General features: G+C 34.8%; 59 protein-coding genes and 1 other RNA gene (1 of these 60 running past the window's edge). 31 read left to right on the top strand and 29 right to left on the bottom strand.

Annotated features, from left to right (window positions below):
- The 3 genes from FNW21_RS12215 to FNW21_RS12205 all read right to left on the bottom strand — a co-directional run.
- Positions 1-215, bottom strand: partial view of a porin family protein gene (locus FNW21_RS12215; protein WP_144257035.1) — the 5' end (the start) only. The gene continues 430 nt to the left of window position 1, outside the view; only the first 215 of its 645 coding nucleotides appear in the window; it begins with the start codon at positions 213-215; its stop codon lies off the left edge, out of view.
- Between the two features lie 206 nt (positions 216-421).
- Complete coding sequence (locus FNW21_RS12210; protein ID WP_144257034.1) at positions 422-895, bottom strand: hypothetical protein; 474 nt, start codon at positions 893-895, stop codon at positions 422-424.
- 21 nt (positions 896-916) lie between these two features.
- Positions 917-1,102 carry a CsbD family protein gene (locus FNW21_RS12205; protein ID WP_144257033.1) on the bottom strand — a complete coding sequence of 62 codons (186 nt, stop codon included), beginning with the start codon at positions 1,100-1,102 and terminating at the stop codon, positions 917-919.
- A 285-nt stretch (positions 1,103-1,387) separates the two neighbouring features.
- Here FNW21_RS12205 and FNW21_RS12200 point away from each other — a divergent pair, with 285 nt between their 5' ends.
- The gene (locus FNW21_RS12200; protein ID WP_144257032.1) at positions 1,388-2,704 is read left to right on the top strand and encodes an MFS transporter; all 1,317 of its coding nucleotides are present in this window, start codon (positions 1,388-1,390) and stop codon (positions 2,702-2,704) included.
- Between the two features lie 462 nt (positions 2,705-3,166).
- Here FNW21_RS12200 and FNW21_RS12195 read toward each other — a convergent pair whose 3' ends face one another.
- The 6 genes from FNW21_RS12195 to FNW21_RS12170 all read right to left on the bottom strand — a co-directional run bounded on the left by FNW21_RS12195 (position 3,167) and on the right by FNW21_RS12170 (position 9,712).
- Positions 3,167-3,682, bottom strand: coding sequence for a DUF421 domain-containing protein (locus tag FNW21_RS12195; protein ID WP_144257031.1), 516 nt, complete (start codon positions 3,680-3,682; stop codon positions 3,167-3,169).
- Between the two features lie 89 nt (positions 3,683-3,771).
- Complete coding sequence (rimK, locus tag FNW21_RS12190) at positions 3,772-5,142, bottom strand: 30S ribosomal protein S6--L-glutamate ligase (RefSeq protein ID WP_144257030.1); 1,371 nt, start codon at positions 5,140-5,142, stop codon at positions 3,772-3,774.
- A 140-nt stretch (positions 5,143-5,282) separates the two neighbouring features.
- Positions 5,283-7,829, bottom strand: a complete 2,547-nt coding sequence (locus FNW21_RS12185) for an ATP-dependent Clp protease ATP-binding subunit (protein WP_144257029.1) — start codon at positions 7,827-7,829, stop codon at positions 5,283-5,285.
- Between the two features lie 261 nt (positions 7,830-8,090).
- Entirely contained in the window at positions 8,091-9,116 is a 1,026-nt protein-coding gene (locus FNW21_RS12180) for a HipA domain-containing protein (protein ID WP_144257028.1), read from the bottom strand.
- On the bottom strand, positions 9,103-9,408 hold the full coding sequence (locus FNW21_RS12175; RefSeq protein ID WP_235889633.1) for a HipA N-terminal domain-containing protein: 306 nt from the start codon (positions 9,406-9,408) through the stop codon (positions 9,103-9,105). Before FNW21_RS12175 ends, FNW21_RS12180 begins: the two co-directional genes overlap by 14 nt.
- Before the next feature lie 43 nt (positions 9,409-9,451).
- Positions 9,452-9,712: a helix-turn-helix transcriptional regulator gene (locus FNW21_RS12170; protein ID WP_144257026.1), complete on the bottom strand. Its 261-nt coding sequence runs from the start codon at positions 9,710-9,712 to the stop codon at positions 9,452-9,454.
- A 349-nt stretch (positions 9,713-10,061) separates the two neighbouring features.
- Between FNW21_RS12170 and gyrA the strand changes: the two genes are divergently transcribed.
- Positions 10,062-12,683 carry a DNA gyrase subunit A gene (gene gyrA, locus FNW21_RS12165; protein ID WP_144257025.1) on the top strand — a complete coding sequence of 874 codons (2,622 nt, stop codon included), beginning with the start codon at positions 10,062-10,064 and terminating at the stop codon, positions 12,681-12,683.
- Between the two features lie 40 nt (positions 12,684-12,723).
- Positions 12,724-13,992: a tetratricopeptide repeat protein gene (locus FNW21_RS12160; protein ID WP_144257024.1), complete on the top strand. Its 1,269-nt coding sequence runs from the start codon at positions 12,724-12,726 to the stop codon at positions 13,990-13,992.
- Positions 13,993-14,042: 50 nt separating this feature from the next.
- Here FNW21_RS12160 and FNW21_RS12155 read toward each other — a convergent pair whose 3' ends face one another.
- The gene (locus tag FNW21_RS12155; protein ID WP_144257023.1) at positions 14,043-14,237 is read right to left on the bottom strand and encodes a hypothetical protein; all 195 of its coding nucleotides are present in this window, start codon (positions 14,235-14,237) and stop codon (positions 14,043-14,045) included.
- A gap of 284 nt (positions 14,238-14,521) precedes the next feature.
- Complete coding sequence (mnmD, locus tag FNW21_RS12150; protein ID WP_144257022.1) at positions 14,522-15,184, bottom strand: tRNA (5-methylaminomethyl-2-thiouridine)(34)-methyltransferase MnmD; 663 nt, start codon at positions 15,182-15,184, stop codon at positions 14,522-14,524.
- Positions 15,185-15,485: 301 nt separating this feature from the next.
- Here mnmD and FNW21_RS12145 point away from each other — a divergent pair, with 301 nt between their 5' ends.
- A complete protein-coding gene (locus FNW21_RS12145) occupies positions 15,486-16,553 on the top strand; it encodes a branched-chain amino acid aminotransferase (protein WP_144257021.1) in 1,068 nt (355 codons plus the stop codon).
- A 102-nt stretch (positions 16,554-16,655) separates the two neighbouring features.
- Here the strand turns inward: FNW21_RS12145 and FNW21_RS12140 are convergent, their stop codons facing one another.
- The gene (locus FNW21_RS12140; protein ID WP_144257020.1) at positions 16,656-17,039 is read right to left on the bottom strand and encodes a pyrophosphohydrolase domain-containing protein; all 384 of its coding nucleotides are present in this window, start codon (positions 17,037-17,039) and stop codon (positions 16,656-16,658) included.
- 394 nt (positions 17,040-17,433) lie between these two features.
- Here FNW21_RS12140 and FNW21_RS12130 point away from each other — a divergent pair, with 394 nt between their 5' ends.
- The 4 genes from FNW21_RS12130 (at position 17,434) to FNW21_RS12115 (ending at position 20,099) form a co-directional block, all read left to right on the top strand.
- Positions 17,434-18,546, top strand: a complete 1,113-nt coding sequence (locus tag FNW21_RS12130) for an SRPBCC family protein (RefSeq protein ID WP_144257018.1) — start codon at positions 17,434-17,436, stop codon at positions 18,544-18,546.
- A gap of 64 nt (positions 18,547-18,610) precedes the next feature.
- The gene (locus tag FNW21_RS12125) at positions 18,611-19,153 is read left to right on the top strand and encodes an RNA polymerase sigma factor (RefSeq protein ID WP_144257017.1); all 543 of its coding nucleotides are present in this window, start codon (positions 18,611-18,613) and stop codon (positions 19,151-19,153) included.
- Positions 19,154-19,183: 30 nt separating this feature from the next.
- Complete coding sequence (locus tag FNW21_RS12120) at positions 19,184-19,597, top strand: hypothetical protein (RefSeq protein WP_144257016.1); 414 nt, start codon at positions 19,184-19,186, stop codon at positions 19,595-19,597.
- A 43-nt stretch (positions 19,598-19,640) separates the two neighbouring features.
- Positions 19,641-20,099, top strand: a complete 459-nt coding sequence (locus FNW21_RS12115; protein WP_144257015.1) for a sensor of ECF-type sigma factor — start codon at positions 19,641-19,643, stop codon at positions 20,097-20,099.
- Positions 20,100-20,136: 37 nt separating this feature from the next.
- On the opposite strand, the gene FNW21_RS12110 is transcribed toward FNW21_RS12115, so the two are convergent.
- Positions 20,137-21,198 carry a WD40/YVTN/BNR-like repeat-containing protein gene (locus tag FNW21_RS12110; RefSeq protein ID WP_144257014.1) on the bottom strand — a complete coding sequence of 354 codons (1,062 nt, stop codon included), beginning with the start codon at positions 21,196-21,198 and terminating at the stop codon, positions 20,137-20,139.
- A 118-nt stretch (positions 21,199-21,316) separates the two neighbouring features.
- Between FNW21_RS12110 and FNW21_RS12105 the strand changes: the two genes are divergently transcribed.
- Complete coding sequence (locus FNW21_RS12105) at positions 21,317-22,579, top strand: hypothetical protein (RefSeq protein ID WP_144257013.1); 1,263 nt, start codon at positions 21,317-21,319, stop codon at positions 22,577-22,579.
- A 123-nt stretch (positions 22,580-22,702) separates the two neighbouring features.
- A complete protein-coding gene (locus FNW21_RS12100) occupies positions 22,703-24,673 on the top strand; it encodes a KUP/HAK/KT family potassium transporter (RefSeq protein WP_144257012.1) in 1,971 nt (656 codons plus the stop codon).
- Between the two features lie 93 nt (positions 24,674-24,766).
- On the opposite strand, the gene FNW21_RS12095 is transcribed toward FNW21_RS12100, so the two are convergent.
- The 7 genes from FNW21_RS12095 to FNW21_RS12070 all read right to left on the bottom strand — a co-directional run bounded on the left by FNW21_RS12095 (position 24,767) and on the right by FNW21_RS12070 (position 32,388).
- On the bottom strand, positions 24,767-25,477 hold the full coding sequence (locus tag FNW21_RS12095) for a YebC/PmpR family DNA-binding transcriptional regulator (protein WP_144257011.1): 711 nt from the start codon (positions 25,475-25,477) through the stop codon (positions 24,767-24,769).
- 86 nt (positions 25,478-25,563) lie between these two features.
- Positions 25,564-27,594 (bottom strand): S41 family peptidase, encoded by a 2,031-nt coding sequence (locus tag FNW21_RS12090; protein ID WP_144257010.1) that lies wholly within the window; start codon positions 27,592-27,594, stop codon positions 25,564-25,566.
- Positions 27,595-27,637: 43 nt separating this feature from the next.
- Positions 27,638-28,720, bottom strand: a complete 1,083-nt coding sequence (gene gcvT / locus FNW21_RS12085) for a glycine cleavage system aminomethyltransferase GcvT (RefSeq protein WP_144257009.1) — start codon at positions 28,718-28,720, stop codon at positions 27,638-27,640.
- A 337-nt stretch (positions 28,721-29,057) separates the two neighbouring features.
- On the bottom strand, positions 29,058-29,234 hold the full coding sequence (locus FNW21_RS16365) for a hypothetical protein (protein ID WP_185963927.1): 177 nt from the start codon (positions 29,232-29,234) through the stop codon (positions 29,058-29,060).
- Positions 29,235-29,237: 3 nt separating this feature from the next.
- Positions 29,238-30,638, bottom strand: coding sequence for a radical SAM protein (locus FNW21_RS12080; protein ID WP_144257008.1), 1,401 nt, complete (start codon positions 30,636-30,638; stop codon positions 29,238-29,240).
- Positions 30,639-31,637, bottom strand: a complete 999-nt coding sequence (locus FNW21_RS12075) for a virulence RhuM family protein (protein ID WP_144257007.1) — start codon at positions 31,635-31,637, stop codon at positions 30,639-30,641.
- 1 nt (position 31,638) lies between these two features.
- Entirely contained in the window at positions 31,639-32,388 is a 750-nt protein-coding gene (locus FNW21_RS12070; protein ID WP_144257006.1) for a prolipoprotein diacylglyceryl transferase, read from the bottom strand.
- Between the two features lie 269 nt (positions 32,389-32,657).
- Between FNW21_RS12070 and FNW21_RS12065 the strand changes: the two genes are divergently transcribed.
- The 11 genes from FNW21_RS12065 to FNW21_RS12015 all read left to right on the top strand — a co-directional run bounded on the left by FNW21_RS12065 (position 32,658) and on the right by FNW21_RS12015 (position 43,150).
- On the top strand, positions 32,658-34,274 hold the full coding sequence (locus tag FNW21_RS12065) for an ABC-F family ATP-binding cassette domain-containing protein (protein WP_144257005.1): 1,617 nt from the start codon (positions 32,658-32,660) through the stop codon (positions 34,272-34,274).
- 136 nt (positions 34,275-34,410) lie between these two features.
- Positions 34,411-34,962: a bifunctional pyr operon transcriptional regulator/uracil phosphoribosyltransferase PyrR gene (gene pyrR / locus FNW21_RS12060; RefSeq protein WP_144257004.1), complete on the top strand. Its 552-nt coding sequence runs from the start codon at positions 34,411-34,413 to the stop codon at positions 34,960-34,962.
- Positions 34,963-34,964: 2 nt separating this feature from the next.
- Positions 34,965-35,891 (top strand): aspartate carbamoyltransferase catalytic subunit, encoded by a 927-nt coding sequence (locus FNW21_RS12055; protein WP_144257003.1) that lies wholly within the window; start codon positions 34,965-34,967, stop codon positions 35,889-35,891.
- Positions 35,892-35,897: 6 nt separating this feature from the next.
- A complete protein-coding gene (locus FNW21_RS12050) occupies positions 35,898-36,230 on the top strand; it encodes a ribonuclease Z (protein WP_144257002.1) in 333 nt (110 codons plus the stop codon).
- A 105-nt stretch (positions 36,231-36,335) separates the two neighbouring features.
- Entirely contained in the window at positions 36,336-37,241 is a 906-nt protein-coding gene (locus FNW21_RS12045) for a ribonuclease Z (RefSeq protein WP_144257001.1), read from the top strand.
- 143 nt (positions 37,242-37,384) lie between these two features.
- Positions 37,385-38,029, top strand: a complete 645-nt coding sequence (gene pdxH, locus FNW21_RS12040) for a pyridoxamine 5'-phosphate oxidase (RefSeq protein WP_144257000.1) — start codon at positions 37,385-37,387, stop codon at positions 38,027-38,029.
- A 152-nt stretch (positions 38,030-38,181) separates the two neighbouring features.
- The gene (locus FNW21_RS12035; RefSeq protein ID WP_144256999.1) at positions 38,182-38,685 is read left to right on the top strand and encodes a CAP domain-containing protein; all 504 of its coding nucleotides are present in this window, start codon (positions 38,182-38,184) and stop codon (positions 38,683-38,685) included.
- A gap of 74 nt (positions 38,686-38,759) precedes the next feature.
- A complete protein-coding gene (locus FNW21_RS12030; protein WP_144256998.1) occupies positions 38,760-39,443 on the top strand; it encodes a DUF547 domain-containing protein in 684 nt (227 codons plus the stop codon).
- Positions 39,444-39,648: 205 nt separating this feature from the next.
- Complete coding sequence (locus FNW21_RS12025; RefSeq protein ID WP_144256997.1) at positions 39,649-40,134, top strand: SixA phosphatase family protein; 486 nt, start codon at positions 39,649-39,651, stop codon at positions 40,132-40,134.
- A 2-nt stretch (positions 40,135-40,136) separates the two neighbouring features.
- Positions 40,137-42,215 carry a polyphosphate kinase 1 gene (gene ppk1 / locus FNW21_RS12020; RefSeq protein WP_144256996.1) on the top strand — a complete coding sequence of 693 codons (2,079 nt, stop codon included), beginning with the start codon at positions 40,137-40,139 and terminating at the stop codon, positions 42,213-42,215.
- A gap of 44 nt (positions 42,216-42,259) precedes the next feature.
- Positions 42,260-43,150, top strand: coding sequence for a Ppx/GppA phosphatase family protein (locus FNW21_RS12015; RefSeq protein WP_144256995.1), 891 nt, complete (start codon positions 42,260-42,262; stop codon positions 43,148-43,150).
- A gap of 76 nt (positions 43,151-43,226) precedes the next feature.
- Here FNW21_RS12015 and FNW21_RS12010 read toward each other — a convergent pair whose 3' ends face one another.
- From FNW21_RS12010 to FNW21_RS11995, 4 genes are all read right to left on the bottom strand, one after another.
- Positions 43,227-43,784 (bottom strand): acetate uptake transporter, encoded by a 558-nt coding sequence (locus FNW21_RS12010; protein ID WP_144256994.1) that lies wholly within the window; start codon positions 43,782-43,784, stop codon positions 43,227-43,229.
- A gap of 101 nt (positions 43,785-43,885) precedes the next feature.
- Positions 43,886-44,488 carry a DNA polymerase III subunit gamma/tau gene (locus tag FNW21_RS16545; protein WP_235889631.1) on the bottom strand — a complete coding sequence of 201 codons (603 nt, stop codon included), beginning with the start codon at positions 44,486-44,488 and terminating at the stop codon, positions 43,886-43,888.
- Between the two features lie 56 nt (positions 44,489-44,544).
- A complete protein-coding gene (dnaX, locus tag FNW21_RS12000) occupies positions 44,545-45,630 on the bottom strand; it encodes a DNA polymerase III subunit gamma/tau (protein ID WP_144256993.1) in 1,086 nt (361 codons plus the stop codon).
- A 43-nt stretch (positions 45,631-45,673) separates the two neighbouring features.
- The gene (locus FNW21_RS11995; protein WP_144256992.1) at positions 45,674-46,336 is read right to left on the bottom strand and encodes a hypothetical protein; all 663 of its coding nucleotides are present in this window, start codon (positions 46,334-46,336) and stop codon (positions 45,674-45,676) included.
- Between the two features lie 227 nt (positions 46,337-46,563).
- Between FNW21_RS11995 and FNW21_RS11990 the strand changes: the two genes are divergently transcribed.
- Together FNW21_RS11990 and rnpB are read left to right on the top strand one after the other, a co-directional pair.
- Positions 46,564-47,301 (top strand): Dph6-related ATP pyrophosphatase, encoded by a 738-nt coding sequence (locus FNW21_RS11990; protein ID WP_144256991.1) that lies wholly within the window; start codon positions 46,564-46,566, stop codon positions 47,299-47,301.
- 62 nt (positions 47,302-47,363) lie between these two features.
- Positions 47,364-47,684, top strand: an RNA gene (rnpB, locus tag FNW21_RS11985) — RNase P RNA component class A.
- Between the two features lie 70 nt (positions 47,685-47,754).
- Here the strand turns inward: rnpB and FNW21_RS11980 are convergent.
- From FNW21_RS11980 to FNW21_RS11970, 3 genes are read right to left on the bottom strand one after another with little or no spacing between them, the layout of a single operon-like run.
- Positions 47,755-48,351, bottom strand: a complete 597-nt coding sequence (locus tag FNW21_RS11980) for an RsmD family RNA methyltransferase (RefSeq protein WP_144256990.1) — start codon at positions 48,349-48,351, stop codon at positions 47,755-47,757.
- Positions 48,348-49,160, bottom strand: coding sequence for a DUF3822 family protein (locus FNW21_RS11975; protein ID WP_144256989.1), 813 nt, complete (start codon positions 49,158-49,160; stop codon positions 48,348-48,350). The genes FNW21_RS11980 and FNW21_RS11975 overlap by 4 nt, the downstream gene beginning before the upstream one ends.
- 39 nt (positions 49,161-49,199) lie before the next feature.
- Entirely contained in the window at positions 49,200-49,397 is a 198-nt protein-coding gene (locus FNW21_RS11970; protein ID WP_144256988.1) for a hypothetical protein, read from the bottom strand.
- A gap of 133 nt (positions 49,398-49,530) precedes the next feature.
- On the opposite strand from FNW21_RS11970, the gene FNW21_RS11965 reads away from it, so the two are divergent.
- The 3 genes from FNW21_RS11965 to FNW21_RS11955 all read left to right on the top strand — a co-directional run bounded on the left by FNW21_RS11965 (position 49,531) and on the right by FNW21_RS11955 (position 53,503).
- A complete protein-coding gene (locus tag FNW21_RS11965) occupies positions 49,531-50,952 on the top strand; it encodes an ATP-dependent DNA helicase (RefSeq protein ID WP_144256987.1) in 1,422 nt (473 codons plus the stop codon).
- Between the two features lie 10 nt (positions 50,953-50,962).
- Positions 50,963-51,352, top strand: coding sequence for a VOC family protein (locus FNW21_RS11960; RefSeq protein WP_144256986.1), 390 nt, complete (start codon positions 50,963-50,965; stop codon positions 51,350-51,352).
- An 84-nt stretch (positions 51,353-51,436) separates the two neighbouring features.
- Entirely contained in the window at positions 51,437-53,503 is a 2,067-nt protein-coding gene (locus tag FNW21_RS11955; RefSeq protein WP_144256985.1) for a M1 family metallopeptidase, read from the top strand.
- Positions 53,504-53,830: 327 nt separating this feature from the next.
- On the opposite strand, the gene FNW21_RS11950 is transcribed toward FNW21_RS11955, so the two are convergent.
- A complete protein-coding gene (locus FNW21_RS11950; RefSeq protein ID WP_144256984.1) occupies positions 53,831-54,349 on the bottom strand; it encodes a DUF7935 family protein in 519 nt (172 codons plus the stop codon).
- Positions 54,350-54,488: 139 nt separating this feature from the next.
- Here FNW21_RS11950 and FNW21_RS11945 point away from each other — a divergent pair, with 139 nt between their 5' ends.
- Positions 54,489-55,256 (top strand): sulfite exporter TauE/SafE family protein, encoded by a 768-nt coding sequence (locus FNW21_RS11945; RefSeq protein WP_144256983.1) that lies wholly within the window; start codon positions 54,489-54,491, stop codon positions 55,254-55,256.
- Between the two features lie 81 nt (positions 55,257-55,337).
- On the opposite strand, the gene FNW21_RS11940 is transcribed toward FNW21_RS11945, so the two are convergent.
- On the bottom strand, positions 55,338-55,613 hold the full coding sequence (locus tag FNW21_RS11940; protein ID WP_144256982.1) for a hypothetical protein: 276 nt from the start codon (positions 55,611-55,613) through the stop codon (positions 55,338-55,340).
- A gap of 77 nt (positions 55,614-55,690) precedes the next feature.
- On the opposite strand from FNW21_RS11940, the gene FNW21_RS11935 reads away from it, so the two are divergent.
- The 4 genes from FNW21_RS11935 (at position 55,691) to FNW21_RS11920 (ending at position 57,258) form a co-directional block, all read left to right on the top strand.
- Positions 55,691-56,083 (top strand): hypothetical protein, encoded by a 393-nt coding sequence (locus tag FNW21_RS11935; protein ID WP_144256981.1) that lies wholly within the window; start codon positions 55,691-55,693, stop codon positions 56,081-56,083.
- Positions 56,084-56,246: 163 nt separating this feature from the next.
- The gene (locus FNW21_RS11930; protein ID WP_144256980.1) at positions 56,247-56,492 is read left to right on the top strand and encodes a hypothetical protein; all 246 of its coding nucleotides are present in this window, start codon (positions 56,247-56,249) and stop codon (positions 56,490-56,492) included.
- A 194-nt stretch (positions 56,493-56,686) separates the two neighbouring features.
- The gene (locus tag FNW21_RS11925; RefSeq protein WP_144256979.1) at positions 56,687-56,926 is read left to right on the top strand and encodes a hypothetical protein; all 240 of its coding nucleotides are present in this window, start codon (positions 56,687-56,689) and stop codon (positions 56,924-56,926) included.
- Positions 56,926-57,258, top strand: coding sequence for a PIN domain-containing protein (locus FNW21_RS11920; RefSeq protein WP_221932061.1), 333 nt, complete (start codon positions 56,926-56,928; stop codon positions 57,256-57,258). Before FNW21_RS11925 ends, FNW21_RS11920 begins: the two co-directional genes overlap by 1 nt.
- Positions 57,259-57,671 lie beyond the last annotated feature (413 nt).

The raw sequence follows: 57,671 nt of genomic DNA, 5'->3' as shown, positions 1-57,671 counted from the left end.
ACGGCAAAGTTTTGGGTGATTGGCATTTTTGCATAAATTCCTAAATTGAACCCCATTAATACATTATTATCATCAACAGTATCGGTGTATAAATTAGAGAAATTGAAGCCTCCTTTTACACCAAATTTTGGAGAATCACTTTGTGCCTTGGCGCTAAAAGAGATTACTACTATACAGGCTATGGCTAGGAAATGGCTGGTTTTTGACTTTTTCATTTTTTTAGTTTTAGAATGATTTTCGTTTGTATGTTGTGGTACAAAGGTGTGGTATAAAAAGAGCTATTGTGTTACATTACTTTTATAAAAAGTTATAGGATTCACGCTTTTTGGTTGCTTTTATTTTACGAATACTGTTTTATAAGCAATGTTTTATGTCATAAAAAAAGCGAGCTTTGCAGCTCGCTTTTCCTTTCTTTTTTATATTACGATTTATTATTTACCGTAAAATCTTTTAAGGCTTGTCCTAATTCATCGGTGTCGTGATTGTATTCTCTTTTAAAAGATTCCCAATCACTATCGGTGTCATTTTTATACTGGTTTACTCGTTCTTGGATTTTTTTGTTTTTTTGTTCCAAATCCGCCAATGTTTTAGCATTCATTTCATCGATAGCTTTTCCTGTTTTCTTGATTTTGGCTTTCAAATCAGCAATTCGGATTTCGTTTTCTTTTTCGATAGCCGCATTTTGATCTTTAAAAGCTTGCCATTCTTCTGCTGTTGCAACTCTTTTAGCTTTTAGCAAATCCTCTTGTGCATCGGCTACTTTTTCTTGTGCTTCTTCAACGTTGGCTTCTTTTTCAGTTATTGCTTCTTGATTTTGAGGGCTTTTTTGACAGCTTACAAAAACAGTTCCAGCAATTAGCGCAACCATTGCGAGTGTAAAAATTGATTTTTTCATAGCGATTGAATTAAAGCGGTGTTATAATTTTTCGATGATTTTGAGCAATTCTTCTTTGGATTTTCCAAGTTTAATTTGGAGTTTACCCATCATTTCGTCTTTTTTGCCTTCTACAAATAATAAATCATTATCCGTTAATGCAGCAAATTTTTGTTTCAATTTCCCTTTTTGTTCTTCCCAGTTTCCTTTAAGTTCTTGCGTGTTCATGGTTTTTATTTTTTATGTTGAAAGTATTTTTGCAACACTACAAAGGTGAGAATAGCAATGTGGGAAAGAGTTATACAATTTTGAGTAAGACTTATAGGATTTACATATTTGTCGCTTTCTAGACGATTCGTTCCTATAAATGAGCTGTCTTGATACCAGTATTAGGAACTAGTTTTTTGTTCAGGAAATGAATTGGGTTTTATGAAATCATTAAGTTTTGATAAATCCTAAAATTTTGTGCGTTTAGAGTTTAAAAATAAATAAATTCGTAAAAAATATAAAAACATGGCAGATTTACCTAAAGGCAGCAAGAAATTATTGAACGCGTGGGCATTTTATGATTGGGCAAACTCGGTTTATCCGCTGGTTATTTCGTCCGCCATATTTCCTATTTTTTACGAAGCGTTATTTACGGATCGGGATCATTACATACACGTTTTTGGTACGAGCCTCAAGAACTCGGCTCTGATTAGTTTTGTGACCGCTGCGGCTTTCTTGGTGGTGGCTTTGTTATCGCCTTTATTATCTGGAATTGCGGATTATGTGGGCAACAAAAAATCGTTTATGAAGTTTTTTTGCTACCTCGGTGCTTTGTGTTGCATTGGGTTGTATTGGTTTAGTTTGGATTCTATTTATAGCAGTTTGTTGTTTTATTTTTTTGGATTAATAGGCTTTTGGGGCAGTTTGGTTTTCTATAATTCCTATTTGCCGGACATCGCTTTTCCAGAGCAACAAGACGCCATAAGTGCCAAAGGCTATTCCTATGGTTACGTAGGTAGCGTTATTTTATTGATTGTCAATTTGGCCATGGTGATGAAACCAACGCTTTTTGGCATCACAGGAACGCCGGGCGAAGCAGCCATGAAAGCCATGCGGTATTCCTTTATAACCGTGGGGATTTGGTGGATTGTTTTTAGTCAATATACTTATTATTTTTTGCCAAAAGGCAATAAAAATTCCGAACGAAAAGTATCTCATGCCGTTATTTTTAATGGATTCAATGAGCTTAAAAAAGTGTGGGTGTTGCTCAACCAAGATATTGTTTTGAAAAAATACCTCTACAGTTTTTTTGTGTCAAGTATGGCTGTGCAAACAGTAATGCTTATTGCTACTTATTTTGGGTCACAAGAAATTCACTGGGCATCACAATCCGAAAGTACTACGGGTTTAATTATTTGCATATTAGTGATTCAATTGGTTGCCATTTTGGGTGCTTGGTTAACGGCCAAAGCTTCGGCGAGGTATGGAAACATCCCAACTCTAATTGTCATTAATAGTTTTTGGGTGTTGCTGTGCGCGGGTGCTTATTTTATCATTACACCCATTCAGTTTTATGCTATGGCAGGATTAGTGGGACTTGTTATGGGCGGTATTCAAGCATTATCGCGTTCTACGTATTCCAAATTATTGCCAGAATCCGAGGATACGGCATCTTTTTTTAGTTTTTATGACGTTACCGAAAAAATAGGAATCGTAATAGGAATGTTAGTTTACGGAGCGATTGATCAAATCACGGGAAGCCCTAGATTTGCTATTGTATTTTTAGGTGTTTTCTTTGTAATTGCAGTTTTTTTATTGAAAAGAGTACCTAAAAAGAACTAGTTTTTAGGATTTCTAAATGGTAAAAGAAGTCATTTTTGAATAAAAAAAATGGAGTTTCAAATTTATTAATCTTAAAAATAGTTTTAAACCCGGTGATTTAGAACATTTCTCTTTCAGCTTCTAAAAAAAAAATAACCACAAATGGCACAAATTAATTTTAGGAAATTTGTGCCATTTGCGTTTAAAATTAAGCTTTTCAGCCATGTAAGTGACAACCAATATATAATGTCTTGTTTTAAACTCAAATAAGATGACGTAACAAGTTGATTTTTATTTGTTATTAAATATTGCTCCTTTTGACTTTACAACATTTAAACTTTCGACTTATTTAGATTCAATCTGCTAAACCAAATCTCTGGACTTTCTGTCCATTGTTTAGTTGAATTTGTTTTTTGAATCAATACTTTTGAATTAAAAAAAACGCTTTTTAGCTCTTTAAAACCAATTTAAAAGTTAAAAATATTAATTACCTCCAGTTAAATTTTTATGATTGTGTTTGCGTTTGTAATGCGTTTGTTTCAAATTATTTCCCCCCGAAATAATGCTAATATTCCCATCAATCTCCAGCATGGCTAGTTTTACATCTTTAAAATATTCAATTCCATGTTCCCGCATGGCCTCTCTCAATTCATCCGAAGTGATGTTTAATTTGCTTAAGGATTTAAAATCCAAAGTACCATCGTGAATTAGAATTTCGGGCTTTTCTTGCATGAAATCACTAAATTTTGGGTATTTGTACATTAATTTTTTCAGAATAAAATTAATGGTAAAAAGAACAACTGCCGCAGCCAAACCGCCCCAAAGAGTCGTATCGTTTCCTACCATTGCATTTTGAACGGCGTTACTTATGAGCAATATCAAGATTACATCGGCAGTGTTGAGTTGGGATAATTCTTTTTTCCCAAAAATCCGCAACGCTATCACCATAAATAAATAAACGGAGGCACTGCGTACTATAATGTCTGTATATTGAGTCATATTTTTTTAGTTTAAATGGCGACGCAAGCCTTTATTTTTTTGTAAAATAGATTACTTAATACATTTTTTTGGATAAAAAGGAATACGAATTACTTAATCTTAAAATTCTTCTCAATGGCTTTTATCATTTCGCCAGCAATGTCTTTATTTGTGGCACCTTCTATACCTTCAAGACCTGGCGAAGAGTTTACTTCGAGTAACAATGGCCCTTTTGAAGAGCGAATAATGTCGACACCAGCTACTTTTAAGTCCATTGCTTTGGCTGCTTTTATAGCTATTCGTTTCTCTTCGGCGGTAACTTTTATTACTGATGCGGTACCACCAAGATGTATGTTGGCTCTAAATTCGCCAGGCATTGCTTCCCGCTGAATTGCAGCTACTACTTTGCCATCAATAACGAAACACCGAATGTCTTTTCCGTTGGCTTCTTTTATAAACTCTTGAACTAATATATTGGCATTCAAGCTTTTGAAAGCATTTATAACGCTTTCTGCGGCTTTTTTTGTTTCAGCTAATACTACTCCTTTTCCTTGAGTTCCCTCTAAAAGTTTTACAATTAACGGAGAACCACCCACCATTTTTATTAAATCATCGGTATCTAATGGGGAGTTGGCAAAACCTGTTGTAGGGATTTCTACACCATGATTGAGTAATAATTGTAAAGAATACAGTTTGTCTCGCGATTGTGTAATAGCGGTCGAGGAGTTCAAACAAAATACTTTTAGAGCCTCAAATTGTCTCGTTAGGGCACACCCATAAAAAGTAATACTGGGGCGAATTCTAGGAATTATAGCATCAAATTGGTTTAAAATTTTTCCGCCGCGATAATGAATTTCGGGTTTGCTGGCGTCTAGTTTCATATAGCATTCTTTGATATTCAAAAAGTGCATTTCATGTCCTCTCATTTCCCCTGCTTCCATGATTCGCTTGTTGCTATACAATTCAGGATTACTGGCCAATAGGCCTATGCGCAAACCAGAACTTGCTTTTTCGGCATTTTTATACAATTCCATCAAGCTATCCTGCGTGGGTTGTCCTAGCAAGTATTTTTGTTCCGGATCTACAAGTACTCTTCCGCTCATGGCTTCACGTCCCAACAGCATCCTAAAACCCATAGAATCTCGGTTGGTCAATGTCATTTCTATTGGCCAGGAATCGTCGCCAAGTTGTACTTTGGATTGAATAACATAGCGTTGTTCTCTAAATCCGCTGGAACTTTTTACAATTCTTTTGTCTACCAATGGGGCTTCGCAATGAATAACGGTTTTGATATTATTTTGAATGGGATTGATATCAAATTTTACCCAATTGGATTCATTTTTTATAAAGGGAGCTATATTTATAGCGTGCAAAGCCGATGTTTTGGCTCCTGAATCTACACGTGCTTTGATTGTTGGAATATTGAGTTCTGGAAAAGAACACCATTCTTCACTACCGAGAATGACTTTATTTTGAAGCATAAACAGAATTTATTTAATCGATTTTAAAAACACCAAATGTAAATATTTGTTTTTAATAATTGGTAAAATCTACATCAAAGAATAAACCCGTTATGTTATAAAAACGTAACGGGTTTATTTTGAGTTTTAATGCGATTAACTTATTGATTGGTAGGCTCTTCGGCTTTGTGTACATTTACGGTTAATTCTTGAGCACCGTCTTCGATGTCCATAAAAATCTCATCACCAGATCCTATTTTCGAAGTTATAATTTCTTCGGCTAATGCATCCTCAACGTATTTTTGAATGGCTCTTTTTAATGGTCTTGCGCCAAATTGTTTATCAAATCCTTTGTCAGCAATAAAAGCTTTTGCTTTATCCGAAAGTTTCAATTGATAGCCTAATTCTTTCACACGATCGTAGAGTTTTTTCAATTCAATTTCGATGATCAAATTGATGTCTTCTTTCTCTAATGTATTGAATACAATCACGTCATCAATTCTATTTAAAAATTCAGGTGCGAAGGTTTTTTTCAAAGCATTTTCGATAATACTTTTCGAATTGTCTTCGGCTTGAGCCACTTTAGCAGCTGTTCCAAAACCAACACCTTGACCAAAATCTTTTAATTGACGAGCACCCACATTAGAAGTCATAATGATAATTGTGTTTTTAAAATCAATTTTCCGACCCAAACTATCAGTCAAAAAACCATCATCTAATACTTGAAGCATCATGTTGAAAACGTCAGGATGTGCTTTTTCTATTTCGTCTAATAAAACAACACAATAGGGTTTTCTACGTACTTTTTCGGTTAATTGTCCTCCTTCTTCGTAACCCACGTATCCCGGAGGCGCACCCACTAATCTCGAAATAGCAAATTTTTCCATGTATTCACTCATGTCAATACGTACTAGTGCATCTTCGGAATCGAATAATTCTTTAGCAAGTACTTTGGCCAATTGGGTTTTTCCAACACCAGTTTGTCCTAGAAAAATAAACGAACCAATAGGGCGATTAGGGTCTTTCAATCCCGCACGATTTCTTTGAATAGATCGGGCAATTTTTAAAACCGCTTCATTTTGTCCAATTACTTTATTCTGAATCAATTCTGGTAATTTTGCCAATTTATTGCTTTCTGTTTGTGCAATACGATTAACGGGAATTCCAGTCATCATAGAAACGACATCGGCAACGTTGTCTTCGGTTACTAGAATTCTATTGTTTTTAGAATCTTCTTCCCATTGTTCTTGAGCAATAGCAAGGTCTTTTTCTATTTTTTTCTCGTCATCACGAAGTTTAGCAGCTTCCTCGTATTTTTGTTTTTTAACGACCAAGTTTTTCAATTCGCGCACTTCTTCTAATTGGCGTTCCAAGTCTAGAATTTGTTTTGGAACATCAATATTGGTAATGTGTACGCGAGAACCCGCTTCGTCCAGCGCATCAATGGCTTTGTCCGGCAAGAATCGTTCAGACATGTAACGATTTGTTAACTTCACACAAGCTTCTATCGCTTCTGGAGTATAGGTTACGTTGTGGTGATCCTCGTATTTATCTTTTATGTTGTTCAAAATAGTAATCGTTTCCTCCACCGATGTAGGTTCTACAATTACTTTTTGGAAACGTCTTTCTAATGCGCCATCTTTCTCAATATATTGTCGGTATTCATCGAGCGTTGTGGCACCTATACATTGAATTTCGCCTCTTGACAAAGCAGGTTTAAACATATTTGAGGCATCCAGAGAACCAGTTGCGCCTCCTGCTCCCACGATGGTGTGAATTTCATCAATAAAAAGAATGATGTCGTCATTTTTTTCTAATTCGTTCATGACGGCTTTCATGCGTTCTTCAAACTGTCCACGGTATTTAGTTCCTGCAACAAGACTAGCTAAATCAAGCGTAACTACTCTTTTATTAAACAAAATTCGGGACACTTTCTTTTGAATAATGCGTAAAGCCAAACCTTCGGCAATGGCGGATTTTCCTACTCCAGGTTCACCAATTAAAAGCGGATTGTTCTTTTTGCGACGGCTTAAAATTTGCGAAACTCTTTCGATTTCTTTTTCACGTCCTACTACAGGATCTAGTTTTCCTTCTTCGGCCATTTCGGTTAAATCTCTTCCAAAATTATCTAATACTGGGGTCTTTGATTTTTTATTCGATTTGTTGGCGGGGTTATTAAAACTTCCTTCTTTAATACTGTCATCTTGTCCTGAATCATCATTATATGATTCGTTTTTTGGCAAGTTTTCTAAAAATTCTTGTTCGTTTGGCGTCATATTGATGTACTGTTCTTTGGCTATATCGTAATCAATTTTTAATTTATTCAATAGCTTGGTTGTGGGATCGTTTTCGTTTCTTAAAATGCATAATAACAAATGGGCGGTGCTAATTGACGAACTTTGAAAAACTTTGGCTTCTAGAAAAGTAGTTTTTAGGGCACGTTCCGCTTGACGCGTCAAATGCAGGTTTTTCTTTTCGATGTTGGTATCTAAACTAGGACTTGCGGGACTCAATATTTCGACCTTGCGGCGCAAATGGTTCAAGTCAACATCAAGGTTGTTTAATATGTGAATCGCTTTTCCGTTGCCGTCTCTTAAAATTCCTAGCATTAGATGTTCTGTACCAATGAAATCGTGCCCCAAACGTAGGGCTTCTTCTTTACTGTACGTTATAACATCTTTTACACGAGGGGAAAAATTATCATCCATAATATAGGTGTTGGTATTGTAAATTTAAACAATTAGTAGTTCAAAAACAAAAATCATTCCGCTACTAACCGCTGTCAGCTAATTGACAAAAAAAATAATAGAATTAAAGTTAAAAAAGATATAATTTATTAACTAAAATCAGGTGTGTTTTGTTAATAACAAGTTTTGGTTTGATATGCTTGTTAAAATGTTCTTGTTATTGAAGACAACAGTACTTTTATTGTAAGTATTGTTGCCTTCCTAAAAACAAATGCGTTTTGGTTACTCCAATCCCAGCCGCTTGTAGCGCTCATTTAGTAATTGCAAATAGCTACTTTTATAGGCATCACTTACAAAACTTTTTTCTAAAACGGCTATCATTTCGGGTTTGCAGTAATAAAAAAGCGCCAAAGTGTTATCTAAAATTTTTTTGCTCAAACCACCGTTTTCATAACCAGCAAGAAAGTCATTATAATTCAATTTTCTTTTTTTGGCATTGAGTGTTAAGGCTAATTCTTCGGTGTCTGCTTGGTTTACCAATGCCGTTGGAACCAAATCATAAGCAGGTGACAAAACCAAACCAACATTTTCTTTTTCCAGTAACGAAAAATTTTTCAAGTGCATATCCGAGTTTCCTGTAAAAAAACTAAACAAAACTTGCTCATAAAAATTACTCACATCCAATAAAGGATTAGTCGAGTATTTCAAGACCAATTTTGCTACTTGCTCATGACTTCCTTTGTATTTATCTTCGGTAAGACGCTCGCTCAATTGGCACATATCGAGCATGTGTAGTTTTCCTTTTTTGGTTCTATCAACACGTTTAGTGAGGTAACACAGTGTTTCGTCTTGTAGTTTTACCAAACTATGTGGCACGACATTCAATCCGCAAACTGCCGCCATGTGCATAGTAGCACTTTCTAATTCGGGCAATTGTTCATAATGCTCCGATGGCGGTTTTAAGATATAATCGCCATACAAACCTACTATGGTTAGTTTTTTGGTTACATTTTTTTCTTCTTTTCTAAATAGACTCAACGAAACTTTTGCCTGTACTCCTGTAACCGCCATTTGACTTTGTATGATTTGGGTGGCTAGCTGTTGCAAATCGACCAGATTATATGATAATACGGGCGTTTTTAGTTGTCCAAAAAAACGTTTATTACAAGCTTCATGAAAATTACTTTTTCCTTCTTGAAGCAATTCGTAACAATACAGGCATTTTTTACCATAAAAAGTTTTACCCTCGGCTATTTGGTTAAAAGGCTTTTCTAAATTTGCTAAATATTTTTTTTTATAATTCTTCATTGTTTTTTTCTACGCTAACGGCTCCAATACAATCTTTACAGCAGCTCAAGAGCAATCCCATACGGTCTTTGTAATTTATTTTCCAATTTTTTTCGGCTAAATCCAGCAGCCAGCCCTCTGGAATCAACCCGTCAAAAAAGGCAAACAGTGTTTTGCTGGTATATTTTTTATCCGTCAACGGCAGCGTGGGACTCACGGCTTGAGCATCTTCGTTTTTTAGATAGCACAAATCATAACCAAACGAATACCCGTCGTCAGTCTCGCTTACTTTACCACAATAGTGGTTTTTCATAAATACGTTGCCACTTCTATTCATCTACTTATTTTGTTGTTTTTTAATAAAGATCCCGTTCACTTTCGTAGGGAATATTTGCTATTAATTGATCCCTATCTATTGCTACAACCCCTAGTGTTTCACCAAACAATTTTAGAACGTCATTTATTTTGTCGGTTCGCAAGCTTGTTTTTCCTTGTTCTAAATCTCGAACAAAACGTAAACCAACTCCTGCTTTTAAGGCTAGTTCAGGCTGTGTGAGTTTGTTTTGTTTGCGTTTGGCTTTTACGTGAATACTGATATTGTTTTTTATTTTCTTCATTTTTATACCTTTAAAAGCACAAAATTACTATTTTATTCTTTATTTATATTAAATAAGGTATATTATTTTGTTTTGTTATTAATTTATATTGTTTTGGGTATAAAAAAAATATTTTTTTAATTTTAATACCTAAAGAGGTATAAAAAAAACTAATTGAATTTTTTCTGGTAAAGCTATAGTTTTTTTTAAATTCATCGTAAAGGTTTTTAAAGCAGGCCTGATTTTAAGAACACATTTTTGTTAATAAATCAGGTAAATTTATGTAAATATGTTGTCTAAAAATAGTTAGGAAAGCATATATTAGCAAGATTTTTTACAACAAAATAATTTTTAAATTTAAGTATATATTATGTCTGACGGAGAAAAGTTAATTCCTATTAACATAGAAGATGAAATGAAAACGGCTTACATCGATTATTCGATGTCAGTTATTGTATCCAGAGCACTTCCGGATGTTAGAGATGGCTTGAAACCAGTACATCGAAGAGTATTATTTGGAATGCACGATTTAGGAGTAAATTCAAGATCAGCCCACAAGAAGTCCGCTAGAATTGTTGGGGAAGTTTTGGGTAAGTACCACCCACACGGCGATACCTCTGTCTATGACGCCATGGTTCGTATGGCTCAAGAGTGGAGTATGCGGTATTTATTGATTGATGGTCAAGGGAACTTTGGTTCTGTAGATGGCGATAGTCCTGCAGCCATGCGTTATACGGAGGCTAGAATGCGCAAACTTTCGGAAGAGATTTTGGCAGATATCGATAAAGAAACGGTTGATTTTAAATTGAATTTTGATGATACCCTAGAAGAACCAACCGTTATGCCCACTCGTGTTCCTACCTTATTAATAAACGGAGCAACAGGAATTGCAGTAGGTATGGCGACTAATATGCCTCCTCACAATTTAACCGAGGTAATCAATGGTACGTTGGCTTTCATGGATAACAATGACATTGAAGTTGACGAATTAATGACACACATCAAAGCCCCAGATTTTCCTACTGGTGGTATCATATATGGGTACGAAGGCGTTCGGGAAGCTTTCAAAACGGGACGTGGTCGTATTGTGATGCGTGCCAAAGTGGGTTTTGAAGAAGTAGATGGGCGGGAATGTATCATCGTTACCGAAATTCCGTACCAAGTCAACAAAGCCGATATGATCAAGCGTACGGCTGATTTGGTTAATGAAAAGAAAATTGACGGAATTGCTAATATTCGTGATGAATCGGACAGAAACGGGATGCGTATCGTTTATATCTTGAAACGAGATGCAACTCCAAACGTAGTTTTGAATACCTTATATAAGTTTACACAATTACAATCGTCGTTCTCTGTAAACAATATTGCCATCGTAAAAGGGCGTCCGCAAATGCTGAATCTAAAGGATTTGATTCATTATTTTATCGAGCACCGTCACGATGTGGTAACCCGCAGAACGCAATTTGAACTTAAAAAGGCCGAAGCAAGAGCTCATATTTTAGAAGGTTTAATTATTGCCTCGGATAATATTGATGAAGTTATTGCTTTGATAAAAGCATCAAAAAGTACCGAGGAAGCGAGAGAAAAATTAATCGAAAGATTTAATTTATCAGATATTCAATCTCGTGCCATTGTCGAAATGCGTTTGCGTCAGTTGACAGGTTTGGAACAAGACAAGTTAAGGTCTGAATACGAAGAAATCATGAAGTTAATCGAGCATTTAAAAGCTTTATTAGCCGATGTAAATTTGAGAATTGCTTTGATAAAAGAAGAACTAACCGAAATTCGTGATAAATACGGCGATGCACGTCGTTCTCAAATCGAATATTCGGGTGGCGATGTGAGCATTGAGGATTTAATTGCCGATGAAAATGTGGTAATCACCATTTCGCATGCAGGATATATCAAACGTACCAATCTAACCGAATACAAAACACAAAATAGAGGAGGAGTAGGGCAAAAATCAGCTGGAACAAGAGATCAAGATTTCTTGGAACACATGTTTGTAGCTACAAATCATCAATATATGATGTTCTTTACTCAAAAAGGAAAATGTTTCTGGATGCGTGTGTACGAAATTCCGGAAGGTAGCAAAACCGCCAAAGGTAGAGCAATTCAGAATTTGGTTAACATAGAAAGTGATGATAAAGTAAAAGCTTTTATTTGCACGCAGGATCTAAAAGACAAAGATTACATCAATAGCCATAACCTTATAATGGTGACCAAAAAAGGTCAGGTGAAGAAAACATCTTTGGAGAAATATTCTAAACCAAGAGTAAATGGTGTTGCTGCGATTACTATTAAGGAGGGCGACGAATTATTGGAAGCTAAATTAACCAATGGCGAAAGCCAAATCATCTTGGCTGTAAAATCAGGAAAATTAGTTCGTTTTGAAGAAACAAAAACCCGTCCGATGGGAAGAACCGCTTCTGGAGTTCGTGGAATTACTTTAAAAGATGATACCGATGAGGTTATAGGAATGGTTACCGTAAACGATATGAATAGCGAAATTCTTGTTGTTGCCGAAAATGGTTACGGAAAACGTTCCAGTCTTGACGAATATAGAATCACCAATCGTGGCGGAAAAGGAGTGAAAACATTGAACATTACCGAGAAAACAGGTAAACTAATCTCCATAAATGCCGTTACCGATGCCGATGATTTAATGATTATCAATAAATCAGGATTGACAATTCGTATGGCCGTAGAAGATTTGCGTGTCATGGGTCGTGCCACTCAAGGCGTGAAATTAATCAACATCAAAGGAAACGATTCTATTGCTGCGGTTACCAAAGTAATGAAAGACGATGTAGCCGAAGTAGTGCTTGACGAAGACGGAAATGTAATTGAAACCGAAGCTATCGAAAGAGTGAAACCAGTTCTTGAAGTTCTTGAAGACGACGGTGTAGTTGAAGAGGACGACGACGAGGACGAAGAGCAAGAAGAGGAATCTGACGAAACCGAAGACGACGATTCTGATGATGAAGCCTAATTTTAAAACAAATAAATAATTAATTTTAAATAAATACCACATGAAAAGTAAATATGTTCTATTAGCATCAACTGTACTGATGTCAATAACCACTTTTGCACAAAAAGATCAGATTAAAGCTGCTGAAAAAGCTTTGAAAGCAGGAAATTCTCAAGAAGCAGTTACTATTTTGCAAGGGGCTGAAGCAGTATCGGCCGCAGCACCAGATGCCGAAAAAGCGCAATTTTTCTTTGTAAAAGGAAATGCCTTGTTAGATTTAGCCAATAAAAAAGTGGATGCTGATAAAAATCTTTCAGAAGCGGCCAAGGCTTACCAAAGCTTAATTGCTGTTGAAAAAACTTCTGGAAAATCTAAATATACAGTTCAAGCAACAACAGCGGTTTTCGAAATTAAAGGCAAACTAATTAATGCTGCCATTGCAGATTCTAAAGCGGATAAACATTCAGAAAGTGCCAAAAAATTATACGATGCTTATTTATTAGATAAAAATGACACTATCAATTTATATTATGCGGCATCAACGTATGTAAATGCCAAAGATTATGATACGTCTTTGAAATTGTATTCGGAGTTGAAAACCTTGAACTATTCAGGGAAAGCTACGAATTATTATGCCGTTAATAAATTGACCAGCGAAGAAGATTTGTATACCAATGCGCAAGAGCGAGATAAAATGGTAAAAATTGGTACTCACGAAAAACCAAGAACCGAAGTGGTTCCTTCAAAAAGAGGTGAGATTTATAAAAACATGGCATTAATTTTAGTACAACAAGGAAAAACAGATGAAGCTAAAAAAGCCATTTCTGAAGCAAGAAAAGCAAATCCTGATGACAACTCGCTAACATTAACACAGGCAAATTTGTACCTTGAATCTAAAGATTACGAAGAATACAAAAAATTAATAGCCGAAGTTCTGGAGAAAAATCCTAATGACGCTGATTTGGTTTTTAATTTAGGTGTAATTAGTGCCAATGCCAAAAATCAAGTTGAAGCCGAAAAGTATTATAAAAGAGTGATTGAAATAGATCCAAAATACATTAATGCTTACATTAATATTGCTGCTTTGAAATTAGAAAACGAAAAAGGTATTATTGATGATATGAATAAATTAGGAACTTCTACCAAAGATTCTAAACGCTACGATGAATTGAAAGTGAAGCGTCAAGATTTGTTTAGAAGTACTATTCCTTTTTTGCAAAAAGCAGTAGAGTTAGACCCAAAAAATACAGATGTTGCTAAAACACTTTTGAATGTTTACAGCGCATTAGAAATGTCTGCCGAAGCAAAAGCATTGAAAGCAAAAATGTAAATTTGTATTGCAATACAATAAAAAAAGGAACTTTTGGGTTCCTTTTTTTATTAATTAACAAGTAGTAAATATTGTTTTAATTCTGGTTTTTCATTTGTAAAAGTAAACAACCAATCTTTGAGTTGTTCTATTTCATAAGGCAGTAAAGTCCGAATGGCTTTTTCTAATTCTTTACAAAATAGGATGGGATCAAAACTTACTCTTTCCAAGACTGATTTAGTATAATCAAACATTATTTTAGTCATAATGAATTAAAGATTTGAGGTTATAGATTAATTTGTTAAGTAACACAATCATCGTATGATGTCGTGTTTTAAAAATTAGACAAAATGGAGTAATAGATTGATTTGAACTATAATTGAAATATTGCTTCTTTTGACTTTACGACATTAAAACTTACGACTTGATTACGTCATGTAAAAATACATTTTTTTTAAATAGCACTTTACAAATTAACGTAGAATTGTGTTTTTTAATCCATAAAAACCTATTTATTTTCAACTTTAAAAACAAGTACTTTAGTTGCAAATTATAGTTTTCTAGCCCGAAACATTTCTCTTTTTCCAGGAGCACCTGGTAATTTTTCGACTGTAAAACCAACTTCAATCATGCTGCGTTTGATAACGCCTCTTGCGGCATACGTTACCAAAATTCCGTTTGGTTTCAAGGCAGTATACATTTTTTTAAAAATGGCGGTACTCCATAATTCTGGTTGTACTCGGTAGCCAAAAGCATCAAAATAAATCAAGTCAAATTGTGGTATATCCTCAATTTCATCAAAAAATTGTTTTCTTTTGGTAATCGTAAACGTCTCGTTTAGTGGTGTCGGTTTCTCCCACAAACACGTATGCATTTTTTCGAAAATTGACTTTTGATTTTCGGCTTCTAATTCGGCAACATAATTCATCTCCAGTACTTCATTTGGAGCAACGGGATAGGCTTCTACACCAACATAATTAATGGTTTGATTAAATTTTTGTGCTTCTAAAAAAGTTATAAAAGCATTCAAACCAGTACCAAAACCAATTTCTAAAATCGAAACGGAATGATTGGGTAGCAACGAAAGTCCATTTTTTATAAAAACATGTTTGGCCTCTTGAATAGCACCATGTTTCGAGTGATAGGACTCGTTCCATTCCGGTAAATGTATCGTTGTTGAGCCATCGAGTGTTTGTATTATTTCTCTTTTCAAAATTTATTTAGGAGATTAAGAGTTCAACTTTAATAAGTAATGGGTCAAATTTAGTCAATACTTAACACGTATAGTCACGAAAAATCTATATTTTTTATAAATTTCATATAAAACACCGCTATTTAATTCAATTTTTTAGAATATAAACAAATCACAATTAAAAGCTATATTTAATGGTATTTTCGTATCGATTTCGTTCCTTTTTATTTAATTTTGTAATCAATAAATTCTTTTTGATGCACGTTTTTTTGTAATCACAAAGAGTATTTACACAATCTATTTTTTAAAACACTATATTATCATGAGTGCAACTCTAACCAACAAAATTGAAATAATTAAAGCAACTTCGTCTAAAATAAATGAAGTTGATTTCGAAAATTTAAGCTTTGGTGCTGTTTTTACAGACCATTTATTTGAATGTGATTATAAAAATGGAGAGTGGCAAAACCCAGTCATTAAACCCTACAAACCTTTTTTGTTAGATCCTTCGGCAAAAGTTTTTCATTACGGTCAAGCCATTTTTGAGGGTATGAAAGCCTACAAAGATGATCAAAATGCAATTTGGCTTTTTCGCCCTGATGAAAACTATAAAAGATTCAATAATTCGGCTGTGAGAATGGCGATGCCAGAAGTTCCCGAAGTTATTTTTATGGATGGGTTGAACCAATTATTGGATTTGGATCAAGCTTGGGTTAAACCAGGTGCTGGAAACAGTATGTACATTAGACCTTTTATGATTGCAACTGGAGATGGTGTAATCGCCAATCCATCAGATGATTATAAATTTATGATTATTCTTTCGCCAGCCAAATCGTATTATTCAGGCGAAGTAAAAGTGTTAATAGCCGAACACTTTAGTAGAGCTGCCAATGGCGGAATAGGAGCTGCAAAGGCGGCAGGAAATTATGCGGCACAATTTTACCCAACAACCTTGGCCAACAAGCAAGGATACCAACAAGTTATTTGGACTGATGATGCCACGCATACCAAATTAGAAGAAGCAGGCACAATGAATGTATTTTTTAGAATCAACGATACATTATTGACTGCGCCAGTAAGCGAGCGAATTTTGGATGGTATTACAAGAAAAAGTTTGATCGAAATGGCTAAAAAAGAAGGAATTACCGTTGATGTACGACCTGTATTGGTTTCAGAGCTGGTAGAAGCCGCTCAAAACGGATCCTTAAAAGAAATTTTTGGAGCAGGAACGGCAGCCGTTGTAAATCCAATAATTGGGTTTTCCTACAAAGAAGTGTATCATGAATTGCCAAAGATAGAAAATTCATTTGCCTTACAATTGAAAGAAAAATTGACCAACATCCAGCATAAATTATCCGAAGACACCTTTGGTTGGACTGTGAAAGTGTAGTGGTTATAATTGATTAAAAAAAGGGATTTTTACATGTAAAAATCCCTTTTTTGTGTTTTAAAACGCAGTACGACAAGGGTTTTTATACAATTGCAATAGTACTTACTTTAGTATTTTAGAAAAATCAGGCTTAAAATAATGTGGTCCTTTCATTACTTTTCCATCCTCGCGATAAATAGGTTTTCCATCAGCACCCAGTTTACTCATATTGCTGCGTTGAATTTCATCAAAAACGGCTTCGATTTTGTCTTGCAAACCGTGCTCAATAATAGTCCCGCACAAGATGTACATCATATCGCCTAAAGCGTCGGCAATTTCAATTAAATCATTATTTTGAACCGCCTCTAGGTATTCTTCGTTTTCTTCTTTCATCAAGTTATAGCGAAGAATGTGTTTTGTTTCTCCCAAATCTGCTTTTGGAATTTCGCTGTGACCTATTTTAAAAGCAGTATGAAATTCAGTAACTGCGGAGATTTGTTTTTGCATAATTTTATTTAATTAATTGAAAAGGCAAATTAGTAACAATTTCTATATATTTATCTAAATTTGCTCAAAAATATTTAAAATTATGTTTAGTCAAGGACAATTAATTTTCGCTGCCTGTTTCTTCGTTACTTTTGTAACCGCAATGGTGTACGCTTACCGCAAAGATGCGAGATTGCATAAAATTTTTTACAAAGGGAATTATAAAATATTAATTGCATTTTTAATTTTTATAGGGATTTTATTTGCCATAAAAATATTTTTCAAGCATTAGTAAAGGTTAAAATAGTTTCGTTTTTCTAAATTACAGTACCATTTTTGTAGGTTGTAATTTTGTGTAACTTCTCGCAACCAATAAATAATTTTTTCTAACTTTACAGCAAACAACCTACAGATCATGCAAATTTTAAAATACCTGTTCCTTTTATTATTGTTAAGCTTTGTTGCTGCTACTATTTTTGTTGCTACCCAAAAAGGGGATTTCTCTGTAACACGAAGTAAAGTAATTAACTCACCAAAAGCCACAGTTTTTAATTATGTTAATGATTATAAAAATTGGGAAGATTTTAGTTCATGGGCTGCCGAGGATGGTCAAATGAAGCTGTCTTTTTCTCCAAATTCAATAGGAAACGGTGCAGCTTATTCGTGGGAAGGAAAAGAAAATTCAGGGGATGTTAAAACTATTTTTGTAAAAGCAAATGATAGTATTGCACAACAAATGAATTATAACGGAACGACATCGGAGGTTTTTTGGCGCTTTAAAGATACCATTGGAGGTACAAAAGTGACTTGGAAAACCAAAGGAAATTTAAGTTTTGCCTTAAAAATTGCTACTACTTTTAGTGGTGGTGCCGAAAGCGTTTTTGGTAAGATATACGAAAAAAGTCTTGTCAATTTAGATAAAATTTTGGATTATGAAACCAATACTTACAGTGTAAAAGTGGATGGTGTTGTCAAAAAGTTGGCGACTTTTTATGTAAAACAATCCTTTACAAGTAAACTAGTTGATGTTACCAAAAATAGCCGTGTTATTTTTGAAAAATTAATGGTTTTTTGCCAGCAAAACGATATCGAGTTGAACGGAAAGCCATTTGTAATTTACCATTCTTACGATGTTTTGAACGAAACTGCTAAACTCTCTTTTTGTGTACCCATCAAAAACGAATTGACAGCGACCACCGGAAATGACATTAGTTCTGGAAAATTAGACTCTTTTGAAGCAGTAAAAACAACTTTAATTGGCGACTATTCCCACCTTCAAAAAGCATTGGACAAAACTACTGACTATTTTAAAACCAATAAACTGATAGCTGATTCAAGAATATCACATATTGAAATACATACCATTGGCAAAAGCGAAATTAAAAATCCTTCAAAATGGAATACCACTATCTATTATCCCATAAAACCAAAGGTTGTAATTGTGAAAACAACTAAACCTGCGGCAACAACAATTCCTGTGGCCGAACCTGAAACTCCAAAGGACGAAAATCCAACATCTGAATTTTAATAATTTTCTATTGGATTAAACCTTTTTCATTCATTTCAATCTAATTGTTTAAACCAAAGGAAACTTGCAAGACGAACAGGAATTTATTCAGCAATTATTGAATCCTAAAACGCAAAATCAAGCGTTTGAAAAACTCTTGCAAGAATATCAAAAACCGTTGTACAACCACATTAGAAACATTGTTTTGAATCATGATGATGCCGATGATGTGCTCCAAAATACCTTTATAAAAGTATTTCGTTATCTTAAAAATTTCAAAGGCGATAGCAAATTATTCTCTTGGATGTATCGCATTTCAACTAATGAGGCACTTACTTTTTTAAATCAAAAAGCCCAAAAAAAAGGAGTTTCCTCGCAAGAATTACAAACCAAAACAATCGATAATTTAAAAGCCGACGTTTATTTTGAAGGTGATGAAATACAAATACAACTTCAAAAAGCAATTGCCATACTCCCTGAAAAACAACAATTGGTTTTTAAAATGAAATATTTTGAAGAATTAAAATACGAGGAAATATCAGAAATTTTGGGTACAACAGTTGGCGGTTTGAAAGCGTCCTACCATCACGCCGTAAAAAAAATCGAAACCTTTATTACAAGTCTTTAAACCTTTTGAAAAGAAGAAAGTCTAACCCATATGAAAGCATTTAAACTAGATAACGAACCCAAATTGACCACTGGATTTACAACTCCAGAACACTATTTCGAAAATTTTTCGGCTAAAGTGTTGTTACAATTGCCCAAAGAGGAAACCAAGGTGATTGGTCTTTTTCAACATAAAAAAAGAATTTTCATGGCAGTTGCAGCAGTTTTAATTTTGGCACTGATGATTCCAGTTTACCTGCGATATTCTTCGCAATCGCCAGAATTAGATGATGTTACTATAGAAAATTATTTAACTTCCTCCCAACAAGATATGAGTCAAATTGATTTGATTAGCGAAATTGAACGGGAAAGCAGTACGCTGAAAATGACCTCGGATTTAGAGGACGAAACCGTTGAAGATATATTGGTTACGAACTCTAATTTAGAACATTTAATTTTGGAATAAATTAAAAATCAGCACATATCCATTGAAAATAAAAAATAAAACCATGAATATCAAAAAATTATTACCCATCCTTTTTTTATTAATTTCTTGCACTTTCTATGCGCAAGGGGAACGATTTAGAGAGAAGAAAGAACAAATACGAACTATGAAAGTGGCTTTTTTGACAACCGAACTGGATTTATCGCCAAGCGAAGCCGAAAAATTCTGGCCGCTTTATAACGCTTTTGATGATAAGCAATTTGAATTAAGGCATTTGAAAATGAAAGCCTATATTAATAGAATCGACGATGGCTCTTTAGATAAAATGTCCGAAAAAGATGCGAATGCTTTTTTGAATCAAATGGAAAGTACCGAAGAAGAATTGTTTTTGCTTCGCAAAAAGTTTGTGAGTAATTTGAAAGGAATTCTGCCATCAGTAAAAATCATAAAATTACGAAAATCAGAAGAAGATTTCAATCGAAAATTATTGCAGCAATACCGTGATCGTGGTCCAAGAAAATAGTAATGAATCCCCAATTTTATTTTATAAATTGGGGTTTTTATTTAAATTCAATCCGAATCATTTTGTCTTTTCCAGCAGCAATTGCAGTTGTTGGCGTAACAAAGCGTATGGTGTATAAAGTGGTATCTGTTGCAAATTGTTTCCAAGTTTTGCCACCATCATCGGAGTAATACAATCCAGTTGCTCCTATGGCTACAACTCCTTTCCCGTTACTATTAGGTACATATTGCACACAAGATGTATACCCAGGATTTTGATTATTGGAAACTAATTGCCATGTTTTTCCACCATTTGTTGTGATGGCTTTATTGGCAAAATTTTGAGCAAGGTTCTCATAATTTCCACCAGAAATAATGCCGTTTTTTGTGTCATAAAAATCGGCTGTAAAGATTCCTGTCATTGTTTTTCCTTGTAGAATTGGGGTTTCGTAAATTCGCCAAGATTTTCCTTTATTTGTCGAATACCAAACTCTCGCTTTTTTTCCTCCCGAGACTAGCCAAGTTCTGTTTCCCCTTATTACGATATTCGTATTGCTAGCAGCAAATGCCGCTTCTCCATCGGCAGTTTTTGGCAAAGCTTTTTTGGGGATTTTACGCCAAGTATGGCCTGCGTCATGGGTGAGTAGTATTGAAAAAACATCCAAAATAGGATCTCCTATTGCTATACCATCGGTTTCATTCCAAAATTTCATACTATCATAAAATACTTTTTTGTCGTTTTCTTGGTAAACCAATTGGGTGTTTTTTCCATCTTTGTCAATGGCATACAAAACTGCTGGATTTCCTACCGAAAGGATAAAAAGTGCTTTTGAAGTTTTGGCAATACTTCGAAATTCTAAAACGAGAGTGTCATTTTGGATTGTATTTTCAAACTTATTTTGAGCAAGCAAATCGTAATAACCAAATCTATTTTTGTCAGCAGCATACCAAACCTTTTTTTCATCAATAAGTATTGCCCGAATACTTATTTTATCTTGAAACAAAGTATCAATTTTGATGGATTTAAATGGGAATTCTTCTTTTGCGGTAGCTGTTTGCGCATTAGAATAAAAAAAGTTTAACAAGCTTATTGTCAGTATTTTGAAATTTATATTTTTCATATAAAAAATGATTTTAGGGTGCTTTACAGGTTGAAAAGCAAGTTTTGTAAACGGTACTAAATATTTACTGGCACAGTAATTGGATTAATCAAAAATATAAAACTTAACTCTAATAATTATGAAAACGAAATTACTTTTTTCAGCACTAATTGCTTCCATTTTCGCCTTTCAAATGCAAGCACAAAATAGAACAACCGTTTATGCCAAAAGCAACGATATTAGTGATAATCTAGATTTAAAAGCAGTAGCTTCTATTTTTGGGGATTCTGATAATTTGCAAGATTTTGAACGACGCTTAAACGATCCTAAACTTCAAATATCAAATTTAGATTTGAATAATGACGATCAAGTTGATTACTTGCGAGTAATTGAATCTGTAGAAAAACGTACCCACGTTATTATAATTCAGTCCGTGCTTGATCGAGATGTGTACCAAGACATTGCCACCATTGATGTTGAAAAAGACAACTACAATGCTGTTCATATTCAAGTTGTTGGGAATACGTATATGTATGGAGAAAATTACATTTATGAACCCGTTTATTATAGAACGCCAGTAATTTATGCTTCGTTTTGGTCTATTCATTACCGCCCTTATGCTTCAACTTGGTATTGGAATTATTATCCTTCGTATTATTATGCTTGGAGTCCATATCCCGTTTTTAGATACAGAAATAATATCTACAACTGCGTAAATAATTATAATTCCTATAATTACGTGACCTACAGAAGCAGTCGCAGAGCCGAGAATATCTATAATTCAAGACGAAACAACGGGTATGAAATAGCGCATCCTGATTATTCTTTTTCAAGAAGAAATTCGGAAATTTCTAATCGATACGAATTGGATAGAAATAGAAATACTAGAAATGTTGGTTCTAGAAATGAAAGAAACTCTACAGGAAATAGCGGTTATACAACTAGAGAAAATACGCCACAAAGAGACTATTCTAAAAACAGAGCCAATGGCACTAGAGAAAACACCCCTCAAAGAACGGAACCTCAAAGAGACTATTCTCAAAACAGAGCCAATGGCACTAGAGAAAACACCCCTCAAAGAACGGAATCACAAAGAGATTATTCTCAAAACAGAGCTAATGGCACTAGAGAAAATACTCCTCAAAGAACGGAACCACAGCGAGACTATTCTCAAAACAGAGCTAATACTACTAGAGAAAACACCCCTCAAAGAACGGAACCACAGCGAGACTATTCTCAAAACAGAGCTAATACTACTAGAGAAAACACCCCTCAAAGGACTGAACCACAAAGAGATTATTCTCAAAATAGAACTAATGTTACTAGAGAAAACGCACCTCAAAGGTCAGAACCTCAAAGAAATAACAATTCTGGTTCACGAGACGGTAACAGAAGAACGTAACATTGAAGATAAGAAACGAAAAACACGGTTCCAACAACCGTGTTTTTTTATGTTTTTTTTAAGAAATTAACCCTCTAATTTATTTAAATACAGTAAATTTGACAAGTTTTTTAAAAATTTTACATGAGCACATCGCACAAAGACCTCCATAGTAAGTTAACATTAGGCGGTTTATTGATTTCTTTAGGAATAATTTATGGTGATATTGGAACGTCACCTTTATATGTAATGAAAGCCATACTTGGTGATCTAACCATCAATGCCGATGTTGTTTTAGGTGGTATATCCTGCGTTTTTTGGACGCTAACCTTGCAAACAACTATCAAATATGTACTCATTACTTTGAGTGCAGACAATCATGGTGAAGGCGGGATTTTTGCGCTTTACGCATTAGTCAAAAAAACAAAAATAAAATGGCTTATTGTCCCCGCCATTATTGGTGGTAGTGCTTTACTTGCAGACGGTATTATCACCCCACCAATATCTGTGTCGTCAGCTGTTGAGGGAATTCGTACCTTTTATCCAGAAATAAATACCGTTCCCATCGTTATTGGGATTTTGTGTGTGCTGTTTATGATCCAACAATTTGGAACTAAATTAGTGGGTAAATTTTTTGCCCCTATGATGATGATTTGGTTTGGAATGCTTGCTATACTTGGGAGCGTTCAAATTGTGAATCATCCAGAGGTTTTCAAAGCAATTAATCCGTACTATGCGTATCATTTATTATCCATTCACCCGGACGGTTTTTTTGTTTTAGGATTTGTATTCCTTTGTACTACTGGTGCCGAAGCTTTATATTCGGATATGGGGCATTGCGGAAGGAAAAATATCAGAATCAGTTGGATTTTTGTAAAAACAGCTTTGGTTTTAAATTATTTTGGACAAGGAGCTTATTTAATTCACCATGAAGGCAGCTCTTTGCAAAGCCTTGGTGGGTCAAACGGAAATCCATTTTACTTAATCATGCCCAGTTGGTTTCAGCCTTTTGGAATTGTTATTGCAACACTTGCCGCAGTTATTGCTTCTCAAGCATTGATTAGTGGATCATTTACTTTAATAAACGAGGCAATGAGGCTCAATTTTTGGCCAAAAGTAAAAATTAAATACCCTACGGAATTAAAAGGACAATTGTATATTCCTTCTATAAACTGGTTGTTATTAGCGGGTTGTATCGGGATTGTTTTGCACTTTAGAGAATCCAGTAACATGGAGCATGCGTATGGTTTAGCTATTATTTTGTGCATGATAATGACCACTATTTTGCTCAACTACTATTTGATTATGAAAAGGGTGAAGTTGTATTTTATTGTACCTTTAATCACTATTTATCTTGGTATCGAATTAAGTTTTCTAGCAGCTAATATTACTAAATTTGCCGAAGGTGGTTATGTAACATTGTTCATTGCAATGATGTTAATTTCGGTAATGACAATTTGGTATTTGGCCAAAAAAATCAACAAGAACTACACCAAAATTGTAAAAATTGAAGATTATAAGAAAGTTTTGGTTGAGTTAAGTGCCGATTTAACGATTCCTAAATACGCAACACATTTGGTTTACATGACCAATGCCAATAGAGTAGATGAAATAGAAGAAAAAGTAATGTATTCTATTTTGCAAAAAAGACCCAAAAGAGCAGATATTTACTGGTTCGTTCACGTAAATATTTTATCTGAACCGTATAAAACCGAGTATAAAGTTACCGAAATGGTTAAAGATGATTTGTATCGTGTAGACTTCAATTTAGGGTTTAGAGAACCAACCAAAATTAACTTGATGTTTAAAGAAGTAATTAAGGATATGGTTAAAAAAGGCGAAGTGGATATTACTAGTCGTTATGAATCCTTGAATAAAAATAACATTATAGGTGATTTTAAATTTGTATTATCCGAAAAATTCTTATCCAATGATAGCGATATGTTGTGGCATGAAAAATTGGTAATGAACACGTATTTCTTTATCAAAAAAATAAGTCTATCAGAGGAGAGTGCTTTTGGATTAGACAGCAGCTCTGTAAAAATCGAGAAATTCCCTATGGTATTGCATCCGCCAGAAAATATAGGATTAACAAGGGTTTATTCTAAAAACTAATTAAAATCCATAAAAAAACTCCATAGCAATATGGAGTTTTTTTATGGATTTATTTCAAATCCCAATACTATTTGTGACCAAAATAGATTGCTATTATTCTTCCATGGTATGATACACGTTCATAACGTCATCATCTTCCTCCATTTTTTCAATCAATTTTTCAACATCGGCCATTTCGGCTTCAGTTAGTTTTTTGGTAATTTGAGGAATTCTTTCAAAACCAGACGAAAGTATTTCTAAATTTCTAGTTTCTAATTCTTTTTGAATGGTTCCAAAACTTCCAAAAGGAGCATATATCAAAATACCATCTTCGTCTTCAAAAACTTCTTCGGCACCAAAATCGATAAGTTCTAGTTCTAATTCTTCGGGATCAATACCTTCTTTTGGGATTCGGAAATTACAGGTATGGTCAAACATAAATTCCACAGAACCCTGCGTTCCCATGGTACCATTGCATTTATTAAAATAACTACGAACATTGGCAACAGTTCTATTGTTGTTGTCCGTTGCTGTTTCGACTAAAATCGCTATTCCGTGTGGCGCATACCCTTCGAACAAGACCTCTTTATAGTTTGCCGTATCTTTATCGGTTGCTTTTTTGATGGCGCGTTCCACGTTTTCTTTGGGCATATTTACTGCCTTCGAATTCTGAATTACGGCTCTTAATCTAGAATTTGCTTCTGGATTTGGCCCTCCTTCTTTTACGGCCATTACAATATCTTTACCAATTCTAGTAAAGGCTTTGGCCATTGCTGACCAACGTTTCATTTTTCTACCTTTTCGGAACTCAAACGCTCTTCCCATTGCTATTTTTTTAGAACTGCAAAAATACAGTTATTCCTTATTTTACCAAAAATCTGATGGTAATCTTTTATTCAAATTGTATGTATTTATTTCAAGGCGTTAAATTCTTCAATTATCGTTACCGCTTCATTCAAATAATGATTGGTTTTTAGGGCTTTTATTTGGTTTTTATTGTTCTCTTTTTCTAGAGGATACACCATCAATAAAGCTTCGTTGTAATTGGAATTGGTAACTGATAAAAGGTCAATTTTATCATCAAATTTAGTGATTTCCTCCCACAAAGTAGCCGAGTTGTTTTGTTCCTCAAAAACAGATTGTAGCGTCATTGAAATACTGGCTTTGGTCGTATTTACAAGTGCTTCTATTTTTTTATTAATACCGAGAATGTCATTAAAATAGGAATCGGTTGCCACTCTTTTTAAACTATTTTTTGATAATTCTTGAATCAAACTCGAGGAAACGTAAGGCTTGAATTTTAAATCAGTAGCGATAGAATCATTTTTGAAAGCAGTAGTAAAATTACTTTCTTTTTCTAAAAGAGGATCGTAAAATTCAGGAAGTGCCACGTCTGGAATTACGCCAATACTTTGATGACTTTTGCCTGTTACGCGGTAAAATTTGTTGATGGTAACTTTAACAAAATTGGATTCATCTCCTTTTTCTAAAGGAAGAATTGTTTGCATCGTAGCTTTGCCCAACGTGCTGCTCCCCACAATCATGGCCCGATTATAATCCTGAAGAATACCAGCAAAAAATTCACTCGCCGATGCCGAATTGCCATTTACTAGAATTACAATTGGCCCTTTGTACAAAAAGCCTCTAAAAGGATCCTCGAGTACTTGTTGCTGTTTTTTATGGTCAACAACTATCGAAATTGGCCCGTGATGTACAAAAATTCCAGCCAGTTTTATAGCCTCCTCCATAGAGCCACCGCCGTTATCCTTGAGGTCAATAACTAATCCTTTGATGTTGTCTTTTTGCAATTTAATGACTTCTCTAGCAACATCTTCGGCGCAACCCAAACTATTGAATCCTTCAAAATTCGAATAAAAACTAGGAATTCTAATGTATCCTATTTTTGATTTTTTAGTGATTATAAAGCTATAAACGGAGTTCAAATCGTCCTTTAAAATTTCTTTTTCTATCGTTACCGTGAAGTTTTTTTCGGCTTTTCGCTTCAGGGTTAATGTGATGATTTTATTAGCATCGGATTGTATTAAATTCGCTATTGCGTCCAGCGATGTACAGGAAACTTCCAAGGTTTCTTTCTGGTTAGAGAGCGAGATAATTTGATCTCCTTTTTTGATTTTCCCGTTTTTATAAGCCGGGCCTTTCAAGTCGAGATCCGCAATAATAATTTCGTTTTTTTCGTTGAGACTTACTACAAATCCCAAGGATAACCGCTCTTTTGATAAGGAGGATACAAAACTAGACTTGGTATCGGTGCTTAAATAATTAGTATGTGGGTCAAAATAAGTACAAAAATGCGTATAGATTTTTTCTTGTATGGCAAGGTCTTTTTCTAGTATTGCATTGATTTTGCACAGCTCGTTTTGTATAATTTTATTTTTTAATTCCAAAGCTATTGTCGCAAAATTGGCTTGTATCGAATCCAAGTTTTTGCTAGAACTTGTTGCTTCATTTAAAATTTCGAATCTGATTTTTTTCTTCCAAATTTTTTCTACATCATTTTCGGTCATGTAAATAGGAAATGATTTTTTGTAAAACCGAATCGTATCTGGAGTTTCAAAATCGATTTTCTGGGAGTTTAATTTTTCTAATAACGCTTTGTTTCGCTTCAAACTAGTTGCATAAACAGTGGTAATGTCATTGATGAATGCACAGTTTTTGCTTTTTATAAAGTCATCAATAGACAGGCGGTATTGATGTGATAAAGCATCATAATCGGATTTGAAAAGGATATTTCTCAACGGATCTAATTCGTTAATTAGTTGGTCAAAAACATAAACCGATAGACTGTCATCTACCGGTTTTGGGTTTACATGTTCCTGCTGAATGAGGTTGTTTATTTTGAAAAGAACGTCACAAGGATTTTTGTTATTTTGGCTAAATAACCAAAATGGAACTAGGAAGAGTAGTAGTGAAAATTTCTTCATTTAGACGTTCAATTTGGATGTTGACATCGCTTTTTTTCTTTTCTTATTTCTTGTAAAAAGGCAATTTGACCACCTTGGCAGGAACGTCATTTTTACGGATTCGGATAAAAATAGCACTATCAATAGCACTATTTTGAGTCGTTACATACCCCATTCCAATGCCCATATTCATGGAGGGCGACATGGTTCCCGAGGTCACGATTCCAATGGTGTTGCCCGCTGCATCTACAATCTCGTAATCGTGTCTGGGTACGGCGCGTTCTTGCATTTCGAAGGCTACTAGTTTTTTAGAAACACCCGATTCTTTTTGCTTTTTTAGGCTCTCGGAATTCGTGAATTCTTTGTTGAATTTGGTAATCCAACCCAATCCAGCTTCTAGTGGCGATGTGGTATCGTTGATGTCGTTTCCGTACAAACAAAATCCCATTTCTAAACGCAAGGTATCGCGAGCGGCAAGTCCAATAGGTTTAATTCCAAAGGGTGCACCTGCTTCAAAAACGTTGTTCCAGATTTGTTCTACCTCTTCATTTTTGCAATAAATTTCGAAACCTCCTGAACCGGTATACCCTGTTGCCGAAATAATCACATGATTGATTCCTGCAAAATCGCCTACTTTAAAATGATAATAGGCAATTGCTGATAAGTCAACCGAAGTCAAACTTTGCATGGCTTCTACCGCTTTTGGTCCTTGAATAGCCAGTAAGGAATAGTCATCCGAAAGGTTTTTCATGTCCACACCTAAATCATTATGGGCCGAAATCCAATCCCAATCTTTATCGATATTTGAGGCGTTTACGACCAATAAATACTGCTCGTCTTTCATTTTGTAAACCAATAAATCGTCTACAATTCCGCCATCATTGTTGGGCAAACAAGAATATTGCGCTCTACCAATGGTCAAAGTCGAAGCATCATTCGAAGTCACTTTCTGAATCAAAGCCAAAGCGTTTGGTCCTGTCAACAGGAATTCCCCCATGTGCGAAACGTCAAAAACGCCCACCGCATTGCGAACGGTTTCGTGTTCGGCATTGACTCCCTCGTATAAAATAGGCATATTGTATCCAGCAAACGGAAGCATTTTGGCTCCTAAACTCTCATGTATGTGCGTTAGCGCAGTATTTTTCATTGTAGATGGTACTAAAATTTGAAGTGGCTAATTTATTGATTATTTATGGAGTGGCAAAGGGTTTTTGAGGCGTAATTTGGTAAGTTGTTTTGTGTTGGTTTTTCTATAATTTGTTGCAGATTGTTGTTGTGAGGAATTCTATAAATGATTTTTAAAATTCTAGGTTTAATATAAGTAACAATCATCGTATGATGTCGTGTTTTAAAAATTAGACAAAATGGAGTAATAGATTGATTTTGAACTATTATTGACAATATTGCTTCTTTTGACTTTACGACATTAAAACTTTCGACTTACTTACTTTACTTTTTAATCCTTTTTTTTAACTTAAAACAAATTAAGTTAGGGTGGCAATGCAAGTACCAAAACCAATGACGAAAGCAATAACAGAATAAAGTATCATTTTTAGTCCTAGTTTTTTACTTTCTTCAGAGAATTGCATAAAAATACCGACCAAAAAAGTGATTGCGCTGATAAAAACAACCATTCCACATAAAAACCATATTGTATTCATAATTTATATATTGTTATTAAGATTCAATTTTTCTCGAATGCCATCAATTTTATGATCTCTGTAAAATAAATTCATTGTTTCAAAAGGGATAATTTTCATTTTATCGCTCACAATATGCACACAGGATTTTTTGACCGCTCGAACATCAAAATCGTGGGCATCCATAAAATTCATTATCAAAATCCGGAACAAATTATCATAATGCAAAGAATCCGATTGCACTCGGGGCAAACAACACATCAATTCGTTAAATTCTCCTTCGGCACAATCTACTGAAATTCCGGTGCTAAACAGATTCAGCATGTGGGTTTTTAGTTTTTCATCGTGTTCAAAAACAATGGTGTTTTTGGAATTATTCAATAAATCTTCTGGATTTATCAAATGCGTCATCGGAAAAACATCGCCATCCACTTTCAAAGCATACGCCATACACAAAGCATCGGGATTGCAGGGAACTGGAATCAAATCTTCGGGCGTAAAAAGCGGATATTGCTCGTAAATTTTTCTTCGAACTTCTGTCAAAGTTATTCTGCCTGAAGTATCGTCATAATTTTCGTTTCTTCCAGCCACTTGTGTGGGTTGAAATGTTACGCCACGCACACATTTTTGCTGTAAAGCATATTCTATAATTTTACCAATTTCATCATCGTTTTCCCCTTTTTGAAGCGTAATAACTAGCGTTGTCGAAATGTTAAATTGATTCAAATGTGCGATGGCTTTTTTGCGAACTTCGGTTAAATCTTCGCCACGCAATTTTTGCAAAACTTCGGGTTTGAAACTGTCAAACTGCAAATAAATCTCGAAATCGGGCATATAACTCGCCAGTTTTTCTACAAAATGGATGTCTTTTGCAATTCGGATTCCATTGGTATTCAACATCAAATGTTTGATAGGTTTGCTTTTGGCAATATCCAAAATCTTGAAAAAATCGGGATGCACCGTAGGTTCGCCCCCTGAAATCTGAACCACATCGGGTTCTCCTTCATTGGCTACGACCACATCAAACATTTTTTCGATTTCTTCCAGCGTTCGGTGTCTGCCATAATTGGGCGACGAATTGGCGTAGCATGTCGGGCAGGAGAGGTTGCATCTATCTGTAACTTCTATCACCGTCAGGCACGAATGTTGTTCGTGATCGGTACACAAACCACAATCATACGGACAGCCATAATGCACTTTGGTATTGAATTTCAATGGCATTTCGGATTGCTTGTTGTAGTTTCTTAATTGCTTGTAATAGGCAACATCGTCCGCAATCATTGCCTTCATTTCGCCGTGTTCTTTGCAGTGTTTTAACATCCAAACCTTGTCGTCTTGAAAAACAATTTTGGTATCCACAAGTGCCAAGCAGCTTGGACAAAGGCTTTTGGTGTAATCGTAATAAATATAATCGCGGGTTTTCATTTAATTGTTGTCTTTTTTAAGTTCCAAAACAGCTCTATCAAAATCGGATAAGTATTCTCGGTCTTGAATAATTCTAAATTTATCAAACTCCATTTCCGCTTTAATTTTGGCTTCCAAATGAGTTATTTTTCCTTTGTCGTTTAGAATTGGATAATTGGAAAGTTGTAGAAAATTATTCAAAAACAAAGTCCAATCTTCCATTTGCATCACGATTTGTCTTTTGGCATAATTCTCGGCCAAATCCAAATAAGCCGAAACAATTCGGTTTAATTCCTGAAGATGAGCATCGTTCAAATAGTTTTTGGCAATGCTCAAATCGGTTTTTTGAATTTTACCATTTGGCGCATCCTTCCAAGTCGATAAGCCCATATAAAGTTTGTTGGCATCGGCTTCGGTATAAATAATTTCCGCAGCTGTTTTGCCTGTTATTGCCCAATGCAATTTGTTTTGTACTGTGGCAAAAAATGTTTTTGTAGCAGGACTTTCTTTTTCATAATTGGCCGAAAGCGCATAAATATCTGTTATTTTTTGATAAAATCGTCTTTCCGAAGAGCGAATTTCTCGAATGCGTTCCAGTAATTCTTCAAAATAATCTTTGCCAAAAGCTTTGCCGTTTTTGAGCATATCATCATTCAAAACAAATCCTTTGATAATAAATTCTTTGAGGGTTTTGGTTGCCCAAATCCTGAATTGAGTAGCTTGATTGGAATTAACTCTATAACCAACAGCAATAATGGCGTCAAGATTGTAGAAATCAATTTCTCGACTCACTTCTCTTTTTCCTTCCATTTGAACTATTCGAATTTTTCGAATAGTTGAAATTTCATCCAATTCATTTGACTTATAAATTTCTTTTAAATGGTAATTAGTTGTGTTGATTTCAACTCCAAATAACTGCGCCATAGCTTTTTGCGAAAGCCAAAAACTTTCGTCCAAATAGGTTACTTCAACATTGATGTTGGTTTGGGAGGTTTGATATAATAAAATAGGTGCCTGCATTTTACTCTCTTTTTAAATTTTTTAAACGCAATAAAAATTTCCAATAATAGCCAAATATAAATAAGGAACTCCATTGAATGCTGCTCAAATGTAAGTATAAAGAATGATATGGCTTTATAAATTCGACAGAAAATCGATACAAAAAGTATAAAACCATAAAAAGTTTGAATCGGTCACCATTGAATAAGAGTTTAGTTTTTAGTAATTTAAAAAATATAAAAAATATAAAAAGAACAAGCATAAACCCCATTTCGTACAAGGCCAGAGGATGCCTACTTAGACCATCGCCCAAATTCATTCCTGTAAAAAGTGTCGTTTCGTTTCCAAAAGTAGGCTCGGCAATTCCCATCGAAAAACAACCCATTCTGCCAATAAATAACGCAACGATTATAGGAATGACATAAACATCGCCTGATGCAATTTTTACCCCAATGCTTTTTTTGATGATTTCCACGCCAAATAATCCGCCCAAAAATCCACCTGCAACGGTTTTGTTTTGATAAAAAATCAATAGCGTTTGATGGGTAATTTCGGATGGATTTTCGAGCATTGCAATAATTCTCGAACCCAATAAAGCGCCAATCATGGCACCGATTAAAATGTACAAGCGGTCGATTTCGGATATGGGATCTTGTATTTTTCTTTTTTGAAAATAATACAACCGAATGCCGATAAAAAAAGCCAATGTTTCAAAAATAAAATGCCAATAATAATGGTGTCCAAAGATTTGAAACTGAAAAGGAAATTTCATTTAAACTTAAATTTTATAGAAATGTGAAGATAAGTAAAACAAAATAAATAAAGCGTTCCAATTTTGACGACGTTATTTTGTTCTTTTTCAAGACAAAAAATCTTTTAATAGCAGAGCTATTGAACCATTTTTTAACGCAGAAAAAGGAGAAAAGAACAAGACAAAATGAACGATTTATTTATTTTGTTTTACTAAACTAATTGTTGTTTTTTGGCTTCTAAAAAACGACAATTTTTTGTACTTTTGCACAAAATATTATAAAACAACTTATGTTATCAATCAATAATTTATCGGTTCAGTTTGGCAAAAGAATTTTGTTTGACGAAGTAAATACCGTTTTTACTAATGGCAATATTTACGGCGTTATTGGTGCCAATGGAGCAGGAAAATCCACTTTTTTAAAAATAATTGCTGGCGATATGGATCCTACATCGGGACACATTCATTTGGAGCCAGGAAAACGGATGTCGGTTTTGAACCAAAACCACAATATGTTCGATGAGCATACCGTTTTGGAAACTGTTTTAATGGGCAACAAGGTTTTGTATAAAGTAAAAACCGAAATGGACGCCCTGTATTTAGATTATACCGATGAAAACGCTGATAGGATAGGGGAGTTGCAAGTGCAATTTGAAGAAATGAATGGTTGGAATGCCGAGTCGGATGCGGCTTCAATGCTGTCTAATTTAGGTATTTCCGAAGAGTATCATTATACATTAATGGGCGATTTGGAAGGAAAAATTAAGGTTCGTGTGCTTTTGGCGCAAGCCCTTTTTGGAAACCCCGATTTGCTGATTATGGATGAGCCTACCAACGATTTGGATTTTGAAACCATTGCTTGGTTAGAGAATTTCTTGGCCAATTATGAAAATACGGTAATTGTAGTTTCTCATGACCGTCACTTTTTGGATGCCGTTTGTACTCATATTTCGGATATTGATTTTAGTAAAATAAATCATTATTCTGGAAACTACACTTTCTGGTACGAATCCAGTCAATTAGCGGCCAAACAACGCGCACAGCAAAACAAGAAAGCCGAGGAAAAGAAACAGGAATTAGAAGAATTTATCCGTCGTTTTTCTGCGAATGTCGCCAAGTCAAAGCAAGCTACTTCTCGTAAAAAGATGATTTCTAAATTGAATATTTCCGAAATTAAACCATCCAGTCGTCGTTATCCTGCGATTATTTTTGACCAAGAACGGGAAGCGGGAGATCAAATTTTGAATGTTCAAGATTTAAGCGCTTCTATTGACGGCGAAGTTTTGTTTAAAAGTGTGGATTTGAATATGGCCAAAGGCGATAAAATTGTACTTTTCTCGAAAGATTCGCGTGCTACAACCGCATTTTACGAAATATTAAACGCCAATAAAACTGCCGATTCTGGCACTTTCGATTGGGGAGTTACTACCAATCAGGCGTATTTGCCGGGTGATAACCATTCGTTTTTTGAGAATGATTATTCGTTGGTAGATTGGTTGCGTCAATGGGTAAAAACCGAGGAAGAGCGCGATGAGGTAAATATTCGCAGTTTCTTGGGGAAAATGATTTTCTCTGGAGAAGAAGCTTTGAAAACTTGTAATGTATTATCTGGAGGCGAAAAAGTGCGTTGCATGTTGTCTCGAATGATGATGGAACGAGCCAATATTTTGATGCTAGACGAACCCACAAACCACCTGGATTTGGAGTCGATTACGGCTTTTAATAACTCTTTGAAAAACTACAAGGGTTCCGTAATTTTTACCACGCACGATCACGAATTTGCCCAAACCGTGGGTAATAGAGTAGTAGAATTGACGCCAAAAGGAGCGATTGACCGTTATATGACTTTCGACGAATACTTGGATAACGAAGGCGTTCAAGAATTAAGAACGAAGATGTATTCTTAAAGCAATTAAAAATTAGGTATTAAAAATTAAAAATTCCGCTCGATGTAGCGGGATTTTTTTTGATGTTTTTTATAGAAAAAGCAAATTAAAAATTTCAAAAAATAGTATATCTTTACAACCCAAACAAAACTTTACTATGAATCAAAAAGTATTGCTCACTTCCAAAGAAGTCAATATCATTTTAAACCGTTTGGCTTGTCAATTAATTGAGAAACACCTTGATTTTTCGAATACCATTTTAATTGGAATACAACCAAGAGGTACTTTCCTAGCAGAACGTCTTAAAACTATTTTAGAGAACGAGTACCAAGTACCCAATATTGCTTTGGGGTATCTCGACATCACTTTTTTTAGAGACGATTTTAGACGCACCGATAAACCATTGGAAGCCAATAAAACCCAAATTAATTTTTTGGTCGAAAATAAAAAAGTCATTTTTATAGATGATGTTTTGTACACAGGCCGAAGCATTCGAGCTGCTTTAACAGCGATACAATCTTTTGGTAGACCATCGGGGATAGAACTTTTGACCTTAATTGATAGGCGTTTTAGTCGCGATTTGCCTATTCAACCCGATTATCGAGGCCGTCAAGTAGATGCCTTAAACGGCGAAGTTGTCAAGGTATGCTGGGCGGAACAAGGCGTGGAAGATGGTGTTTTTTTAATCAACAATAATCAACAAGTATAAAAATGAGTGAATTAAGCGTAAATCATTTATTAGGAATAAAATATATCAACAAGAACGATATTAACCTTATTTTTGAAACTGCCGATCATTTTAAAGAAGTCATTAACAGACCTATAAAAAAAGTACCTTCTCTTCGAGATATTACCATTGCCAATATTTTTTTTGAAAACAGCACGCGTACCAAACTTTCTTTTGAATTAGCTCAAAAACGATTATCGGCGGATGTAATTAGCTTTTCGGCAGCACAATCCTCGGTCAAAAAAGGCGAAACGCTCATAGATACTGTAAATAATATTCTTTCGATGAAAGTGGATATGGTGGTTATGCGACACGCTAATCCTGGAGCTGCCCATTTTTTATCACAAAATGTAAAAGCGAGTATTGTTAACGCAGGTGATGGCGCACACGAACATCCCACTCAAGCCTTATTAGACAGTTATTCTATCCGAGAAAAATTGGGTGATGTTGCGGGTAAAAAAGTAGTAATTGTAGGCGATATTTTGCACTCCAGAGTGGCACTCTCTAATATTTATGCGTTGCAAATGCAAGGTGCCGAAGTGAAAGTATGCGGACCAAAAACATTAATTCCGAGATATATTGAGTCGCTAGGAGTAACGGTTGAACCTAATTTGCGAAATGCTTTAGAATGGTGTGATGTGGCCAATATGCTGCGGGTTCAAAACGAGCGTATGGATGTTAATTTTTTTCCATCTACACGGGAATATGCGCAGCAATACGGAGTGGATAAGGCTTTGCTCGACTCCTTAAATAAAGAAATTGTCATTATGCACCCAGGCCCAATTAATAGGGGAGTCGAAATCACATCGGATGTAGCCGATTCGCAACAATCCGTGATTTTAAATCAGGTCGAAAATGGTGTTGCTATCCGGATGGCGGTCATTTATTTATTAGCTTCAAAAATTCAATAAACGATTATGAAAGTAGACACCAAAGGCCATACCATTACCATAAAAGATACCGAAAGTAGTATAGAAGATTTTTTGATAAAAGTAACCACGCAATACAATAGTTTCAAATCTCATAATTTGATACTCGATATTTCTCATGATAAAACAGTGGAGACAAGCACGATAAAACAGTTTGACGAATTGTCTAAAAAACACAAAAAATCAAAAAAATCATTTGTTTTGGTGGCTGCCAATATTGATTTTAATGCCGTTCCTACTGCCATCTTGGTAGTTCCATCGTTACTCGAAGCACATGATATTATTGAGATGGAGGAAATCGAGAGAGATTTGGGGTTTTAAATTTGATTGCAGATTTTAGATTAGCGATTGCTGATTTGGGATGTGTAAGTCCTATCAAAGAAGCTGATTTTTAAAAGTCAAATAGCATTGAACCAATACCTAACAATGAACTTAACCATACTTGGTTGCTATGCAGCGACTCCTAGAACCTTTACCAATCCTACTTCACAACTGTTAGAAATAAAAAATCATTTGTTTCTTATAGATTGTGGCGAAGGTACGCAGGTGCAGCTTCGGAAAAATAAAATCAAGTTTTCTAAAATAAACCATATTTTTATTTCTCATTTGCACGGCGATCATTTTTTTGGGTTGGTGGGCTTGATTTCAACTTTTGCATTGTTAAATCGTACTACGGATTTGCATGTTTATGGACCCAAAGGAATCAAAGAAATCATTACAATCCAATTGCGATTGTCTAATTCTTGGACTCATTATGGTTTGTTTTTTCATGAATTAGAATCAAAAGAAAGTGAAATTATTTTTGAAGATAGCAAAGTTGTCGTGCGAACAATTCCTCTAAAACATAGGGTGTATACGAATGGGTTTTTATTTCAAGAAAAAAAGGGAGCACGAAAACTGAATCTCCAAGCCGTTCAAAATTATAAAATTGATACCTGTTATTATCAAAAAATAAAAAACGGTGGCGACATTACTCTCGAAGATGGAACTGTTATAATCAACGAAAAAATATCTTTTGATCCGGAGCCTGCCAAGAGTTATGCTTTTTGCTCGGATACCGTTTATAATGAAGGTATAGTACCTATAATTGCCAATGTGGATGTGCTCTACCATGAAGCAACTTTTTTGCAATCCGAAGCGGCATTAGCCCAGAAAACAATGCACAGCACAGCACAAGAAGCCGCATTAATTGCTTTGAAAGCCAATGCCAAAACACTTATTTTGGGGCATTATTCTACCCGTTATGAAAATATATCCCTTTTTGAAGCCGAAGCTTCGCTACTATTTTCTAACGTACTTTTGGCTGACGACGGAAAATTGTTTGAATTTTAATCATTTTCCCTTTTTTTGACGAAAGTCAATTGGAATGATGTCGTAAACAGTTTTGTGCCTAAAAACCCCAATTTTAAGACTTGTTTTGCCTTTTAAACAACAAAAGAACCTTAATTTTACTTCTAAAATAAATTGAATAGCTAATGAATGATTTAAGCAATTATAGAAAATCGTATGATAAAAGGGAATTACTCGAAACGTCAATTCCGGAAGATCCCATCAATCTTTTTAACCAATGGTTTCATGAGGTAGAAGATTTTGGCGGTAATGAAGAGGTAAACGCAATGACCATTGCCACAATTGGTTTAGATGGTTTTCCTAAATCGCGTGTTGTTTTGTTAAAAAAATTCTCCGAGGAAGGATTCATTTTTTATACCAATTATAATTCCGAAAAGGGTAGGGCTATTACCGAAAATCCGAATGTGTGTTTGTCTTTTTTTTGGCAAACCATGGAGCGACAAGTAATCATCAAAGGAATTGCTCAAAAAACACCCGAGAACATTTCGGATGGCTATTTTGATTCTCGACCAGAAGGCAGCAAACTCGGAGCTATAGTTTCAAAACAGAGCGAGGTGATTCCGTCCCGATTGTTTTTGGAAGAAAAATTAAAACAATTAGAAAACCAGTTTCTGGGAAAAGAAATTCCTAGACCAGATTTCTGGGGTGGTTTTTTGGTTGTTCCTGTTGAAGTCGAGTTTTGGCAAGGACGACCTAATAGATTGCATGACAGAATCCGTTTTACCAGTCAAGCTGATTATTCCTGGAAGATTGAACGGCTGTCTTCTTGATGTAAGTAATAATTTAATAAATTAATAAAAAATTGTATTTCATCGATTTTATTTGGTAGTTTAGCGATGATTTAATTATTTTTACCACACAAAAGTATAACTATTAAAGTTGTTTGCCCCACAATCTACTTTAAACTTAAATTACCATTAGTATGAAATCAAGACTACTTTGCGCAGTGTTGCTTGTAGCAATGCTTTGTGCTTTAAATTCCTGTTCGTCGGGTAGTTCAGAGTCAGTAATTCCTGTTTCTTCACCACAAACATTAGTTAGTTACAGTTACAATGATTCCGAATTAGAAGCGATGAATCTTATCAATACTTATAGAATCAGTTTAGGTTTAAATGCTTTAGAAAAAATCAATTATATTTCTGTAAAATCAGAAGAACATGTGGTTTACATGATTAAAAATAATGTAGTTAATCACGATGATTTTGTAAGTCGTTCCGAAAGTATTGTAAAATATCTAGGAGCCAAAAGCGTTGCCGAAAATGTAGCCTACAATTATGCAACTCCAAAAGCTGCTGTAGAAGCATGGTTGAAAAGTCAAGGACATAAAGATAATATTGAAGGTAATTTTACCCATTTTGGAATTGCCATAAAAGAAGATCCTGCAACGGGCAAAAAATATTATACGAACATATTTGCAAAAATTTAAATTCATTTTTTAAGAGTTGTATTTACTACAGTATTGAATTAATAATTAATAACATTAAAAAAACACACACGATTTTGGAAAACTATCATATAACGCTATCTGAAAAAATGCTTTTGAAAGCAAGATTAGGCGAGGATTCAGTCGCTTTAAGACGAGAATTGTATTACACTAGATTGAAAAATCTAGATACTAGTTTGAATACTGATGATTTAAAAAAAACATTTTGGATCAATATTTACAAAGCTTTTTATCTGATAATGATTAGTGAACAAACCAATCCGAGTTTAATTTACAAGCAAAAACGAATAAAAGTGGCCAAAAACACCTTGTCATTGAATGATATTGAACATGGTATTTTGAGAAAATGCAAGTTTAAAATAGGTTTTGGTTACATAACGAATCCTTTTTATTCTAATTTTATAAAAAAACTAGCGGTTAAGAAAGTAGATTATAGAATCCATTTTGCTTTATTTAGTTCTAATTCAGACTATTTTCCGTTTGATTTTTATAACGTTACTGATGTTGATAAACAATTAGCTCTTGTGACAAAATCATTTATAAAGAGCGATACCGCAGTAGAAAATGAATCTAAAAATGTATTTGTTTCAAAATATTTGTTGTATTATATCAATGATTTTGGCGGTTTTAATGGTGTAAAACGACTTATTGGAAAAACCTTGAATAAAGATTTGAATGCGTATACACTCAAGTTTAAGTTTGGTTCTTTAACGAGCAAAACGTTAGATTATTCCCTTTGATTTTGGTTTCATATTTTTTGGTTACATAGTTTTTTATTTGAATGAAGAAAGGCTGTCAGTTATGACAGCCTTTCTTTTTTTTACGCTATGATACTATTATTCTATACGTCAAAAAGAATAATTATTTAAAGATTAAAACCCAAGCAGTACACTTTCTTTTTGTATCTTGTTCATTGATTAAACAGATGTTTTAAACCAGAATGCTATGAAAAATCTAATAATTGTGCGACATGCCAAATCAAGTTGGGAAGTTCCTTTGCACGACAAAGACCGTCCTTTGATAAAAAAAGGAGTGCAAGATGCTCATTTAGTTTCTACTCATTGCTTGGGTTGGATTCCAAAAACCTATTTGATTTGGAGTAGCACCGCCGAAAGAGCTTCGGAAACGGCACTTATTTTTGCACAAAACCTGTCTTATCCCATAGAAAGTATCCTTTTTAAAGACGAACTTTACACCTTTGACGAAAAACAATTGGAACAAACAGTCAAATCATGCGAAAATAGTTTTGATAGCGTTATTCTTTTTGGACATAATGAGGCTATTACAAATTTTGTTAATAAATTTGGGGATGTTTACATTGATAATGTGCCCACCTCTGGTTTTGTATCGCTTCAATTTGATGTTACCAATTGGAACGAAATTGCTAAAGGCAAAATAAATAAAATGATATTCCCCAAAGATTTAAAATAAAAATGGTACCACAACAAAAGTATATAGATAGAGAAAAAAGTTGGTTAGCGTTTAATGCAAGAGTCCTGCAAGAAGCTGCAGATGATACCGTTCCGTTATTAGATAGATTGCGTTTTTTAGGTATTTTTTCTAATAATTTAGATGAATTTTTTAGAGTTCGCTTTGCCGCAATCAGGCGGTTGAGCTTGTCCGGAATATCAGGCGAAAAATATTTGGGTGGTGTTTCATCAGAACAATTATTGCACGACATTACCGAGATTGTAATACAACAACAAACCGAAAGTCTTGAAATTCTTCAGGATATCGAATCCAAATTAGAGAAAGAAAACATATTCATTATCGATGAAAACGGTATCTCTCAAGAGCAAGAAAACTATTTGAAAGATTTTTTTATTCAAAAATTAAGTCCCGAATTAGTTACGATAATTTTGAATGATTTAGCCGAATTCCCTTTGTTAAAGGATACTTTAGGCTATTTGGCTGTAAAATTAGTTATGAATAAAAACGAAGAAATTCGGTATGCAGTGATTGAAATTCCCAAAACAATCAATCGATTTGTCGTACTACCTTCGACCAATGAAAAGCAATATGTAATCCTTTTGGATGATGTAATTCGGCATAATTTAGAAAGTATTTTTAATATTTTTGATTACAAAAGCGTTTCGGCTCACATGATAAAAATTACCCGAGATGCCCAGTTGGACATCGATAGCGATTTGAGCAAAAGCATGATCGAAAAAATTTCATTGAGTGTCAAAGACCGCCGTATAGGAGAGCCCGTTCGCTTTATTTATGACCAAGAAATTGAAGAGGATACCCTGAATTTTTTCCTTGATAAAATGAAAATTGTATCTACAGATAGTATAATTCCTGGCGGTAGGTACCACAATCGCAGGGATTATATGGATTTTCCTAACCTAGGAAGATTCGATTTATTGTACAAATCCAATATGCCATTGCCCATTCCAGGTTTGAACCTAGAAGGAAGTATGCTTGAAAAAATAAGCAAAAAAGATTATTTATTAAACGCGCCCTATCAGTCGTTTTCGTACCTCACAAAATTTTTGCGAGAAGCTGCTTTGGATCCCAAAGTGACTACTATAAAAATTACCTTATACCGCTTGGCCAAGAATTCACAAGTCATTAGTTCCCTTATAAATGCCGCCAAAAACGGAAAAAAAGTTACCGTTCAAATTGAATTACAAGCCCGTTTTGATGAAGTTTCAAATATTTCCTACGCAGAGCAAATGAAAACCGAAGGGATTGAACTTATTTTTGGAATCAAAGGACTTAAAGTACACAGCAAAATATGTGTTATCGAGCGGTTTGAAAATGATAAAATAAAACGCTACGGCTTTATTTCAACAGGAAATTTCAACGAATCGACCGCTAAAATCTATACCGATGTTACCCTTTTTACCAGTCACCAACAAATTTTGAAAGACATTTCTAAAATTTTTGATTTCTTTGATGTCAATTATAGAGTACACCGTTACAAACACCTTATTGTTTCGCCACATTATACCAGAACCCGATTCTTAAAATTAATGGATCGTGAAATTATACATGCATTAGCAGGACGAAAAGCATTTATTAAACTTAAAATGAATAGTTTGTCTGACTTTGAAATGATTGATAAATTATATGAAGCTAGTAACGCTGGCGTGAAAATTCAACTCCAAATTAGAGGAATATGCTCTCTAATTCCGGGTATAAAAGGCTTGAGCGAAAACATCGAAGCCATAAGTATTGTCGATAATTATCTAGAACATTCCAGAGTGTATATTTTTGGAAATGCAGGGCTAACCGAAGTTTATATTTCTTCTGCCGATTTTATGGCTCGAAATTTGGACGGTAGAGTCGAAGTAACTTGTCCTATTTATGATCAAGATATCAAGAACGAGTTGATAGATCACTTTGATTTGGGCTGGAAAGGAAACGTAAAAGCACGATTCCATTCGTTTGAATTAGACAATAAATACAGGCAACGTGACGGTAATCCAATCTTTAGAGCGCAATTAGAAACCTATAAATATTATCAAAACAAGCTAGTTCAAGCAGTAGAAAAAGTAGATTGCTAATAGGCACAAGGGGTTTTTATTAATATAATGAATTGTAGTAGCGAATGATTAGTATAAAAAAATATGCGGCTATTGATATTGGTTCTAATGCCATGCGATTGCTCATAACCAATATTGTGGAGGAAGACGGAAAAGAACCCCAGTTTAACAAAAGTTCCTTGGTTCGAGTACCTATTCGTTTGGGTCAAGACGCCTTTACGGTAGGTGAAATCTCCGATGAAAATATCGAAAGAATGTGCGATGCCATGAAAGCATTTCACTTATTGATGAAAGTGCATAAAGTAGAACGCTATATGGCTTTTGCCACATCAGCCATGCGCGAAGCCTATAATGCCAAAGAAGTGGTAGCATTAATCAAGAAAAAAGCCGACATAAAAATTGAAATTATTGACGGTAAAAAAGAAGCAACAATAATCGCCTCAACGGATTTACATCATTTATTAAAAACAGATGAAACCTATCTTTTTGTAGACGTAGGCGGTGGTAGCACCGAGTTTACTTTGTTTTCTAACGGAAAAATGATAAACTCCCGATCCTTCAAAGCGGGAACAGTTCGCTTACTTAACGATATGGTTTGTGATGTCGTTTGGGATGAAATCGAAAAATGGATCAAAATAAACACCAAAGATTATGATGAAGTAACCTTGATAGGTTCTGGCGGAAACATCAATAAATTGTTTAAAATGTCTGGGAAAACACAAGAAAAACCCTTGTCCTATATTTATATAAATTCCCAATACGCCTATTTGAATTCGCTCACCTATGAACAACGAATTTCACAATTAGGATTAAATCCCGATCGTGCCGATGTAATTGTTCCGGCCACCAGAATTTATCTCAATGCCATGAAATGGAGTGGCGCCAGACAAATTTATGTGCCTAAAATAGGACTTTCGGATGGTATTGTAAAAGCCATGTATTATCGCAAAATTTAAGTTTGTTTTAGGTTTAAAAAAAAGGTCACTATATAGTTTTCTATACAGTGACCTTTTTTTATTTTGAAAAAAAATATTAATACGGCAATACTTTTTTGTTCTTTACTTCTTCAAGCAGTTCGGCCATGGCCAAATAAAAAGCACTGCTACCACAAACTATACCTAGTGCGCCAGCAATTGTATTTATGGTTTCATTTCCTGTAAATTTTGAAATTGCAAGTAGTATAAACAATAAGGTAAGGGACAAGAATACAAATTGTTGTACTTTGCTTCCACCCCAAGTTCCCCACCACATGAAGGCAGTAAATAGTCCCCAAATTAATAAATAACATCCTAAAAAAGGCGTTGGAGTTGTACCAGCCATTTCAAATCCTGTGTTTGGAAAAAGCCAAATGCCAACTAGTGAAATCCAAAAAAATCCATAGGATATAAAAGCTGTTCCCGCAAAGGTTTTTCCTTGATTGAAAGAAAAAATGCCAGCAATTATTTGCGCAAGTCCGCCATAAAAAATTCCCATCGAGATGATGACGGCACTTACTGGGAAAAATCCCATATTGTGTATGTTCAACAATATTGTTGTCATTCCAAATCCCAATAGACCCAACGGTGCTGGATTGGCTAGTTTTGTTTCCATAGATGTTAAATTAAGAGTTTTGTTCAAAAATATGTTTTTTTTAAGCCAAAATATAATGGTAAAATAACATTTAGTAATTATAAATCGTCATTTTGTCTTTTTTAAACATCCAGATCCAACCCAAAAGTCGTTCGTAATAACGCTATATTGGGATTCAAATCATGCAAACGGTTGTAGCGATCTTGATCATTAAAGCTCCGTTTAAGATCGATGCTTTCATTTACAATAACGGTAATTGTAATTTCATGATTGTGTAAATGTCCTTTTAAATGTCCCAAAAGTCCATTAATTTCGCTCTCAAAATCCAGCTTTGATCCTTCGTTTGGGAGTTCAATAGTAATGGCATTTCCCTCTAGTTTTGGATCATTAATTAGAAGTAGAGATTCCATGATACGGTAGCCTTTGTCGCCTAAACGTTGTGCGTATTTGTTCCATTGTAGGCGCATTTCTGTTTCGGTAAAAGCTTCGGTTGGGGAGTGTATGACTTCTTTTACTATGGATTTATTGCTTTCCTCCAATGCTTTTTTGGCACGAATACTCGACAAAGAAAATGCCGAAATTTTAGGTTCGTTATCGTTTTGCGGTAGCACTTTTGGAGGAGCAGGAGCAGGAATATTATCCGAGTTAGAAATGGCAACTGTCGCAATTTCGGGAGCTATTTTTGGAATTTCAGCTTCCAAAGTTGCCTCATTAGGAATGCTCACTTTCTTTGGAATTTCGGCTATTGAATAGTCTTTTTTTCTAAAAAAAGTAGGTGGAATTATGTATTGCTCAACTTTTTTTTTTCTCCATCAAAAGTGATAGAGGCAAGTTGCATCAAACAAAGTTCTACGAGTAATCGTTGGTTTTGACTCACTTTGTATTTTAAATCGCAATCATTGGCAATTTCAATTCCTTTTAAAAGAAAATCTTGTGAACATTTTTGGGCTTGAATTCCGTACATTTTTTGTGCTTGTTCTCCTACTTCAAGCAACATAAGGGTTGCAGGCGTTTTGGAAACCAACAAATCTCTAAAATGCGATCCCAATCCAGCTACAAAATGATGGCTATCAAATCCTTTGGACAAAATCTCGTTGAATTCCAGTAGCAATTCAGGGATTTTATTGTCTAGAATTAAATCGGTTACCTTGATATAGGTTTCATAATCAAGCACATTCAAGTTTTCGGTAACGGCTTGACGGGTTAAATTGTTGCCGCAAAAAGAAACTACTCGGTCAAAAATAGACAACGCATCACGCATAGCACCATCCGCTTTTTGAGCAATTATGTGCAAAGCATCGTCCTCAAAAAACACACCTTGACTGCTGGCAACTTCGGCTAGATGTTCTTTGGCATCTTTTACGGTAATTCTTTTGAAATCAAAAATTTGACAACGAGACAATATCGTTGGGATAATCTTATGTTTTTCGGTCGTGGCCAAAATAAAAATGGCGTGTTTTGGCGGTTCTTCTAATGTTTTTAGAAACGCATTAAAAGCTGCCGAGGACAACATGTGCACCTCATCTATAATATATACTTTGTACTGACCCGTTTGTGGCGGAATCCGAACTTGGTCAATCAAATTCCGAATATCATCTACAGAATTGTTTGAAGCGGCGTCTAACTCAAATACATTAAAGGCAAAATCCTCGTTTGGGTCATCGTAACCGGGTTGGTTAATTTTGCGGGCAAGGATACGAGCACAAGTGGTTTTACCTACGCCACGAGGTCCAGTAAACAATAGCGCCGAAGCCAGGTGATTGCTTTCTATGGCGTTAAGTAGGGTATTGGTAATAGCTTTTTGCCCCACAACATCCTTGAATGTTTGTGGGCGGTATTTACGTGCCGATACTACAAATTGTTCCATAGTTTTTTATTCGAAAGCAAATATAGGGTTTTTGTTTATTGGTTTATTTGGTAATTTGTTTATTTGAAAAAAATCTTTTCCTTGCCAACATAAAAAAAACTACTGCAAATAATAGTGTATTGATAATCAAAGAAATGATTGTGGTTTTGTTGTAAATTGTGTTTTTTTGATTTTCAGGAATTTTATTTTGAGATAATTTATAGGCTCTTAATTGTTCTAGTTGGTAAAACCAATTTGACATCGTTTCATTCCTAATTTTTAAATTATCTATTTCATTATTTAATGAATCAATTTTTGTTGTTCTTCTTTCTGAAGATGTGAATAATGGAATTGGTGGCAAAAATCCCGTAGGAATTTCTATGGTTTGAGATGGCAAACAATAACTTATGCTAATTGTATTGTCCTTATTAAAGGAAGCATAAACAATCCATAGATCTTTTTTAAAGGGAAATATTTCACAATTATTATTTAAAGATTTTCCATTAATTATGGGAGATTTATAATCACCTTTAAAGAGTTCAATTATTCTAAAAGAATATTTTCTAGAAACGGTATCAATTTTTACTAATTCTCCATAAAATACTATTTCTGCATTTTTAAGCCCTTTTGAAACCATAGTTTCTCTTTGTAATTGAGGACAATCGCAGGGGAACACTTGATTAAAACAAATGAAAGTTAGTATAAAAAATAGTTTTTGCAGTTTCATTTTAGAAAAAATTGATTCACAAGTTTACGCTTTTTAATTGAAATTTTAGAATTGAAACAAAACCAATTTAAATTCTGAAATGTAAAATCTGTTTCATTGGTTGCTAATGAAGTAGTTTGGACTTAAACGAATTGCTTTAGTAAACGAATTTTTGGTTAGTCATAACGCTTTGGCAAACGAATACATTATTTTTTTGTACGTTTACTTCCAGAAAATAAAAAAATCCTTTGAAAAAAAATGCCTTATTTAACTGGAGTAGCGGCAAAGATTCTGCTCTAGCACTCTATAAAATACTACAAACTAACGAGTATGAGATTCATTGTTTAATCACCAGTGTGAATCAGCAATTGCAGCGTGTTTCTATGCACGGTCTTCGTGTAGAATTGCTGCAACAACAAGCTAATAGCATTGGATTGCCATTAAAAATAATGCAAATTCCCGAAATGCCCACGATGGAAGTGTATGAAAACGTTGTGCGAGAAACACTTTTGACCTTAAAAGGAGAGGGCGTGAATTATTCTATTTTTGGAGATATTTTTCTTGAAGATTTGCGAAAATACCGAGAGGATAAATTAGCCGAAATAGGATTTGAAGGCGTTTTTCCGCTTTGGAAAACTCCAACTCACGATTTGATTCAAGAGTTTATGCGATTGGGTTTTAGAACAATTGTGGTTTGTGTTAGTGAACGATTTTTGGGCAAAAGTTTTGTAGGACGCATTATTGATCAAGATTTCATCGATGATTTACCCGAAAACGTTGATGTATGTGGCGAAAATGGCGAGTTTCATACCTTTACTTTTGATGGGCCACTTTTTTCTAAACCTATTGATTTTGAAATAGGAGAAATTGTCTATCGCAAATATGAAAAGCCAGAAAACGAAGATTCCTCGGATACTGCCTGTGATACAAGTGCACCTGATGCGTTTGATTATGGATTTTGGTATTGTGATTTGATTGCAAAATAAGCCGTATCTGGTACTCCAAAATAAAAAAAGCGGTAATCTTAAACTTAAATCCTTACTTTTGCCCCGCAGACCGCCTTATCGTCGTTCGCTTTATGCGGAGGGAGGAAAGTCCGGACACCACAGGGAAGCATAGCGGGTAACGCCCGTCATCGTGAGCAATCAGGGTAGGACAAGTGCAACAGAAAGTATGTACAGGTAATGCTGTAGTGAAACCAGGTAAACTCTATGCGGTGAAATATCAAGTAAATCAGCATTTAAGGGCGTCTCGTTCGTTGCTGAAGGGTAGATAGCTTGAGCTTATGAGTAATTGTAAGTCTAGATAAATGATAAGGTATTGTTAGCAATAACAAGAACAGAATCCGGCTTACAGGTCTGCATTTTTTTTAGGTATAAAAATTTCAAATAAAAAAAGCTCTTGAATTTCAAGAGCTTTTAGTGTTTGTATTAGTGTCGTTATTCTTCTTTATTTTCGTTCTTATGTAAGGAATCATTAACTTCGTCCTCATTATTTTTTTCAATTTCAAAGAAACTAAAAATCGAACCGCCATAACTTTTCTGAAACGAAAAATGAATCATGTGATCGAGTTTGGTGTATTTTGAATGTTCGATAACCATCATTCCTTCTTGGTTGAGCAGTTCTTTTTCGAAAATTAAAAGGACAATTTTCTCAAATGTTTTTTGATCCAAAGCATACGGTGGGTCAGCAAAAATGATGTCGTAGGAGGTTTTGATTTTTTCTAAAAAGGCAAAAACATCACTTTTGGTCGCTGCGATATTAAAATCATATTCGGTTGCTATTTGCTTGATGAATTTTACACACCCAAAATCGCCATCGACAGCCGTAATTGGGGAGCTACCGCGCGATGCAAACTCATAACTGATGTTGCCAGTTCCCGCAAATAAATCCAGAACTTTTAGCCCTTCAAAACTAAAATGGTTGTTCAAAACATTGAATAATGCCTCTTTACTCATGTCAGTTGTGGGGCGAACAGGAAGTCCTTTTGGCGGAAAAATGCGTCTTCCTTTGTATTTTCCGGATATGATTCTCATGAGTTAAAAAGTATAAAATGGGTTCTGTTTTGGGCTTCTGTAAAATAATTATTCCATTTTAAATCCTCCACATCCAGTAGCGAAACGTTCCTGATGTACTGGTAGGCAATTTGGAAATAATCGCTTTCAGAATCAATTTTTCCAATCAATTCGAGCGGAAAATTTTCGGGATTCATATTCAATTGCTCGGCGGTGAATAGCAAGTAATATAGGAAATCCTCGGGCGTGTTGTAATCGAAAGAGTTAAAAAGCAGTAACTTTTGGTTTTGAACCACAATAATTTCAAATTGACCTGAATTAAAATGGGCAAACATGGTTTTGGTATCATTATTTTTTGAACTTACCAATAATTTGGACACCAAAATGGTATTGGCGTGCTTGTAATCGAAAGTGCCAAACTGATCTATAAAAAAATTATTGATATTCACATACGGTATATAAACCGCATTCATTTGATAGTTAGGAATTTCATCAAAAGCAAAAAAATCAGTCTCAAAAACCTTGGTGTTGTATTGCAAATAACTACCTAAATAATTCTCGTCAAATAGGGCAGTAGGGACAAAAGTTGCCAGATTGTTATTGTGAATAACCAAAACTTCATCATAGGAATCGTTCAATTCAGGATGATTCTGAAAAGCATCTGAAAACAATTCTTCTATTTTTGTAGCTTTATGAAAAGTCTCAAAAAAGACTTCGTTGAACGAGATTACCGTGTTGTTTAACGTATCAAAACAGCAAAAAGAAAGTCCAGTCAAGGAAACTTGAATGGATAGTTTTTTGTATTTTTTATCGGTAATAGTCGTATTCATATTGTTTTTTTGAATACTGCAAACTTACAAATTTAAAAATCAAAATTCAATGTCAATTTCAATGGCAAAATTCAATTTCAAATTCAATTTTAAAAAAATCAACTGCAATTCCCATTCCCATTGATTTTTCAAATTGCCATTGCCATTGCCATTGCCATTGAAATTGCTATTGCCATTGCCATTGCCATTGAAATTGCTATTGCCATTGCCATTGATTTTTGAAATTGCTATTGCCATTGCCATTGATTTTTGAAATTGCCATTGCCATTGCCATTGATTTTTGAAATTGCCATTGCCATTGCCATTGCCATTGATTTTTGAAATTGCTATTGATTATTTTTTCCCTTACTTTGCAATCTAATTTCTTTACATGAATTCCTCCCAGTTTTATAGTCTTTTACAAAAAAAGTTTCCGTTTCAGCCTACTTTTAAGCAAGATATTTTTTTTCAGAAAATTGCTATTTTCTTGACCGAGAATGCCAATGATACCATTTTTGTACTAAAAGGATATGCTGGAACAGGAAAAACTACGGTGATTTCGACCATTGTAAATAGTTTATTGGATATTAATAAAAAGTATGTTTTGCTAGCGCCTACGGGACGTGCGGCCAAGGTAATTGCCAATTATTCGAACAAACCCGCTTTTACCATTCATAAAAAAATCTATTTCCCCAAGAAATCTTCGGGTGGTGGGGTTTCGTTCACTTTGCAACAAAACAAGCATACCAACACGATTTTTATAGTCGATGAAGCCTCGATGATTTCGGATACGAATTCAGATTCCAAGTTGTACGAAAACGGTTCCTTGCTCGATGATTTGATTTCCTATGTGTATTCAGGAACCAATTGCAAGATGATTTTACTGGGAGATACGGCACAGTTGCCGCCCGTAAATCTAGATATTAGTCCCGCGCTGGACATTCAAACACTATCCATAAATTACAATAAAGAGGTCGATTATATTGAGCTCGACGAGGTCATGCGTCAGGAAGAAAGTTCTGGAATCTTGCACAATGCGACCGAGTTGCGGGAATTATTGAAGGATTCGTTTATAACCGAATTCAAGTTTGATGTGCGCAAATTCAAAGACATTGTGCGTTTGACTGATGGGTATGATATTCAGGACGCCATCAATTCGGCTTACAGCAATTACAGTATTGAGGATACGGCTTTTATCGTTCGATCGAACAAAAGGGCCAATCAATACAACGAGCAAATTAGAACCAAAATCCTTGATAAAGAAAGCGAATTGGCCACAGGCGATTTCTTGATGGTGGTAAAAAACAATTATTTTTGGTTAAAGGATTCGGATGTTGCGGGTTTTATTGCCAATGGTGATATCATCGAAGTATTGGAAATTTTTAATATCAAAGAGTTGTACGGTTTTAAATTTGCCAAAGTCAAAATACGAATGGTCGATTACCCAACTCAAATTCCCTTTGAAACCGTTCTTTTATTAGATACCATAAAAAGTGAATCGCCGTCCTTAACGTATGAAGAATCCAACCGCTTGTACCAAGAAGTGTTGAAGGATTATGAAGGTGAAACCAAGTTCAAGCAATTCCAGAAAGTCAAAGCCAACGAGTATTTCAACGGTTTGCAAGTCAAGTTTTCGTATGCTATTACGTGTCACAAATCGCAAGGAGGGCAATGGAATACGGTTTTTATAGAGCAACCCTATTTGCCAGACGGCATTAACAGGGATTATGTTAGGTGGTTGTACACGGCAATGACTAGAGCCAAAAACAAGTTGTATTTGATAGGATTTAAGGACGAAAGTTTTGTAGACTAATACCAGAACGATGAAACAGAGAATTGCACACATGGCTTTGTTAGTAAAGGATTATGATGAAGCTATTGCTTTTTATACTCAAAAATTGAATTTTGATTTAATCGAAGATTCCATTTTGACACCCACAAAACGGTGGGTTTTAGTAGCACCAAAAGGAACTCATGAATTCAGTTTACTGCTTGCCAAAGCGGATGGCAAGACACAGCAGGAAAGCATCGGGAATCAATCCGGTGGGCGCGTTTTTCTCTTTTTGAACACCGATAATTTGGAAAGAGATTGTCAAAACTTACGGGACAATAAGGTCACTATTGTAAGAGAGCCCAAATTAGAACCGTATGGTAAAATTCTTGTTTTTGAGGATCTTTATGGGAATCTTTGGGATTTAATAGAACGTTTTTAGCCTTTATGAGTACCTATTAGCAGTTTTTCGGGCATTAAATTGCTAAATAAGTGTAACTTTGGTTTAGGTTCAAACGCTACATTTATGAAATATTTTTTTATTGCTCTACTCACTTCTATCACTTTTGCGCAGCAAACTAAATCGGTTAATTTTCTAAAAATTTATGGTCAAGTGACACTTGATCCTACCGAAAAATCAATTTCAGGTACTGCTGGATTTTGGTTTGATGTTTTAAAACCAACAGATACCATCAAAATCGATGCGCAAAACATGACCGTTGGGGAGGCAGAATTGAACGAAAAAGCAATTGCCGTGACCAACAACGGAAAACAATTGCTATTTGTATATCCTTTCAAAAAAGGAAAAAATTTCTTAACTTTTTCATACAAAGCAGTGCCCAAACAAGCCTTGTATTTTGTAGGAAGCGAAAAAGACAACAACCTTCAAATCTGGACGCAGGGACAAGGACGGTACACCAGCAATTGGTTTCCTAGTTTTGATGATGTCAACGAGAAGGCAATTTTTAATTTGACCGTAGTTTTTGATTCTAAATACCGAGTAATTTCTAATGGGCTATTGCAACCCAAGGTGGTCAACAACGGCAAAACGTATTGGAATTATACCATGAGAAAACCCATGAGTTCCTATTTATTACTATTGAGCATTGGGAAATTCGATAAAAAAACCGAGTATTCTAATTCAAAAATTCCTTTAGAAATGTATTTTGAGCCCAAGGACGCTCCTTATTTTGAGCCAACCTATCGGGATTCGAAACTTATATTTGACTTTTTAGAATCCGAAATTGGCGTGTCATATCCTTGGAAAATTTACAGGCAGGTTCCGGTTCGGGATTTCTTGTATGCTGGAATGGAGAATACATCGGCAACACTTTTTAGCACGCGCTATGTGGTTGACAGCACTGGATATGCGGATCGAAGTTATACAAATGTCAATGCGCATGAATTAGCCCATCAATGGTTTGGCGATTTGATAACTGCTCAAACGGGGCAGCACCACTGGCTTCAAGAGGGTTTTGCAACCTATTATGCCCTACTCGCCGAAAAGAAAATCTATGGCGACGATTATTTTTATGCTAAATTATACGAATCAGAACAGCAATTAAAATATGCCTCCCGCACAGATACCATTCCTGTTTTGAATGCCAAAGCGAGTTCTTTGACTTTTTATCAAAAAGGGGCTTGGGCATTATTTGTCTTGCATCACAACATAGGAGACAAAGCCTTCCGGAAAGCGGTAAAAAGCTACCTCAAAAAGCATTCATTTCAAACGGTCACTACGACTGATTTTTTTGACGAAATCAAGAAAGTTTCGGCTTATGATGTAGCTGCATTTAGTAAAACATGGTTGGAATCTACTGTTTTTAATACGGCTCAAGCCAATGCTTTATTGCAAGAAAACAAAGCCATGCAACTGCAATTTGAAGTGGATCAACTCAAGGATAAACCCCTAGCGGAGAAGTATGATTTCTTTAAAAAAGTGTTGCAATCGGATGTTTTTTATACTGTCAAAGAAGCGGTTGTTAGGCAACTTAAGGACGAAAAATGGGTGGATAAAAAAGAACTTTTCGAGCTCGCTTTGCAAACCAATTCCATTCCAGTTCGGCAAACTGTGGCAAGTGTTTTGAGCCAAATTCCACCTGATTTTAGAGTGCAATATGAAAGCTTGCTCACGGATAAATCCTATCAAACCCAAGAAATTGCGTTGTATAATTTATGGAATAATTTCCCCGAAAAGGATTTTGTTTATCTCGATCAATCCAAAAACTGGATGGGTTTCAATGATTATAATCTCAAAACGTTGTGGTTGTCACTCGCACTTTCTACCCCCAATTACGCCACGGACAAAGCCGTTTTGATGGCCCAATTAATCCAATATTCCTCCCCAAATTACGAAGCCACCACTCGACAAAATGCGTTGCAAAAATTAATTGCTTTTCATTTAGCTAATGATACCGTTTTGATCAATCTGGTCAATGCGACCACGCATCACATGTGGCAATTTTCTAAATTTGGTCGGGATGCCATTCGGATTTTGCTCAAAAACCCAATGATGAAAACTGCTTTTGAACGCATTTTGCCCCAGTTGAATGAGAAAGAACAGTTGCAATTGAATCGCTTGTTGAAAGAATAATCGAGTTTATAAACCTGATTTACAAATGATTTTAAGTTCATTAAAACGGGGTAAGGATTTTTGATTGCTGATTTTGTGTTAAGTAGCAATATCTATTTATTGTTGCAATTATTGCAAGAGTTTTTGCCACAGATTGAAAGGAATAAAAAGATTGTAAAGCATGTAACGAAATAATCTGTGACCCGAGCGAAGCGAACTGGCGAAGCAAATCTGTGAACCGAGCAAAGCGAACTGGCGAAGCAAATCTGTGGCAGTCTTTTTAAAAGTGAATGCCTTTTAAAAGGCACTTATTTTATCAGACTCTTACATTTGCCATAAAAGTCCTAATTACCACAACTGACTCACTTCGTTTTTGATATACGACAAGGCAGCATTACTAGGCGATTGCTTGTCTAATAAATCATTCAAAAGCAGTTCTCGAAGTTGGTCAGCTGTTGTGATTTCTGGTGTAACTATAGCTCTTCTAATCATTTGTATCGTAGCGTTTTTGGCAGTAACAATAATGCTCCAACAGTCGTCCGAGAGGTAAATTTGTTGGGTAAGATTGTGTTCCAATTCTTGTTCGATGTGATCAATAAGCATCGTACCGTAGTCTTTTTTGTCGGCGGTAATAGGGCTAATTCGGATCAATAATTTGGTCAAACTAATGCGTTCTAGGAACAAAGTCATGCGCTCATAAGCCTGTAAGCGTAGGGGTAACGCCTCCTTTTGAGCGTCTTTTTGCAACAACCATCGGCGGTTGTTTTGTTGCTCTTTGAAGTAGGACGCAAATAAATAATAGGCAACACTGCCCGTTACTATTGAAGGAATGGTGTACGCTAGGATTTCGATGAATTTATTTTCCATTTTGATTTTAATTTAAAAAACAAAAATATACTTTTGGAGGGAATTGAGCGTCTTTTTGATTGTAATATTTGGCAAGTAATTTTAAAGTTACAACCTATCTTAAACCTAATTTAAAAGGAGTTCCTGAAACCAAAAACTATTGGAAACATCTGTACTAGTTTTGCTTTGTGTTGCTGCTTTTGCAGCTGGATTTATTGATGCTATTGTGGGCGGTGGTGGATTGATTCAAACTCTAGTGGGACTAATCTTATTGCCTAATTTGCCCGTTGCCACCGTCATAGGAACCTTTAAAATTCCGGCTTTTAGCGGAACCTCATTTGCAGCTTTTCAATACCTGAAAAAGGTCGATATGAACTGGAAATTGCTGTCTATAATGATGCTGTTGGCATTTCCATCGGCATTTTTGGGCTCGACGATGTTGACTTACGTTAGCAATGATTTTATGAAACCGTTGTTGTTGGTAGTACTATCCTTTCTAGTTATTTATACCTACGCCAAGAAAAATTTTGGGCAACATACCGCCCGAAATATTTCGGCTAGAACCCAAATAGCGAATGCCGTAGCGATCTCATTTGTAGTGGGTTTTTACGACGGATTTATTGGGCCAGGAACGGGCTGTTTCTTGGTAGTGGCGTTTATTGCTTTGATGGGATTTGATTTTTTGCACGCTTCGGCGAATGCCAAAATGGTAAACCTTGCGACTAATTTTGGTTCTATTTGTTTGTTTTTTCTAAAAGGAAAAATCATTTGGAGTATTGCTATTCCCATGGCTTTTAGCAATGCCTTTGGCGGATGGATTGGTGCTAAACTGGCTATTCACAAAGGGAATGGGTTTATTCGGATTTTCTTTTTGGTGGTGGTCATTGGCACCTTGATACGGTTTGGATATGCTGTTTTTTGCCAATAAAAAATTCTTGTGGCAACTTGCGCTAACTGTTACTGTAAGCGAAAGGCATACAACCCATTGTGCCCCTATGCCAATCTATAGCTATTGCAACAATACTCTTTCGGACTGACACAATGACGGCTCATGCTCAAACAATAGCATCTCGTGTTCAAACAACGGCATCTCCGACTGAAACAATGACAGGTCGGCATGAAACAATGGCAGTTCGTGATCCAACAATGGCGTCTCGGCATGAAATATTGGCAGTTCGTATTCCCGCAATGGCAACTGTTGTTCCAGTAAGGAACCTCCTGCCTTAAAAATTGCAATTGCATTACTAGTTATAAGAAAATAGCTTATATTTGGGACAGAATGCAAGACTTCGTTAATTTATTATTGATGGGAGGATTGTGGGGTTGTAAATGAGTTTACGGTAAGCATCAAAAAATCACATAATGAAGTATCTATTTTCTTTAGCGACAATACTTTTGACAATGAATATTTTGTCTGCTCAAGATTCAATTAAAACTTATAAAATTGAAAGTAGAACTTTTGAAATTGAAAAAAAATATCAAGTTAATGAAATATCGATTAAATCTAATTCAACATATATCAATACACTTTACAAAGTTTATGAAAAATCACAAATCGCAAATTATAAAAATCTAACTCCCTCAATAAAAGAAAATGGAACCTTTAGAAAGAAAGGAGATTTTTATTTTCTTAAACCATATAATCAAAATTTCGAAATGGGTTGTTACAAAATAACTGCCAAAAAAATGGTTTACTATTATGACTGGCATGATAAAATTAAGAAAGGCGCAATATTTAGAAGAATAAAACAATAAGGTAATAAAGCCAGCTGGTAAATACAAGTTAACAGCAAACTACCAAAATTATAATGAAAAACAATATTGAAAAATATTCAGAACTTTGGGAATTAGTAGAAAGTGACTCAACCAATCATAAGTTAAAAGAAATTGCAGAATTATTTCTTGAAGCTACGACAGATTGCCAACTTATAACCAAGAAATTATATCTGAATTCATTACGGAATTGAAAGATTTCTTTGGTTCACCATTGACTTTAATAAAAATAGACGCAAAAATTATTGATTTCAATATTGACGAAAATGTTTGGCGAAAAGAATCTGGTAGTTCAATTGCAGAAATGATTGAGTTTTCTAAATTGTATCATAACGAAAACGATTTTGACAAAATAGTATTTAAAATTCTTAACTATTATTCAAATATATAAAGCCTGATGGTAAAACACGCTGCAAGCAATTTGGGCAATAGGCTTAATTTGAAGTTGGTTTTGTATTTGGCAGATTTGGCAAATCCGAAAATAGGGCTTAATTTAGTTTTAAACCATTAGCAATTTGTAGTGTTAACCCCCATTATAAAAAAACGCTAATAAAAAATAATTATTAACTTTACCAAAAAATGGAAATGAGTTATACGGAACGACATATAATTGAAACATATTCGATGCTGTTTGATGGATTAAGCCCATTAAGCAAAATTAAACTTATTGAAAGTTTGACTAAATCATTGAAGAAAGGCAAGACAGAAAAAGGAGCTACTTTTTACAAATCCTTTGGAGCATTTTCAACCGATAAAACTGCGGAGGAAGTCGTATTAGAAATTAAATCTAGCAGAAAATTTAAGAATACAGAAATAAGCTTCTAATGCAGTATTTACTCGACACCAGTATTTGTGTATTTTTCCTTCGTGGAAAAATGAATTTAGATAAAATTATAAAAGAAAAAGGAAAACAAAATTGTTTCATATCTGAAATAACTGTTTTTGAACTTCGATTTGGAGCTGAAAATAGTCAAGACATAAAAAAATCTCATAAAGCTGTGGATTTATTTGTAAACGGAATTTCAATAATCCCAATTTCTAGTTGCTTAAAAAGTTACGCAAAAGAGAAAGTTAGATTGAGAAAAATTGGAAAACCAATGCACGATGAATTTGATTTGTTAATTGGTGTAACAGCAATTGAAAATAAACTGACATAACTAACAGATAACGTAAAAGATTTTGTGAATATGGAAGAAATAAAAATTGAAAATTGGTTTAAAACCCTATGAAAACCAGAAGATATGTCAGTTAATACTACTAGTGATTGGTTTTGTATTTAGGATGATTTTTTCAGTTTGCTAAAAAACAATTTTGATTCTAAAGAAAAGTTAATGTTTAGCTCCTGCTTATATAAAAACTGATACATATGAATAAATTTTTAAAAAGGTAAATACTTGAGTCCTTAAAATTCAGGTGGCGGATGCTGAAAAGCCAAAAGAGTAGGTAAACATATAAAAAAATAAATCAATGAAAAAAATATCTTTCTATTTTATCAGGGCAAACGCATCATAATTTGATTAATTTTTCCAGATATTGATTGTCCCATCCTGCTTTTAGGCGCTTACTTTTA

Origin of the sequence: Flavobacterium restrictum (assembly GCF_007097245.1) — a bacterium.
Taxonomy (GTDB): Bacteria; Bacteroidota; Bacteroidia; order Flavobacteriales; family Flavobacteriaceae; genus Flavobacterium; species Flavobacterium restrictum.
Note: the sequence above shows the minus strand (reverse complement) of the source record. Positions and strands in the feature narration are given on the sequence as shown.

Excerpts from the sequence above, each read along its gene's own strand:
- FNW21_RS12115 (WP_144257015.1), top strand. The coding sequence starts at position 19,641 with ATGAATATCAAAAAATTATTACCCATCCTTTTTTTATTAATTTCTTGC.
- FNW21_RS12075 (WP_144257007.1), bottom strand. The coding sequence starts at position 31,637 with ATGCAGGCACCTATTTTATTATATCAAACCTCCCAAACCAACATCAAT.
- FNW21_RS12210 (WP_144257034.1), bottom strand. The coding sequence starts at position 895 with ATGAAAAAATCAATTTTTACACTCGCAATGGTTGCGCTAATTGCTGGA.
- FNW21_RS12035 (WP_144256999.1), top strand. The coding sequence starts at position 38,182 with ATGAAATCAAGACTACTTTGCGCAGTGTTGCTTGTAGCAATGCTTTGT.
- FNW21_RS12105 (WP_144257013.1), top strand. The coding sequence starts at position 21,317 with ATGAAAACGAAATTACTTTTTTCAGCACTAATTGCTTCCATTTTCGCC.
- FNW21_RS12175 (WP_235889633.1), bottom strand. The coding sequence starts at position 9,408 with ATGAAAAACCACTATTGTGGTAAAGTAAGCGAGACTGACGACGGGTAT.
- FNW21_RS12110 (WP_144257014.1), bottom strand. The coding sequence starts at position 21,198 with ATGAAAAATATAAATTTCAAAATACTGACAATAAGCTTGTTAAACTTT.
- FNW21_RS16365 (WP_185963927.1), bottom strand. The coding sequence starts at position 29,234 with ATGAATACAATATGGTTTTTATGTGGAATGGTTGTTTTTATCAGCGCA.
- dnaX (WP_144256993.1), bottom strand. The coding sequence starts at position 45,630 with ATGGAACAATTTGTAGTATCGGCACGTAAATACCGCCCACAAACATTC.
- FNW21_RS12045 (WP_144257001.1), top strand. The coding sequence starts at position 36,336 with ATGAACTTAACCATACTTGGTTGCTATGCAGCGACTCCTAGAACCTTT.
- FNW21_RS11955 (WP_144256985.1), top strand. The coding sequence starts at position 51,437 with ATGAAATATTTTTTTATTGCTCTACTCACTTCTATCACTTTTGCGCAG.
- FNW21_RS12180 (WP_144257028.1), bottom strand. The coding sequence starts at position 9,116 with ATGAAGAATTATAAAAAAAAATATTTAGCAAATTTAGAAAAGCCTTTT.
- FNW21_RS12170 (WP_144257026.1), bottom strand. The coding sequence starts at position 9,712 with ATGAAGAAAATAAAAAACAATATCAGTATTCACGTAAAAGCCAAACGC.
- FNW21_RS12140 (WP_144257020.1), bottom strand. The coding sequence starts at position 17,039 with ATGCAAAAACAAATCTCCGCAGTTACTGAATTTCATACTGCTTTTAAA.
- gyrA (WP_144257025.1), top strand. The coding sequence starts at position 10,062 with ATGTCTGACGGAGAAAAGTTAATTCCTATTAACATAGAAGATGAAATG.
- FNW21_RS11935 (WP_144256981.1), top strand. The coding sequence starts at position 55,691 with ATGAAGTATCTATTTTCTTTAGCGACAATACTTTTGACAATGAATATT.
- pdxH (WP_144257000.1), top strand. The coding sequence starts at position 37,385 with ATGAATGATTTAAGCAATTATAGAAAATCGTATGATAAAAGGGAATTA.
- FNW21_RS11995 (WP_144256992.1), bottom strand. The coding sequence starts at position 46,336 with ATGAAACTGCAAAAACTATTTTTTATACTAACTTTCATTTGTTTTAAT.
- FNW21_RS11960 (WP_144256986.1), top strand. The coding sequence starts at position 50,963 with ATGAAACAGAGAATTGCACACATGGCTTTGTTAGTAAAGGATTATGAT.
- FNW21_RS12055 (WP_144257003.1), top strand. The coding sequence starts at position 34,965 with ATGAGTGAATTAAGCGTAAATCATTTATTAGGAATAAAATATATCAAC.
- FNW21_RS12025 (WP_144256997.1), top strand. The coding sequence starts at position 39,649 with ATGAAAAATCTAATAATTGTGCGACATGCCAAATCAAGTTGGGAAGTT.
- ppk1 (WP_144256996.1), top strand. The coding sequence starts at position 40,137 with ATGGTACCACAACAAAAGTATATAGATAGAGAAAAAAGTTGGTTAGCG.
- FNW21_RS12195 (WP_144257031.1), bottom strand. The coding sequence starts at position 3,682 with ATGACTCAATATACAGACATTATAGTACGCAGTGCCTCCGTTTATTTA.
- FNW21_RS12185 (WP_144257029.1), bottom strand. The coding sequence starts at position 7,829 with ATGGATGATAATTTTTCCCCTCGTGTAAAAGATGTTATAACGTACAGT.
- FNW21_RS12145 (WP_144257021.1), top strand. The coding sequence starts at position 15,486 with ATGAGTGCAACTCTAACCAACAAAATTGAAATAATTAAAGCAACTTCG.
- FNW21_RS12010 (WP_144256994.1), bottom strand. The coding sequence starts at position 43,784 with ATGGAAACAAAACTAGCCAATCCAGCACCGTTGGGTCTATTGGGATTT.
- FNW21_RS11925 (WP_144256979.1), top strand. The coding sequence starts at position 56,687 with ATGAGTTATACGGAACGACATATAATTGAAACATATTCGATGCTGTTT.
- FNW21_RS11980 (WP_144256990.1), bottom strand. The coding sequence starts at position 48,351 with ATGAGAATCATATCCGGAAAATACAAAGGAAGACGCATTTTTCCGCCA.
- gcvT (WP_144257009.1), bottom strand. The coding sequence starts at position 28,720 with ATGAAAAATACTGCGCTAACGCACATACATGAGAGTTTAGGAGCCAAA.
- FNW21_RS12065 (WP_144257005.1), top strand. The coding sequence starts at position 32,658 with ATGTTATCAATCAATAATTTATCGGTTCAGTTTGGCAAAAGAATTTTG.
- FNW21_RS12095 (WP_144257011.1), bottom strand. The coding sequence starts at position 25,477 with ATGGGAAGAGCGTTTGAGTTCCGAAAAGGTAGAAAAATGAAACGTTGG.
- pyrR (WP_144257004.1), top strand. The coding sequence starts at position 34,411 with ATGAATCAAAAAGTATTGCTCACTTCCAAAGAAGTCAATATCATTTTA.
- FNW21_RS12090 (WP_144257010.1), bottom strand. The coding sequence starts at position 27,594 with ATGAAGAAATTTTCACTACTACTCTTCCTAGTTCCATTTTGGTTATTT.
- FNW21_RS11950 (WP_144256984.1), bottom strand. The coding sequence starts at position 54,349 with ATGGAAAATAAATTCATCGAAATCCTAGCGTACACCATTCCTTCAATA.
- FNW21_RS11965 (WP_144256987.1), top strand. The coding sequence starts at position 49,531 with ATGAATTCCTCCCAGTTTTATAGTCTTTTACAAAAAAAGTTTCCGTTT.
- FNW21_RS11920 (WP_221932061.1), top strand. The coding sequence starts at position 56,926 with ATGCAGTATTTACTCGACACCAGTATTTGTGTATTTTTCCTTCGTGGA.
- FNW21_RS12205 (WP_144257033.1), bottom strand. The coding sequence starts at position 1,102 with ATGAACACGCAAGAACTTAAAGGAAACTGGGAAGAACAAAAAGGGAAA.
- rimK (WP_144257030.1), bottom strand. The coding sequence starts at position 5,142 with ATGCTTCAAAATAAAGTCATTCTCGGTAGTGAAGAATGGTGTTCTTTT.
- FNW21_RS12155 (WP_144257023.1), bottom strand. The coding sequence starts at position 14,237 with ATGACTAAAATAATGTTTGATTATACTAAATCAGTCTTGGAAAGAGTA.
- FNW21_RS12160 (WP_144257024.1), top strand. The coding sequence starts at position 12,724 with ATGAAAAGTAAATATGTTCTATTAGCATCAACTGTACTGATGTCAATA.
- FNW21_RS12120 (WP_144257016.1), top strand. The coding sequence starts at position 19,184 with ATGAAAGCATTTAAACTAGATAACGAACCCAAATTGACCACTGGATTT.
- FNW21_RS12050 (WP_144257002.1), top strand. The coding sequence starts at position 35,898 with ATGAAAGTAGACACCAAAGGCCATACCATTACCATAAAAGATACCGAA.
- FNW21_RS12070 (WP_144257006.1), bottom strand. The coding sequence starts at position 32,388 with ATGAAATTTCCTTTTCAGTTTCAAATCTTTGGACACCATTATTATTGG.
- FNW21_RS12015 (WP_144256995.1), top strand. The coding sequence starts at position 42,260 with ATGATTAGTATAAAAAAATATGCGGCTATTGATATTGGTTCTAATGCC.
- FNW21_RS12130 (WP_144257018.1), top strand. The coding sequence starts at position 17,434 with ATGCAAATTTTAAAATACCTGTTCCTTTTATTATTGTTAAGCTTTGTT.
- FNW21_RS12100 (WP_144257012.1), top strand. The coding sequence starts at position 22,703 with ATGAGCACATCGCACAAAGACCTCCATAGTAAGTTAACATTAGGCGGT.
- FNW21_RS12080 (WP_144257008.1), bottom strand. The coding sequence starts at position 30,638 with ATGAAAACCCGCGATTATATTTATTACGATTACACCAAAAGCCTTTGT.
- FNW21_RS12200 (WP_144257032.1), top strand. The coding sequence starts at position 1,388 with ATGGCAGATTTACCTAAAGGCAGCAAGAAATTATTGAACGCGTGGGCA.
- FNW21_RS11975 (WP_144256989.1), bottom strand. The coding sequence starts at position 49,160 with ATGAATACGACTATTACCGATAAAAAATACAAAAAACTATCCATTCAA.
- FNW21_RS11970 (WP_144256988.1), bottom strand. The coding sequence starts at position 49,397 with ATGGCAATAGCAATTTCAAAAATCAATGGCAATGGCAATAGCAATTTC.